Origin of the sequence: Streptomyces sp. NPDC058470, from assembly GCF_042721055.1 — a bacterium.
Classification (GTDB): Bacteria; Actinomycetota; Actinomycetes; order Streptomycetales; family Streptomycetaceae; genus Streptomyces.
In genome coordinates this window covers 1-47,377 of sequence record NZ_JBHXMF010000070.1, presented here as the reverse complement: position 1 = coordinate 47,377, position 47,377 = coordinate 1, and the positions used below count along the sequence as shown (strand labels likewise).

Below are 47,377 nucleotides of genomic sequence, written 5' to 3'. Positions count from 1 at the left end.
GGTGCGAACCGGGCGGGCCACCGCCGTTCCGCGTCGTACACCCCGTCGTACACCCCCACGAGCCGTCATCCGCAGATCGCATAGGTGAACGACGCGTGAATCAGTGATGCACGATCGGGCTAAGATAAGGAGCGAGATTGACATCAAAGTAAGAAAAAATGGGATTCTTTTCCCATGTGAACCATAGTCTCTAGGGGCAATACGTGAAGGCTCTCGTGCTCTCCGGGGGAGCGGGCACCCGCCTCCGCCCGATCACACACACCTCGGCCAAGCAGCTGGTGCCGGTCGCCAACAAGCCCGTGCTCTTCTACGGCCTTGAGGCGATCGCCGACGCCGGCGTCACCGAGGTCGGCATCGTCGTCGGGGACACCGCGGACGAGATCCGCGAGGCGGTCGGTGACGGTTCGCAGTTCGGGATCAAGGTCACCTACATCCCGCAGGACGCGCCGCTGGGCCTCGCCCACGCCGTGCTCATCGCCCAGGACTTCCTCGGTGACGACGACTTCGTCATGTACCTCGGCGACAACTTCATCGTCGGTGGCATCAGCGGCCTGGTGGAGGAGTTCAGGGCCGACCGGCCCGACGCGCAGATCCTGCTGACCAGGGTCCCCAACCCCACCTCCTTCGGTGTCGCCGAGCTCGACGGCAACGGCCTGGTGGTGGGCCTGGAGGAGAAGCCGAAGAAGCCCAAGAGTGATCTGGCGCTCGTCGGCGTGTACCTGTTCACCGCGGCCATACACGAGGCCGTCCGCTCCATCGAGCCCTCCTGGCGCGGCGAGCTGGAGATCACGCACGCCATCCAGTGGCTGATCGACGAGAAGCGTGACGTCCGCTCCACCACGATCTCCGGCTACTGGAAGGACACCGGCAACGTCACCGACATGCTGGAGGTCAACCGGTCGGTCCTGGAGACCGTGGAACCGCTGAACGCGGGCACGGTGGACGAGGACAGCGAGATCATCGGCCGGGTGCGCATCGAGGCGGGCGCTCGTGTCAGCGGCAGCCGGATCGTCGGACCCGTGATCATCGGAGCCGGCACGGTGGTGAGCGACGCGTACATCGGTCCTTTCACCTCCGTCTCCGAGGACTGCCGGATCGAGGACAGCGAGATCGAGTACTCCATCGTGCTGCGCGGCTCCTCCGTGACCGGCGTGCGCCGTGTCGAGGCCTCGCTGATCGGCCGCGATGTCGAGGTCACTCCCGCCCCCCGTAACCCCGCAGCCCACCGGCTCGTGCTCGGTGATCACAGCAAGGTGCAGATCTCTTCATGACGACCTCCTCTTCTCCCGCCCACCCGACTTCCTCTTCTCCCGCCCGCCCGACCCGGATTCTCGTGACCGGCGGCGCAGGTTTCATCGGCTCCCACTACGTCCGTACGCTGCTTGGCCCGCAGGGTCCCGGTGATGTCTCGATCACCGTCCTGGACAAGCTGACGTACGCGGGCAACCCGGCCAACCTCGACGAGGTGCGCGCGCACCCCGGATTCGCCTTCGTGCAGGGCGACATCTGCGACCCCGAGCTGGTCGGCAAGCTGATGGCCGAGCACGACGAGGTCGTGCACTTCGCCGCCGAGTCGCACGTCGACCGTTCCATCGACGGTGGCGCCGAGTTCGTCCGTACGAACGTGGTCGGTACCCACACGCTCATCGACGCGGCGCACCGGGCCGGCATCAAGACCTTCGTGCACATCTCCACCGACGAGGTCTACGGCTCGATCGACGAGGGCTCCTGGCCCGAGACGCATCCGCTGGAGCCCAACTCGCCCTACTCCTCGGCGAAGGCCTCCAGCGACCTGATCGCGCTGTCGTACCACCGCACCCACGGCCTGGACGTCCGCGTCACCCGTTGCTCGAACAACTACGGGCACCACCACTTCCCCGAGAAGGTCATCCCGCTCTTCGTCACCAACCTCCTCGACGGCAAGAAGGTCCCGCTGTACGGCGACGGCGGCAACGTCCGCGACTGGCTGCACATCGACGACCACGTCCAGGGCATCGACCTGGTCCGCACCAAGGGCCGCGCGGGCGAGGTCTACAACATCGGCGGCGGCACCGAGCTCTCGAACAAGGAGCTCACCGGGCTGCTGCTCGCCGCGTGCGGCGCCGACTGGGAGACCAGCGTCGAGTACGTCGAGGACCGCAAGGGCCACGACCGACGCTACTCGGTCGACTGCACGAAGATCCGCGAGGAGCTGGGCTACGTCCCGCGCAAGAGCTTCGAGCAGGGGCTGGCGGAGACGGTCCAGTGGTACCGCGAGAACCGCGCGTGGTGGGAGCCGCTGAAGGAGCGGGCGGCCCTGTGAGCGACACCCGAAGCTGGCTGGTGACCGGCGCGGGCGGGATGCTCGCACAGGATGTCCTGGCCCGGCTCGCGACCGCCGGCGTCCCGGCGGTCGCGGTCACCCGCACCGACCTGGACATCACCGACCCCGCCGCCGTACGGGCGGTCCTCGCGGAGCACCGCCCGGCCGTCGTGGTCAACTGCGCGGCCTGGACGGCTGTCGACGACGCGGAGACCCGCGAGGCCGACGCGCTGCGGATCAACGGCGACGGCGCGCGCCACCTCGCCGAGGCCTGCCGCGAGCAGGCCGCCGTACTCCTGCACGTCTCCACGGACTACGTCTTCCCCGGCGACGCCGAGAAGCCGTACGCCGAGGACGCCGCGACCGGCCCGCGCAGCGCGTACGGCCGTACCAAACTGGCCGGCGAGCAGGCGGTCCTCTCGACGCTTCCCGGCAACGGTTTCGTGGTCCGTACGGCCTGGTTGTACGGGGCGGGCGGCGGCAACTTCGTCCGCACGATGATCAAGCTGGAGGGCGTCAAGGACACCCTGGACGTCGTCGACGACCAGCGGGGCCAGCCGACCTGGACCGTCGACCTCGCCGACCGGCTGGTCCGCCTGGGCCGGGGCGCCCTCGCGGGCACCGCACCGGCGGGCGTCTACCACGGCACCAGCGGCGGCGAGACGACCTGGTTCGGCCTCACGCAGGAGATCTTCCGGCTTCTGGGCACCGACCCGGCGCGGGTCCGTCCGACGACCAGCGAGGCGTTCGTACGCCCTGCGCCGCGGCCCGCGTACAGCGTGCTGGGCCACGACCGGTGGGCGGCGGCGGGCATCGAGCCGGTCAGGGACTGGCGGGAAGCGCTGACGGAGGCGTTCCCGGCGCTGGTGGCGGCCGAGCGGAGCTGACCGGACGAACTGCGTGGCCGGGTCCTGCCTTGGGGCGGGACCCGGCCACTTTCCGTACAACCTAAGGCGCGGCTCGCTGGTCCGTGTCCCCATGAAGAGAAGGCAGATTGCAGGCGTCTTTCTGATTCTCCTGCTGTCCGCGTGCGGGACGGGCGGGACGGACGCGCCCGAGAAGACGGGCGGGAAGGACGCGGAGCAGGGACGGACGCACCGGGAGGCCGTGCGGTCGGACTTCGACGGGGACGGGTACGGGGATCTCGTGGTCGGCGACGGGTCGGGGACCGTCAACGGGATTGACTCCGCCGGATACGCGGTCGTTCTCCGCGGATCCTCGCAGGGCCCGGCCATCAAGGGGTCGCAGGTAGTCACTCAGGACGGGCTCGGGCTCGGCAAGGCAGGCGAGGGCGGTGGATTCGGATCCGACGGCAGGAGCGTGACCGCCGACCTCGATGGTGACGGGCGGGCCGACTTCGTCAGCCAGGCGGGCAACAACACGATCTTCGTCGTCTGGGGAAGCGCCGAGGGGCTTTCCGGAGCCGCCCGGCTCGCGGGTTCCGCACCTGTCGTCGGCGATTTCGACGGTGACGGGCAGGACGACCTCGTCATCACCGGGACCGAGGAGAACAGCGCACGAGTCCTCCTGGGGCCGTTCAGCCGCGCAGGCGCACCGCGCCGCACCGTCTCCCTCGACCTGACGCCGAGCGACCCGGAGAACCCCATCGCGAGGCCTTCCGCAGCCGGCGACGTGACGGGGGACGGCAAGGACGACCTCCTGGTCACCTGGTCCCACATCTACGCGGACGAGGCACCCGTCCCGCGCGCGACCCTCGTGTACCGCGGTGCCGCCGACGGGAAGCTGGTCAAGGGCCCGCGCCTGAAGGACGAGCACGGCAAGGACTTCTACGGCGAGACGCTCAGGACCGGGGACCTGAACAAGGACGGTTTCGCCGATGTCGTGGCAGGCCTCACCTGTGAGTCCATGGGCGAGCCCGTGCTCCCGGACGGTGGCAGTCGAGTGGCTGTCCTGTACGGGGGACCCTCCGGGCAGAGCGAGAAGCTGAAGCCTCTGCGGATCACCGAGAAGACAGCGGGCCTGCCCGTTCAAGGGCCCTTTTCCTCCTGCACATTCGGCTCCGGGGTGACGGTCGGTGACGTCCATGGCGACGGATACGCCGATGTGGCGTTCTCGGTCACGACGGGCCCAGGTGACGCCTCGGACCCGGACGACGTGGTCACCACCGTTGTTCTGCTGAGGGGGAGCGCTGACGGACTTACGGTCGAAAAGGCGCAGGCCATACCCGGTAGCCCCGGCGGGATGCTGGACACGAACGGCGACCGAGCGGCCGAACTCCTGGTGGTGGGCGGGACGGACTACGCGGTCGAGGACCCGCAGAAACCCGAGGTCCAGGTGTTGCGCGGCGGGCCGGGCGGGGTTGAGCTCGCCCCGATGCTCGTGGTCAAGGAGGCCGACCTCGACCTCGGGCCGGAGATAGAGAGCAAGAGGTGGAACACCTTCGGCGTCGTGTGACCCACGGGCCTTCCCGCCCGTGAGCGAGTAAATTTGTGATGAACTTCCAAGAAAGCTTACGCCCGAGCCATCAGATGAGTAACTTCGCCGGGAACAAGAACAACAGCCGGAATCCGTCGAAAGGCCGCTTCAGTGGACCGTCATGAACTCCTGCGTGGACTGCACCGTGTCTACCGTCCGCGAAACTACCTGGAGATCGGCGTCAACGACGGCCGCAGCCTGGCACTTTCGCGCGTCGCGTCGGTGGCGATCGACCCGGCCTTCAAGGTGGTGACGTCGATCAGCTGCGACGTCCACCTGGTCCAAGCCACCAGCGACGACTTCTTCGCCCGCAAGGACCCGCTGGTGCACCTGCGCCGCGGCCGCAACCCCTTCCGTGCCCTCGCCCGCAAGGACCCGCTGGGAGTGCTCGGCGGCGATCCCACGCTGGAGCTGGCCTTCATCGACGGCATGCACCTCTTCGAGTACGCGCTGCGCGACTTCATGAACGTGGAGCGCCACTCGCGCTGGTCGAGCGTGATCGTGCTCGACGACATGCTGCCGCGCGACGTCGACGAGGCGGCCCGCGACCGGCACACCAAGTTCTGGACGGGCGACGTCTACAAGCTGGTGACCGTCCTGCGGAAGTACCGCCCCGACCTGACGGTGCTGGAGGTCGACACCGCGCCGACCGGCGTCGCCGTGGTCTTCGGCGCCGACCCGCAGAACACCGTGCTCAAGGAGGCGTACGACGAGATCATCAAGGAGTACGTCACCCCTGACCCGCAGGCGGTCCCCGAAGAGGTGCTCGTGCGCAAGCACGCCGTGCAGCCCGAGGCGCTGCTGGGGGCCGACTTCTGGCCCGCCCTGACCCGGGCCCGCAACCTGCGCCGCTCGCGCTCGGGATTCGCTCCCCTGCGTGGAAAGATCGCGGCGCTCGGCGGCTGAGCGACCAGCAGAGAGGGGGCCCGCGGATCTGCTCCGCGGGCCCCCTCTGTCATTGCCTCAGGCGCGCAGCTGGGCCGCGTAGGCCTGGCAGTCCGCGTACGAAGGCAGCAGGCCCTGTGCCTCCGCCTCGGCCAGGGTCGGCGCCGCCGCGTCCTTCTCGGACAGGACGGGCGTCAGGCCCGAGGGCCACTCGATGCCCAGTTCGGGGTCGAGCGGGTGGATGCCGTGTTCGCGCTGTGGGGCGTATCCCTCGGAGCAGAGGTAGACCACGGTCGCGTCGTCGGTCAGCGCCATGAAGGCGTGCCCGAGGCCCTCGGAGAGGTACACGGAGTGGTGGTCCGCGTCGTCCAGTCGTACGGCTTCCCACTGCTTGTACGTGGGTGAGCCGGTGCGGATGTCGACGATGACGTCCAGCACCGCGCCGCGTACGCACTTCACGTACTTGGCCTGGCTCGGCGGGACGTCGGCGAAGTGGATGCCGCGCAGGGTGCCCCGGCTGGAGACCGAACAGTTGGCCTGGGCCAGGTTCAGACCGTGGCCGGTGGACTCCGTGAAGTCCGCCCCCTTGAACCACTCGTGGAAGCTCCCGCGGTCGTCTGGGAAGATCTTCGGTTCGTGCACCCAGGCGCCCGCGATGCTGAGCTCCCGCATGGTGATCACATCCTTTGTGTGGTGCGTGTACGTGGTGTGCGGCCGATCAGCCGACGAGCTTCGCCGCGAGGCTGCGGAGCTTCTTGCGGGCCGGGGCGGGAAGCCTGCGGACGACCGGACCGCCGACGGCGCGCAGACCGCGGCGTACGACCGTCCTGCGCTGCTTGCGCAGTTCCGCCGCCACGACCTCGGGAGCGACGACCGCGAGATCGGTGCCGAGCTGCAGCCGCCCGTTGCCCGCGACCGTCACCTGGCAGAGCGGAAGGGCCTCACTCTTGGCTCCGTCCAGCTTGACCGAGAGGTTCCAGAGGCCGGGCGTCACGTCTTTCGCACGCACCGGGAGGGGGAGGTGGGCGCGGCCGGCGACGTGCCGGGTCTGGGCGGACAGCGTGTGCGTGCGGCCGTCCTCGGAGCTCAGGACCAGCTCCGCCTTCTTCGGTCCGGCCGCGGCACGGGTGAAGATGTCGAGCCGGAGTTCCGGCTTGTTGCCGGGCATCCGCAGCACGGGGCGGCCTTCGAGATACGTCGCCATCTTCTTGGCGCGGCGCTCGACGTCGAAGGTGATATTGCCGTGCGGGTCGGTGAAGTACGGAATGACCGGGCGGGCGGGGGAGCCGAGCAGCGCGGGCAGGCAGTCGGCGTCGACGTGCGCCGCACGGTCGGCGCCGAGGCGGGCCTTGCGGACCACTCCGAGGCCGCGGACCGGCACCCAGATGTCCCAGAAGCCGCGGGAGACGGGGCCACGGCCCTTGCCGCCCTGGGGGTTGACCTTGCCGGTGCCGCGCAGGACGACCTCGCAGGCGCCGTCCTCCAGGTCCTCGACGGTGGCGCTGAACTCGGCGGGGCAGGTCCACTCGACGGCCGTCTCGCGGTTGCGCATGGACATCTCGGCCTTGAAGCCGTCCATCTCGTCCGTGACGTCGACCAGTTCGCCGTCCGCCAGCAGGTCCTCGGTGAACTCCGGGTGCAGGAAGAGGCGTCCGTCGCGGCGCAGCAGCTTGAGCGGCTCGCCGTTCTCGCCCTGCACCAGCCGCACGGTGGTGCTGACGGACATCTTGCCGTCGGGCTGCCAGGCGACGTTCTCCAGTCGGGCGGCGCCCTTGATGGAGGCGGCGAAGCGGGCGATTTTCAGCAGTCCCTGACGGTCGTCGCGGCGCAGCAGGGTGGACCGGACGCGGGTGAGCGCGCCGAGCCCGTCGTGCACGCCGTCGCCCATGAAGTCCTTGGCCAGCGGCTGGATGGCGTCGATCATCTCGTCGAGGTAATCCGGCTCGTACTTGAGTACGGAGGGCTCGCTGAGCCGGCCGAGCATTTCGACCCGGTAGAAGCGTCGGAGCAGCAGGTCCCGGAATTCTCCGGGCTCGGTGTTGGCGACGACGACGTCGAGGACCTCGCGGAGGTTTCCGTAATAGCCGGACGGGACGATCTTCGCGGATCCCGCGTTGTTCCCGTCGTCGCGCCTCGAGTAGTAGTAGCAGGTGTAACTGCCGAGAATGGACACGACTTTGGCGGGGAAATACGCCTCCATCATGTACAGCTGGTCCTCCAGGCGCCGCTTTCCCTCGGGATAGGCGATCTTGTTCTCGTGGAGGAACTGTGTGCGGAACATCTTGTGCGGCGTGAGGCTGTCGTACAGCGGTGCGTCCTGGAGGGTGCACTTCTCCCGGTCCAGGCGGAAGACGCCGTGCGGGACACCGCGGAAGTTGCTGGCCACCTTGCCGATGACGATGTCGGAGCCGTTGCGGTGCCCCATGTCGTACATCCGGCGCAGGGCGTCGGAGGCGAGGTAGTCGTCCTGGTCGAGGAACTGGACGTACTCTCCCGCGGCCTCGCTCACCCCGATGTTCCGGGGCTTCCCGGGCCAGCCGGAGTTCGGTATGTGGATGACCCGGAAATGCGGGTGCTCCTCGGCGAGGGCGTCCAGTTCGGCGGGAGTTTCGTCGGTCGAGCCGTCGTCAACGAAGAGAACCTCGAACTCGTCGGAAGACAGGGTCTGCCTCAACAGTGAGTCGATGCAGGGCTTGATGTACTTTCCGGGGTTGTAGACCGGGATGATGACGCTCACCTTGGTCGGCATGTACTTGTACCTGTCTCCTGTCGGACGCCCTGAGTAGGGTGGCCACCGTGTGTATGGCGGGTAGCCATCACGTGTATGGCTGGACTCACAGGGTATCCGCAGCTGTATTGGGTACAAGCGAGAGCTTTCCCGGGCCGCGGGTGCCGCCCCGCAGGGACGGGCGGGCCCGGTTTGACCGGGCCTGGAGTGCCCCGTAACCTTGACCCTCGGTGTTGTCTCCGTACACACCCATCCCTGAGCACCCCACCTCCTGCTCTTCGAGCAGGGGAGGCCGCTCGTCCGAATCCGGATCATCGGGCCCTCGGGTCCGTGTGAGCGGCTGGCGTCAGGGGTCCGGTTCCGAGTGAAAGAGAGATCCGCGTGTACGCCATCGTGCGCAGCGGTGGTCGCCAGCACAAGGTTGCTGTAGGCGACATCGTTGAGGTTGACAAGATTTCCACTGCCAAGGTTGGCGACACCGTAGAGCTCTCTACGCTGCTCGTTGTCGACGGCGAAGCCGTGACCAGCGACCCGTGGGTCCTCGCCGGGATCAAGGTCCAGGCCGAGATCGTGGACCACCACAAGGGCGTCAAGATCGACATCCTTCGGTACAAGAACAAGACCGGTTACCGCCGTCGTCAGGGCCACCGCCAGCAGTACACGGCGATCAAGGTCACTGAGATCCCCGCGGCTGCGAAGTAAGGGACTGAGGAGAGATGGCACACAAGAAGGGCGCATCGTCCACTCGGAACGGTCGCGACTCCAATGCTCAGCGGCTCGGCGTGAAGCGCTTCGGCGGTCAGGTCGTCAACGCCGGTGAGATCCTGGTCCGCCAGCGCGGCACCCACTTCCACCCGGGCAACGGCGTCGGCCGTGGCAAGGACGACACCCTGTTCGCCCTTGACGCCGGTGCGGTGGAGTTCGGTACCCACCGTGGCCGCAAGGTCGTGAACATCGTTCCGGTCGCCTGACCGGTACTTTTCGCGAGGCGGACCTCACTTCCCCTACGGGAAGCGGGTCCGCCTTTCGCGTGTTTTCAATGGATGTGGCCCCAACGAGGGGCGCGGCATCCGAAAGACTTTCCGTACGTAACTGGAGGCACATCCCATGACCACCTTCGTGGACCGCGTCGAGCTGCATGTCGCCGCGGGTAGCGGAGGTCACGGCTGTGCCTCCGTACACCGGGAGAAGTTCAAGCCGCTCGGTGGCCCGGACGGCGGCAACGGCGGCCACGGCGGTGACGTGATCCTCGTCGTCGACCAGGCCGTGACCACGCTGCTCGACTACCACCACTCCCCGCACCGCAAGGCGACCAGCGGCAAGCCCGGCGAGGGCGGCAACCGGTCAGGCAAGGACGGGCAGGACCTGGTCCTGCCGGTGCCGGACGGCACGGTGGTGCAGGACAAGGCGGGCAACGTGCTCGCCGACCTGGTCGGACAGGGCACGACGTACGTCGCCGCCGAGGGCGGCCGCGGTGGCCTCGGCAACGCGGCGCTGTCCTCGGCCCGCCGCAAGGCGCCCGGCTTCGCGCTGCTCGGTGTGCCGGGCGGCCTCCAGGACATCGTCCTGGAGCTGAAGACCGTCGCGGACGTGGCGCTCGTCGGCTACCCGAGCGCGGGCAAGTCCTCGCTGATCTCGGTGCTGAGCGCCGCCAAGCCGAAGATCGCGGACTACCCCTTCACCACCCTCGTGCCCAACCTCGGCGTGGTGACGGCCGGTTCGACGGTCTACACGATCGCCGACGTGCCCGGTCTCATCCCAGGCGCCAGCCAGGGCAAGGGTCTCGGCCTGGAGTTCCTGCGCCACGTCGAGCGGTGCAGCGTGCTGGTGCACGTCCTGGACACGGCGACCCTGGAGTCCGAGCGCGACCCCGTCTCCGACCTCGACATCATCGAGGAGGAGCTGAAGCAGTACGGCGGCCTCGGCGACCGGCCGCGCATGGTCGTCCTCAACAAGATCGACGTACCGGACGGCAAGGACCTCGCCGAGATGGTGCGGCCCGAGCTGGAAGCGCGCGGCTACCGCGTCTTCGAGGTGTCCGCGGTCGCCCACACGGGCCTCAAGGAGCTGTCCTTCGCGCTCGCCGACGTGGTCGCCAAGGGTCGCGCCGCCAAGCCGGCGGAGGAGGCGACCCGGGTCGTCATCCGCCCGAAGGCGGTCGACGACGCCGGCTTCACCGTCGCCCGCGAGGAGGACGGCCTCTACCGCGTCCGCGGCGAGAAGCCCGAGCGCTGGGTCCGCCAGACCGACTTCAGCAACGACGAGGCCGTCGGCTACCTCGCCGACCGCCTCAGCCGCCTCGGCGTCGAGACGGAGCTGATGAAGGCGGGCGCCCGCTCGGGCGACGGCGTCGCCATCGGCCCCGAGGAGAACGCGGTCGTCTTCGACTGGGAGCCCACGATGATGGCCGGCGCGGAGATGCTCGGCCGCCGTGGTGAGGACCACCGCCTGGAGGCACCGCGTCCCGCCACCCAGCGCCGCCGTGACAAGCAGGCGGAGCGGGACGAGACGGAGAAGGAGTACGACGACTTCGAGCCGTTCTAGTTCGGGTCGCACGCGTACGAACGCACGGATGCCCTGGGACTTACCTGAGTCCCAGGGCATTCTCAGCTCCTCCTCAGCATCTGCTCTTAACGTCCTCTTACCATGGAGATCGACTGTTCGACACCTGACATGACGGCCGCGCCGACGCCGCTTCCCGCGGGCACCCGGCTGCTGCACATAGGTCCCCACAAGACCGGGACCACCTCGATCCAGGGCGCGCTGTTCGCCGCGAAGGACGCGATGGCCGGCCACGGTGTCGACTTTCCGGCCCGCAGCAGACACCCCATGGAAGCCGCGCTCGCGGTCTGCGCCCGGCCCGCCATGATCGGCGACACCCGGCCCACCGAGCAGCACTGGCAGCGGCTCGTGGACCTGGTGCGGGCCACCGGGAAGCGCACCTCGGTGGTCAGCAGCGAGTTCTTCGCCGACGCCCCGGACGACGAGACCATCGCGCGGATCGTCGACGACCTGGGCCGGGACCGCGTACACGTCCTGATCACCGTGCGCCCGCTGACGAAGATCATGCCCTCGCAGTGGCAGCAGTACGTGCAGAACGGGTTGCGCATGGGCTACGAGGACTGGCTCACCCACATGCTGCGCAAGGCCCCGTACGAGAAGCCCAACCCGAGCTTCTGGCGGCGCCACCGCCATGACCGGCTCGTCGAGCGATGGGTACGGGTCGTCGGCGCCGAGAACCTCACCGTCGCCGTGGTCGACGACGGTGACCGGGGCGGCCTCATGCGTACCTTCGAATCCCTTCTCGGTCTGCCCGGCGATCTTCTGGTGCCGGAGCCGGACACCGTCAACCGCTCCCTTACGCTGGCCGAAACCGAAATGCTGCGGAAGCTCAACAGGGAATTCCGCGGAAATGGCCTGCCCGACGAGCTGTATTCCAAGCTGGTGCGCGGCGGTGCGGTCCTGCATATGAAGAACACCTGCCGCCCCACCCCGGGAGACGCGCGTATCTGCACGCCGGCGTGGGCGCTGGAGGCGGCCACGGGAATCGGCGCGGAAATGGCCGAGCGCATCGGGTCCATGGGCGTACGCGTCCTCGGCGATCCGGCGCTGCTGTCCGTCCTGCCCGCCGCGGAAAGCGCGGAGCCGGTACCCGTGCGGATCGACGCGGAGGTGGCGGCCCAGGCGCTGTACGGTGCGCTCGCCGCCGCGGCCACCGTACCCGCGCGCAGGACCCCGGCGCGTACGGTTCACCAGACGCCGTCCAGGGAACTCGTCCGGGTGCTGGGCCACCGGGTGCTCAGGCGGCTGAAGCGGACCTGAGCCGCAGTCTCCGAGTCCGACCTCGGCGTGGAGGACGTACGGAAATCGTGTGCAGTTACTCACAGCAAATCCGGGCAATCCGGTTCGGGTGCTGGGAAGGCGCCTGCATGCAAGGTGAATAACCGGTTGCGCGCACATATGCAGCAGGCGGCGCTCACCTTGCACGGCGGTAACCGAAAGTGGGACTATTCCAAGGTTCCCTGTTGCCCCAAGGTAGGTCGCCTGTGTCTGAGCACTTTGCCAAGCCCCGTACCACCGCAGTGATCCTTGCCGGTGGCACTGGTCAGCGCGTCGGTCTGTCGATTCCGAAGCAGCTGCTGAAGATCGCCGGCAAGGCGGTCATCGAGCACACGCTGACCACCTTCGAGAACGCCGACTCGATCGACGACATCATCGTGCTGATGGCCCCGGGCTATGTGCCGGACGTCGAGAAGATCGTCGCGAAGGCGGGTTTCGCCAAGGTGACGAGGATCATCGAGGGCGGCTCGACGCGGAACGAAACCACCGAGCGTGCCATCGCGGCCCTCGGCGAGGGCCTGCCCGAGGGCCAGGACGCGAACGTCCTCTTCCACGACGCCGTACGCCCGCTGCTGTCCGAGCGTGTCATCGACGACTGTGTCACCGCCCTGGAGCGCTACCAGGCCGTCGACGTCGCCATCCCGTCCGCGGACACGATCATCGTGACCCGCACCCACGGTGAGGACGGCGAGTTCATCACCGAGATCCCGGACCGCTCCCGGCTGCGCCGAGGCCAGACGCCCCAGGCGTTCAAGCTGTCCACCATCCGCCGGGCGTACGAGGTCGCCGCGAACGACCCCAACTTCCAGGCCACCGACGACTGCAGCGTCGTACTCAAGTACCTGCCGGACGTGCCGATCCACGTCGTGGCGGGCGACGAGTACAACATGAAGGTCACGCAGCCCGTCGACGTCTTCATCGCCGACAAGCTCTTCCAGCTCGCCTCCACCGCCGCGCCCCAGCAGGCCGACGAGGCCGCCTACCGTGAGCTGCTCACCGGTAAGACCGTCGTGGTCTTCGGCGGTTCGTACGGCATCGGCAAGGACATAGCCGAACTCGCCGAGGGTTACGGCGCCAAGGCATACGCGCTGGGCCGCTCGACCACCGGCACGCACGTCGAGAACCCGGAGGAGGTCGACGACGCGCTGTCCACGGCGTACGCGGAGACCGGGCGCATCGACTACGTCATCAACACCGCGGGCGTGCTGCGCATCGGCAAGCTCGCCGAGACGGACAACGCGACCATCGAGGAAGCGCTGAAGGTCAACTATCTGGCGCCGGTGCAGATCGCCCGCTCCTCGTACAAGTACCTGGCCGAGACCAAGGGGCAGCTGCTCCTCTACACGTCGAGCAGCTACACCCGCGGGCGTGCCGAGTACAGCCTCTACTCCTCGACCAAGGCCGCCATGGTCAACCTCACCCAGGCCCTGTCCGACGAGTGGGCCGGAGACGGTGTCCGCGTCAACTGCATCAACCCCGAGCGCACCGCGACCCCCATGCGGACCAAGGCGTTCGGCCAGGAGCCCACGGGCTCGCTGCTCTCCTCCGAGGCCGTCGCGCGGACCTCGCTCGACGTGCTGCTCTCCGAGCTCACCGGGCACGTCATCGACGTCCGTCAGCAGGACCCGACGGCCGAGGCCGGAAATGCCTCCGGTTTCGAGGCGGCACTGGCCGCCGTCCTGGACCGCCAGGACGGCGTGGCATAATCAATTAATCGATCTTCAGAATTCAGGCCTCTGTGGTTGCGTGTTTTCCTCGCATTCATGGAGGCCTGAATCCGTAAAGTTCAAACTCTCCTCTTTTGGCATTAAACCGGCACTCACCCCTCAAGAGCAGGTTTCTTCGTGATTTCCACCGCTATTCGCGTTGCCCGGGTGGGCAGTGCGGCCGAGCTGGCCGCGGCGGCCCTCATGATGCTGGGCTTCCCCTGCCTGATGCTCGCCGCGCTGCTGCCGAGCGTCCCCGCCTTCGCGGCCGCGGCCGCCGTGACGTATCTGGCGGACCACTATCTGCACCGGCGCGGCAGCTATCTGATCAACCGCCTCGGCAAGGTGCGGGCCGGTCTGTCCATCCGGTTCCTGATCCGGGAACTGCTCCTGGTGCTGCTCCTGGCGCGCCTGGACCTGGCCGACAGCATCGTCTTCTACGCGGCGATCGCGGGCTTCCTGACCTTCTTCGGCTTCCAGGCCCCGCACAGCGCGCTGGTCACGCTGATCCGATCGCGCCGCAGGATGCCGGTCGCCACCCGCAACGTCGACCTCGGCTCCCGTATCCGCATCCCGGACGCGCCCCCGAACGCCCTGCTCGACCGGTCCGCCGAGAAGATGCTCCACCTCGACCTGGCCGCGGTCGTCGGCGTGCTCGTCGCCGCGGCGAGCGACTCGACCGTGTACGGGCTCGTCGGCGTCGGCATCACGCTGGTGCTGGCCCTCTGCTACGTCGCCGTGCTCGTTCCGTACGTCCGTGGCAAGAGCACCCCGCCGAACGCGGACAAGGTCCTGGCTGCGGCCGACGCGTGGCTGCGCAACTACCGCCCGGAGACGGTGCTCTACTTCTCGGGCTCCAAGGAGTCGGCGTACCAGGTCAACATGTGGCTGGAGACGATGGAGCAGCTGGACACCCGGCCGCTGATCATCCTCCGCGAACGCGCCATCCTTGAGCTCATGGCGCCCACCACCGTGCCGGTCATCTGCGTGCCCGGAGGGGTGCACCTGATGAACATGGACCTGTCCACGGTGCGTGTCGCGCTGTACGCGGCGAACGTCGGCAAGAACATCCACCTGCTGCGCGTCCCGACCATGAAGCACGTCTTCATCGGCCACGGCGACAGCGACAAGCTCGCCAGCGTCAACCCGTTCAGCAAGGCGTACGACGAGGTGTGGACCGCCGGCCGCGCGGGCCGCGACCGCTATGCCATCGCCGATGTCGGCGTCCGTGACGAGGACATCGTCGAGGTCGGCCGCCCGCAGCTGGCGCCGATCCAGACCTGGCAGGGCGTGCCGGAGGGATCCGCCGACGGCGGCATGCCGACGGTCCTGTACGCGCCCACCTGGGAGGGCTGGGACGGCAACCCCGGCAACACCTCCCTCCTGCTCGCAGGCAAGAACATCGTGCGGAAACTGCTCGCCGCCGACCCGCCGGTCCGCGTCCTCTACAAGCCGCACCCCTTCACCGGCACCGTCAGCACGCAGGCGAAGACCGCACACGAGCGGATCGTCGCGCTGATCGTGAAGGCGGCCGCCGAGCGCGCCGCAGACCCGCGCTTCGCCGCCGACGGCGCCGACCGGAGCGCCGCCCGGGCCGAGCTGACCCGCATCGAGGCCCGCCTCGCCAAGCTGACCGGCGGCGACGAGGCGGGCGACGAGGCCGAGGCCACCCGCGACGGCATGGTCGACCTGGCCAAGCACGCCGAGGTTCTCCGGCTGCGCGCCGAATGGGACGACGCGTACTGGCGCTCGGCCGGAACCTGGGAGCACCGCGTCATCGCGGGCGCCGAGCCGCGCCTGTACGACTGCTTCAACGTCTCCGACGCGATGGTCTCCGACATCTCCAGCGTGGTCTCCGACTTCATCGCGAGCGGCAAGCCGTATGCCGTCACGGACTCCGCCGAGCTCGGCGTCGAGGAGTTCAAGCGGCAGAACACCGCGGTGCGTGCCGCCGTGATCCTGTCCAACTCGGCTGCCGAACTGCCCGAGTTGCTCGCCGCGGTGCGCGACCCGGCAGCTGACGCGCAGGCTGCCGAACGCCAGGAGCTGAAGCAGTATCTGCTCGGCCCGGACAAGCCGACCTCGATCGAACAGTTCAACTCCGCGGTGCGGCAGCTCGCGCAGAAGGCCGAGGCCCGCAACCTCGGCCAGGAGACCGGCACTTCGGCCACTTCGGCTGAGGATGTCCCGGCTCCGGGCGCCCCGGCGCCGGACGCTGCCTCCCCGGACGCCTCGGCCGCTTCGGCCGCGGCCGTGGACCTGGCGAGCGCGCTGCCCGGCCGGGGGACGACCGGCGAGACCGGCGGGGCGGCGGTCAAGGACTGACCTGCCGGATCAGCGTGCTTCAGGGTCCGGCTCCCGAGGATTTCCCTCGGGAGTCGGACCCATTGCGTCGAGGAAGCGCGCGTATGGGACGAATATGTACAAGACGCCTGTCCGGGAAGTGGACCGATGCGCGACGCCCGGTCCCCTTCGCGTAAATTGCCGGGCGGGCAGCCGGATCGAACGCGAGGGGATGCACGCAGGTGGCAGGGGCAAGGCAGGCCGTGGCGCAGGCTCACCGGATCGTCGTCAAGGTGGGGTCCTCGTCGCTGACCACCGCCGCCGGCGGCCTCGACGCCGACCGGGTCGATGCCCTCGTCGACGTGCTCGCCAAGGCGCGCAGCGGCGGTGAGCGGGAAGTCGTCCTCGTCTCCTCCGGCGCCATCGCCGCCGGGCTCGCCCCGCTCGGGCTGCGCCGCCGCCCCACGGACCTCGCCCGGCAGCAGGCCGCGGCCAGTGTCGGCCAGGGCCTCCTGATCGCCCGCTACACCGCCTCCTGCGCCCGGCACGGCATCCGCGTCGGACAGGTGCTCCTCACGTCCGACGACACCAGCCGCCGCGCCCACCACCGCAACGCCGCCCGCACCCTCGACAAGCTCCTCGCCATGGGCGCCCTGCCGATCGTCAACGAGAACGACACCGTCGCCACGGACGAGATCCGCTTCGGCGACAACGACCGTCTCGCCGCGCTCGTCGCCCATCTCGTACGCGCCGACCTGCTCGTCCTGCTCTCCGACGTGGACGGCGTGTACGACGGCGACCCCGGCAAACCCGGTACGTCGCGGATCGCCGAAGTACGCGGCGCGTCCGATCTCGACGGCATCGACATCGGCAGCGCGAAAAAGGCCGGCGTCGGCACCGGAGGCATGGTCACCAAGGTCGAGGCGGCCCGGATCGCGACCGGCGCGGGCATCCCCGTGGTGCTGACCAACGCCGTGCACGCCGCCGACGCCCTCGCGGGCCGGGACACCGGCACGTACTTCCACACCACCGGCCGCCGCTCCGCCGACCGGCTGCTCTGGCTCCAGCACGCCTCGACCCCGCAGGGCGCGCTCACCCTCGACGACGGAGCCGTGCGCGCGGTCGTCGAGCGGCGCACCTCGCTGCTGCCCGCGGGTATCGCGTCCGTCGAGGGCGAGTTCACCGCGGGTGACCCCGTCGAACTGCGCGACAGCACGGGGCGGGCGATCGCGCGGGGGATCGTGAACTTCGACGCCAAGGAGATCCCCCAGCTCATCGGACGCTCGACCAGGGAACTGGCGCGCGAGCTGGGACCCGCGTACGAACGCGAAGTCGTACACAGGGACGCCCTCGTCCTGCTCCACCAGTAGGTGTGGTGACGTTCCGCACGTGCGGAACGTCGTGCACCCGCACGTGCAGTTGTCGTGGAGTTGCCCCATAAACGTCCGAAAGCCCGTCCTCCGCCGGGGGACGTTCCGTAAAACCGCCACGCGACGGCGCCCCACCTGCTCAACTTTGTGGCAGGGAGACCCTGAGATTCATCACCACCATTGCGTAAAGGAGGCCGTCGTGAGACGAGTGCGCCCTGGGGCGGCGGCGTCCCGCGGTGGTGCCGCCTCCCGTGCGGTGGGTGAGGAACGGACGCTGACGAGTGTCGCGGCCGGAGACACGTACGGGAGCGAGAAGCCGGTGGACCAGCCCCGGCTGTGGCACGTCACGCTGAGCGTCTCGGGTGACGAGGCACCGCTGAAGGAGGTCAGGCGCGGCCTTGAGCAGCTCGCCCACGACCACCCCTTTCTGCTGACCAGCCGGTACGCCAACGACCACGCCGAGATCCGCTACTGGGAAGAGGCCCGCGACCTGCACGACGCGGCGGCCGTCGCGCTGCGCCTGTGGGGCGAGCACCGGCAGACCGCCAAGCTGCCGCCCTGGGAGATCGTCGGCCTGGAGGTCATCGACCGCGAGACCTACCACCAGCGGATCGCGGAGGGGTACGGACCACTGCCGGCCACACCTGTCGGTGTTCATCCCTTTTGAGTCATCTTCACCGTGTGTCTCGGGGTTTGGGACATGGGCTGAACAGACCCGTTCGGAGCATTACGCTGCCGACATGACCACGCTCTCGCCGTACGACTCGATGTCTCCGGTCACCCAGGCCGCCTACCGCGCGAAGTCCGCCGCCGCCGACCTCGCGCCCCTGCCGCGTGCCGAGAAGGACGACGCGCTGCTCGCGATCGCGGACGCGCTGGAGGTCCGCACGAGCGAGATCGTCGCCGCCAACGCCAAGGACATCGCGCGCGCCCGTGAGGCCGGCACCAGCGAGACCGTCATCGACCGGCTCACGCTGACGCCCGAGCGCGTGCGCGCGATCGCCTCGGACGTGCGCGACGTCGTGGCGCTGCCCGACCCGGTCGGCGAGGTCGTCCGCGGCTCGACCCTCCCGAACGGCATCGACCTGCGCCAGGTCCGCGTCCCGCTCGGCGTCGTCGGGATCATCTACGAAGCCCGCCCGAACGTGACCGTCGACGCGGCCGCACTCTGCCTGAAGTCCGGCAACGCCGTGCTGCTGCGCGGCTCCTCCTCGGCGTTCGAGTCGAACACCGCCCTGGTCCGCGTCCTGCGCGACGCCGTCGGCGGTGCCGGGCTGCCCGCCGACGCCATCCAGCTCGTCCCCGGCGAGGGCCGCGAGTCCGTACGCGAGCTGATGCGCGCCCGCGGCCTGGTCGACGTCCTCATCCCGCGCGGCGGCGCCTCGCTGATCCGCACGGTCGTCCAGGAATCGACCGTCCCGGTCATCGAGACCGGCACCGGCAACTGCCATGTGTACGTCGACGCGCACGCCGACCTCGACATGGCGATCGACATCCTGATCAACTCCAAGGCGCAGCGGCCCAGCGTGTGCAACTCCGCCGAGACCCTTCTGGTCCACCAGGACATCGCCCCCGAGTTCCTGCCGCGGGCCCTGGACGCCCTCGCGGACGCCGGGGTCACCGTGCACGCCGACGAGCGCGTCCTCGCCTACGCCAAGGGCTCCAGGGCCACCGTCGTGGAGGCCACGGCCGAGGACTGGGACACCGAGTACCTGTCGTACGACATCGCCGCGGCCGTCGTGGACTCGCTCGACCGGGCCGTGACGCACATCCGACTGTGGAGCTCCGGCCACACCGAGGCCATCGTCACCACCTCGCAGCAGGCGGCCCGCCGCTTCACCCAACTGGTCGACTCCACGACGGTCGCCGTCAACGCCTCGACCCGCTTCACCGACGGTGGCCAGTTCGGCTTCGGCGCCGAGATCGGCATCTCCACACAGAAGCTGCACGCGCGGGGGCCGATGGGGCTGCCGGAGCTGACGAGCACGAAGTACATCGTCACGGGGGACGGGCACGTTCGGCGGTGAGGCGACGGGGGCGGGGACGGGGACGGGAGAGGCGGGGTACGGGGACGGACGCATTCGGGCTGAGGCCACGGGGGACGGACACGTTCGGCGGTGAGGCGACCTACGGGTTCGGCGGGGGCGTCCACGGGTGTGTTCGTGGGTGCGGCCGGTGGCGCCTCCGGCGTGGAGGCGGGGCGCGCGGCGCGTGAGACGCGTCTCGCCAGGCGGATGAATTTCCATACCGTCTGCCCAAAATGACCCCCCAGGTCTACTCTGGATATGTGCCGGAGGACGTGGGGGGCTCGCCGTTTCCCGACGGCTGGGAGCCCGACGACGACCGCGACCGCGGGGGTGCGGACGAAGAGTTCGCCGCCGTGGTCTTCGACGAGGACTTCGTACGGGCAGCCGCGGTCCACGAACCGACCGCCGTGGAGCGGCTGCTGGCCGCCGCCCAGGCCCGCGCGGAGGCCTCCGAGGCCGAGGCGCGCAGGGCACGCACCCGGGGCGCACGCGGTGACGACGAGCGCTACGAGGACGGGTTCGGCCGCGGTGAATTCGGCCATGACCCGGATCTGGACGACCTGGACGACACCGAGGTCCTGGAGCGCCGCTACGGCGCGCCGGGCACGTACGGCAGGGCCTACGGCAAGCACACCCGCTGGCAGCGCCCCGTCGCCTGGATGCTCGCCCTGGTGATGGGCATCGGCATGGTCGCGCTGGCCTTCACGGCGGTCTACCGGGGAGCGTCCTCGAACCGCCAGGAGCAGGTACCGGCGCCCGCCTCGACCGGCCTCGAACAGGGCCTCGACAAGATCACCGGCAGTAGTCCTTCCGCTTCGGCCGACTATTCCCAGCCGGCGGTGTCGGCGGTCCCTCGTACACCGTGACGGCCCGGCATGGATCAACCGGATGAACCTGATGTGATCACCGGGGCGAACCCGGGGCGAACGCCGGGGCGACTCTGGTGAGAACCTGTCAGAACTTGTGGTGTAGCAGGGCGTTTACCTGAGCCCCCCGCGACCTACTCTGAAGGTATGGGCGGGCCTGGAGACCCACCTGAGGGGACACCCGAGGGTGCTCCCGCAGGTGGAGAGGACGAGTACCGATCCGTCGTCTTCGACGAGTCGTTCGTCCGTGCTGCCCGTCTCCAGGAGTTCTCCGCGCAGGAGCGCATTGCCGATCACGCCCCGGCCGTACGCCGCCGCCCGCCCCGCCGCCGCGGCCTCTCCAGGCAGGCGCTGATCCTCGTCCTGCTGATCGCCGTCGCCTTCGGTACCGCGATCTACATGGGCGTACGCCACCCGTACCAGACCCCTGTCGCCCAGCCTCCCGAGCCACTGCGGATGACGGTGATCCCGCTCGCGCCGCAGACCGCAGTACCGGGGGCCACCCGCCCCGAGGACCTGTACGCGAACAGCCCGGCCGCCCAGTTCCGCATCGGCGCCGAGGGCATCACGCTGCCCGCCTCGCGGCGCACCGCCCACTTCTCCGACAGTCAGGTCGTCACCGCCCTGACCACCGTCAAGGACTACCTCGTCGAGTCCTCCCTGGACCCGGAGGTACTCACGGGCGGCGCCACCCGGCCCGTACGGATCCTGCTCGACCCGCAGCAACTCGATCAGTTCGACCAGAGCTTCGACCGCCCGACCGCCGATGGTCGGCACGCCCCCACCGGCTGGCTGGTGCGCTTCGACCCGAGTGTCCAGCTCGCCGACTCCAAGATCCGGGTGCAGGGCTCTCTCCAGGCCGCGGAGTTCGACTCGAACACCCTTGAGGTCATCGCCGACCACACCTTCGTGTACGCGCTGAAGCCGGCCGGCTCGGACGAGCAGGCGGACGCCTCACTCTTCACCGTCCGGCGCGAGCTGCACTTCCGCTTCGACCGCGACGACCTGCGCATGCACCAGGCCGAACTGGTCGTCTCCTACGTCCAGGCCGGACCGCTCGCCTGCTCCGAGGACTCGGTCGACCAGCTGCGCCCGCTGCTCGCGGGGCAGACGGCGAAGGCGGGCGGCCCGGCCGGTACGGACCCGTACGCGACCGGCAGCGCCACGGCGCTGTGCGGATCGCTGGCGACGAGCGCACAGCCGAAGGTGTGAGCGCCCGGGGCTGACCCAGGGTCTGAGCCGGGTTTGAGCCGGTCTGAGACCTTGGGTGCCCTGTGGGGCTTTCGTCGCATCTCGTCGTATCTCGTTGGGCTGGTTGCTGGTTGCTGGTCTCCGGTGTCCGGTGTCCGGTCGATGGTCGCCGGTCAGCTGTTGCCGTCGGGGCGGTCGTCCTCGGGGTGGTCGCCGGTGGCCGACGGCGGTGCGTCCTGGTCCTTGGGGGCTTCGGGGGCTTCCGGGGCTTTGGGGTCCTTGGGCGAGTCGCCCGGGTCCTTCGGTGAACTGCTCGCGAAACCGCCGAAGCCTCGCCGCACCCGGCCTCCGAGGTCGCCCGCGCCGCCCGCGATGTCGCCGACCAGCTTCATCAGCGGGTCCTTGGAGTTCTTCACGTCGGAGGCGTAGCTCGCCGCCGACTGCCGGAACGAGTCCGCGACCGAGGTGTCCTTGTCCTCGCTGCGCCGCGGGTAGTGGCCGTCCATGATCCGTTGGTAGTCGCGGGACTCCGCCCACTTCTTCAGCTCGGCGGCGCGGATCGTGGTGAAGGGGTGGGTGCGCGGCAGCACGTTGAGAATCTTGAGCACGGAGTCGCGCAGGTCGCCGCCCGCTTCATACTCCTCGGCCTGTGCGAGGAACGCGTCCACGTTCATCTCGTGCAGGTGATTGCCGCCCGCGATCTTCATGAGGCCGCGCATCGAGGACCGCAGATCCTGGCCGACCAGGAGGCCGGCGCGGTCCGCCGACAGCTCGGACTTGCGGAACCACTCGCGCAGCGCGGTCACGATCGCCATGATCGCGAGGTTGCCCAGCGGAATCCACGCGACCCGGAGCGCCAGGTTGGTCAGGAACAGCAGGATCGTGCGGTAGACCGCGTGGCCGGACAGCGCGTGGCCTACTTCATGCCCGATGACGGCCCGCATCTCCTCCTCGTCCAGCAGCTCCACCAGGCCGGTCGTGACGACGATGATCGGCTCGTCCAGGCCGATGCACATCGCGTTCGGCTGCGGGTCCTGGTTGACGTACATCGGCGGGACCTTCTCCAGGTCCAGGATGTAACAGGCGTCCCGCAGCATGGCGTTGAGGTGCGCGAACTGGGCGTCCGAGACGCGTACCGAATCGGACAGGAACAGCAGCCTCAGACTGCGTTCCGGAAGGAGACCGCTGAGCGCCTTGAAGACCGTGTCGAAGCCGCTGAGCTTGCGCAGGGCCACCAAGGCCGAGCGGTCCGCCGGATGCTCGTACGCCCGCGAGGAGATCCCCTCGAAGCGCCTGCGCTGCCTGCTGGGCACGTTCTCGTGCCCGCTCTGCTCGTGGCTGTCATCGGACATATGTTCCCCCATGCTCTGAGTGCCGTGCCCCCGAAGCGGGCTCCAGCGTAGGCGGAGATACGGTGATGGGGCAGCACACCGTAAGGAGCTATCCCCATGGAGCACATTCCCGCGGCCCTCTGGCTGACCGAGGCGGCCGACGCCGCCGACCGACAGGGGGCGGGCGATCTGCTCCGTGTCGTGCTGATCGTGATGGTGCTGGGCTCCGTCCTGCTGGCGTGGTTCCTGCTGCGCGGCTACAAGCGGGACGACTAGACGACTGGAAGCCCCTGTCGACCGGCGTGAACTAGTTCTTGTCGACCTGCGTGTTTGCTGTGGTGCATCGGGCACGGTGTCTGGTGCCGGGCTTCTCCTTGACTGACGTCTTCCTCGCGGTCGACGTTGCTTGGGTGGGCATTGCTTGGGCCGAGGTCGCTTCGGGTGGCGGGTGGGGGTGAGGTGTGACGGGTGGGCGGTCCGTCGGCGGTCGGTGGTTGCTCGAGTGCCGGGTGCCTCACCAACGGCGGAGTCGGCGTGATCGTGGCCGAGGCCCACGCTTACGATGGGCCGACGTCTTTATCCCGCCCACACCGGATAGGTCTGCCGAGATGAGCTTCCACAGCACCGCCGCACAGTTGGTCACGCTCGCCGCCGAGGGCGAGGAGCACGGCGGCAACCACGAGAGCCTCAGCCCCTACCTCACCGGCGGCGGCGCCTTCTTCGTCCTCCTGCTGCTGCTGTGGATCACCACGCGCTTCAACCGGGACCGCTGACCCCAACGGGGCCTTCGAGGACCCCTGTCGATCAGGGCTCGTAGGTCGGGCCGGTAGGGTCTGCACGCATGGGAGAGCAGGACATGCCTACCGGTCCGGCGAGTGACACGGAGAGCGGCGCGGCCGACGGCAACGCGAACGGTGGGATCGCCGGCAGCGCGGTCGATGGTGGCGTGGTCGGTGGTGGCGCGGTGGGCCCGGGCGTGGTGAGTTCTGGCGTGGTGGGCCCGGGCGTGGTGAGTCCTGACGTGGTGAAGCGTCTGACGATCGGCCCCGGGAACGCCCCCTTGAATCCGGGCAAGCGCCGCCTCGGCGTCATGGGCGGAACGTTTGACCCGATCCACCACGGGCACCTCGTGGCGGCCAGCGAGGTCGCCGCACAGTTCCACCTCGACGAGGTGGTGTTCGTGCCGACCGGGCAGCCGTGGCAGAAGACCGACCGCAAGGTCACCCCGGCCGAGGACCGCTATCTGATGACGGTCATCGCGACCGCGGAGAACCCCACGTTCTCGGTGAGCCGCATCGACATCGACCGCGGCGGCCCGACGTACACCACGGACACCCTGCGCGACCTGCGCGCGCTCAACCCCGACACGGACCTCTTCTTCATCACCGGCGCCGACGCGCTCGGCCAGATCCTCACCTGGCGGTACGCGGAAGAGCTGTTCTCCCTCGCGCACTTCATCGGGGTCACCCGGCCCGGCCACACGTTGACCGATCCGGGACTTCCCGAGGGCGGTGTCTCGCTCGTCGAGGTCCCCGCACTCGCCATCTCGTCCACAGACTGCCGTGCCAGGGTCGCCAAGGGCGATCCCGTCTGGTATCTGGTGCCGGACGGTGTGGTGCGCTACATCGACAAGCGTGAGCTGTACCGCGGCTAGTGAGCCGAGAGGGGCACCGGTGAACGACCGATACGACGGGTACGCGGGCGGCGGCCAGTACGAGCTCGTCGGTTACGACGAGTTCGGGCAGCCTGTGTACCGGCAGGTGTCGCCCCAGCAGCCCCAGCAGCAGGGCTACGACACCTACGGACAGCAGCAGCCGCAGGCCGGCGCCGGCTACGGCTATGACCCGTACGCGACGGACCAGCAGCCGCCTGTGTCGCCCTATGACACCGGTCAGCAGCAACAGGTGTCGTCCCATGACACCGGCCAACAGCCGTCTGTCCCCCCCTACAACTCGCCCGACTCCTACGATCCGTACGGCGCCGGCGCACCCAGGGCCGGCGAGACGTCGACGGCGTACGACCCGTACGGGCAGGTCGGGGAAGCCGGTCAGACGGGTCAGATGGCTCAGACGGGTCAGGCCGGGCAGGTCGGGCAGGCTGGGCAAACTGGTCAGGCCGGGCGGACCTCAAGTACCGGCCAGCAGCCTCGGGTTGCCGAGCAGACCGCGTACATCCCGCAGCAGGCGGGTCCCGCGGAGCAGAGCGAACCCCGGGCCGACCGGGACTACCGCACCGAGCAGTTCGCCTTTGTCGAGGAGCAGGAAGCCGAGTCCGAAGACGTCATCGACTGGCTGAAGTTCACCGAGAACCGCACCGAACGCCGCGAGGAGGCCAAGCGTCGTACCCGCGGCCGGATCATCGGCCTGGTCGTGGCGCTCGCCCTGGTCGCCACCGGTGGCGTCGGCTACCTCTGGTACGCGGGCAAGCTCCCCGGGCTGTCGTCGACGAGCGAAAAAACCGGCACCGCCACGTCCGTGGCCGCCCAGAAGCGCGATGTGATCGTCGTCCACCTGCACAACACCAGTGGCAGCGGCACCTCCACCGTGCTGCTCGTCAACAACACCACCATCAAGCAGGGCACCTCCGTCCTACTGCCCAACTCCCTTGCCCTGACCAGCGACGACGGCAGCACGACCACGCTCGCCAAGTCCGTCGACGACGACGGTTCGGCCGGGACCCTGGACGCCATCGACACGGTGCTCGGCACCGACATCGAGGGCACCTGGCGCCTCGACACCCCGTACCTCAACAACCTCGTCGAGCTCGTCGGCAGCATCGAGGTCGACACCAACGCCGAGGTGCCGAACCCCGATTCGGAGAAGGCGGGCGAGGCGCCCCTCGTGAAGAAGGGTGCGGACCAGTCCCTCAGCGGCAAGATGGCCGTCGCCTACGCCACGTACCAGGCCTCCGGCGAGTCGCAGACAGCCCAGCTGGAGCGGTTCGGGCAGGTCATGCAGGGCGTGCTGCGCAAGCTGTCCTCCGACCCGGAGGCCGCCACGACCACCGTGCAGAGCCTGGCGCAGATCCTCGACCCGTCGCTGACCGACAAGGACCTGGGCGCCTTCCTCGCGAAGCTCGCCGACGACGCCAAGAGCGGCGACTACAAGACGGCGCTGCTGCCCGTGCAGCAGGACGGAACCCTGAGCGAGGAGGCCACCGACAGCGTCGTCAAGGACGTGCTCGGAGGCACCGTGAAGAGCCCCGAGGAGGGTGCCGCCGTCCGCGTCGGCATCAAGAACGCCACCGGCGACAAGGACACCACCGAGAAGGCCCGCGTCGTCCTGGTCAACGGCGGCTACACCTTCCTGGACTCCGGTACGGCGGCCGCCGCCCAGAGCGTGTCCCAGATCACGTACGCGGACGACGCCCAGAAGGACAACGCCGTCGAGGTCGCCAAGACCCTGGGCCTGCCCACCAGCTCGGTCAAGAAGGGCACGGTCACCTCCAACGCGGACGTGTCCGTGGTCCTTGGCCAGGATTACGAGCCCTCGTCGTCGTAGGCGGGTTGCGGGTTGTGGGTTGTGGGTTGTGGGTTGTGGGACGGAGTGCGGAGCGCCTGTGGAGCGCCCGCCCCGGGGACGGCCGACAAAGGTCCGCCCGGGGCGGGCGATGGCCCTCCCAGGGGTGCCCGGAGCCAGGTCGGAGCACGGTCGGAGAAACACGTGGGGTGTCGTCGGCTGTCCGTGAGACCCTTGACTCATTACTGACCGCCGACGGAAAGCCGCGTAGTGACCGCCACGGACCGCTCCATCGAGCTCATCAAGACCGCCGCACAGGCGGCCGCAGACAAGCTCGCGCACGACATCATCGCGTACGACGTCAGCGACGTACTCTCCATCACCGACGCCTTCCTGCTGGCGTCCGCGCCCAACGACCGCCAGGTCAAGTCGATCGTCGACGAGATCGAGGAGCGGCTGAACAAGGAGCTCGGCACCAAGCCGGTCCGCCGCGAGGGCGACCGCGAGGCCCGCTGGGTACTGCTCGACTACGTCGACATCGTGGTGCATGTGCAGCACAGCGAGGAGCGTGTCTTCTACGCTCTGGAGCGGCTGTGGAAGGACTGCCCGGAGGTCGACCTGCCTGCCGACGCCAAGGCGACCCGAGGCAAGGGCGCAGAGCACGCCAAGCTCCAGGATGCGGGGGACGTCGCCGAGCTCGGAGAGCTGCGGTGAACGCCGCGGGTGCCGAGGCCGGGAAGAAGCCCGGCCGGGGCCGCCGTGTCATCCTCTGGCGGCACGGCCAGACGTCCTGGAACGTGGAGCGGCGTTTCCAGGGCACCACGAACGTCGAGCTGACCGAGATCGGCGTCGGTCAGGCCCGCCGCGCCGCCCGGCTGCTCGCCTCGCTGAAGCCCGACGCGATCGTCGCCTCGGACCTCAAGCGCGCCGCCGACACGGCCGCCGAGCTCTCCGTGCTCACCGGCCTCGACGTCACCCACGACGAGGCCCTGCGCGAGACCTACGCGGGCGTCTGGCAGGGGCTGACGCACGACGAGATCATCGCCCGGCACGGCGAGGAGTACGACGCCTGGAAGCGCGGTGAGTCCGTGCGCCGCGGCGGAGGCGAACTGGAGAGCGAGGTCGCCGACCGCGCCGCCCCCGTGGTGCTGCGGCACGCCGAAAAACTCCCCGACGAAGGCACCCTCGTGGTCGTCAGCCACGGCGGCACGATCCGTACCACCATCGGTCGCCTTCTCGGTCTGGAGTCCCAGCACTGGGAGAGCCTCGGCGGCCTCTCCAACTGCTGCTGGTCCGTCCTTGGGGAGGGCGCCCGCGGCTGGCGCCTCCTGGAGCACAACGCCGGCACGCTGCCGGAACCGGTGCTCGGAGACGACGACTGAGCGGCCACGGCAGGCCGGTCTCCGGTCCCGCAGACCCGTCGGGACCGGATTTCACTTTCCGGCTGGTCGCAGGCTAAAGTTCTTCTTGTTCGCCCCGCCGGGCGGGAAGAACATACGGGGCTATAGCTCAGTTGGTAGAGCGCCTGCATGGCATGCAGGAGGTCAGGAGTTCAATTCTCCTTAGCTCCACAGATCAACTCTTTTGAGTTGTCAAAGATCAGTGGTGAAGGATCCCGTCCCCATCAGGGGGCGGGATTTTTCGTTGCCGTCATTTCTGGACAGCTGTCGGTGCCACCCGTAGGTCTCTGAGCCGAGCCGTCCGCAGGTGCGTCTCCTCGTCGTCCGGCTGGTAGACCACGATCCGGCACTCGGGCATGCCGTGGATCGACAGCGAGACGGATGTCATCCGCAGCTCACCGACCACCGTGTGCCGGAACGTCTTCACCCGCTGGCCCGGCCGCGCCACGTCGCCGTCACGCCACAGCTGGTCGAACAGCGGGCTGGCCTCCGACAGCCTGCGTATGAAGTCCTCCCACACGGGTTCGCCGGCATGGAGCCCGTACGGCGAACGCATGGTCGCCACCATCACCGGGAGCTCGCTCTCCCGGAACACCAGCGGGCAGTCCTCCTCGGGCACCGTGAACAGCGACCACAGGGCGTTGCGCGGCTGAGTCTCGGCGGTTCCCGGCATGAAGAACAGGTCGCGGTAGGCGGGGTTGGTGGCGAGGATGTCGAACCGTGAGTTGTAGACCACCGCCGGGTGCGGATCGAGGGCCTCGAGGATGGCCCGCACCTCCGGGCCCACCGCTTCCGCGGCGGTCTGCGGATCCGCCTCGTACGGCACCTCGGCCAGGTTGTACAGATGCTCGCGCTCCGGCTGGTCGAGGCGCAGCGTGCGCGCCACCGCGTCCAGGACCTGCGCGGACGCGTTGATCGGACGCCCCTGCTCCAGCCAGGTGTACCAGGTGACGCCCACGCCGGAGAGCTGCGCGACCTCTTCGCGGCGCAGTCCTGGTGTGCGGCGCCGGAAGCCCGGCGGCATCCCCACGTCGGCCGGTGTCACCCGGGCCCTCCTGCCGCGCAGGAAGGCGGCCAGCTCCTGCCTGCGGCGCTGTGTCGTGTTCATCGGCGTCACATCCCCCGTCGTCCATCGTCCGTGCTCGGCCCGTCCGCTGCCAGGTGCTGTCAGTACCAGCATCGGCGGGCTCTCGTTACCCGTACCCGGTTGTCGTCAGGCTCGGTGCCATGACGACGACAACCCCCTCGGGACCAGGTCCCACAGCAGGTCCAAGTCCTGCGACCAGTAAAGACCCTGGCACTGACAATCGCTCCGGACGGCTGCTCGCGGTCGTGCTCGCGGCCCAGTTCATGGCACTGCTCGACGTCTTCATCGTGAACGTCGCGGTGCCCACGATCGGTTCCGAACTCCACGCGTCCGGTGCCGCCCTGCAGTTGGTGGTCGCCGGATACACCATCGCGTACGCCGTGCTGCTGATCACCGGAGCGCGACTGGGCGACCGGCTGGGCCACCGCCGTGTCTATCTGGGCGGGCTCGCACTGTTCACAGCCGCCTCGCTGGCCTGCGGACTCGCTCAGGGCGCCGGTGAGTTGATCGCCTTCCGGCTGGTCCAGGGCGCCGGATCGGCCGCGATGATCCCGCAGGTACTCAGCCTGATCCAGCGCAACTTCACCGGAGAGGGGCGGACCCGGGCGCTCGGCGCGTACGCGGCGGTCCTCGCGACCGGCGCCGCCGCGGGACAGGTGCTGGGCGGCGTCCTGGTCAGCGCCGATCTGTTCGGCACCGGCTGGCGGCCGATATTCCTGGTCAACGTGCCCGTGGGCGTCGCACTCCTGGCCGCCGGCAGGCGCGTACTGCCGCGGGAGGACACTCGGGCTCTTGAGCGTTCACGCGGCCTCGACCTGCCGGGGCTCGTCCTCCTCGCCGCCGCCGTCTCGCTGTGCACTGTGCCGCTCGTGCTGGGGCAGGAGGAGGACTGGCCGCTGTGGTCATGGCTTTCGCTGGGCGCGGCCGCGGTGTGCTTCGCACTGTTCTGCCTGTACGAGTCCCGGCTCGCCCGGCGCGGCGGGGCACCGCTGATCGCGCCGAGGATGCTGCGCCATCCCGGCGTCGGCCTCGCGGTCTTCCGGCTGCTGGCCGTGATGGCGGTGAACGCGGGCTTCCTGTTCACGCTCACGCTGCACATCCAGGGCGGGCTCGGCTACAGCGCACTGCGCGCGGGACTCACCTTCGCGCCGACCGCGGTGGTCTTCGGCCTGGTCGGTCTGACCTGGCGCAACTGGCCCACGTCCTGGCAACGCGCCCTGATTCCGGCCGGGTTCGCGCTCGCCGCCGTCTCCGTGGTCGGCGTCGGACGTGTGCTGAAGGCCGGGGGCGACGGCGGCCTCTGGCTGTACATCGCGTTCGCGGGGTTGGGTGCGGGTCTCGCGCTCGCATTCAGTCCCACCCTCACCAAGGCCCTGGCCACCGTGCGGGCCGAGGACGCGGCGGACGCCAGCGGTCTGCTCGCGACGGTCACTCAGCTCGGTCAGCTGATCGGTGTCGCGGCGTTCGGCACACTCTTCCTGAACCGGCTTGAGTCACTTGGGGCCTCCGGGGCGTATACCTCTGCGGACGCGCTCCTCGTGTGCACGTATGCCCTGGCCGGGACGGCCACGCTGGGTGCTGTGTCCGGACTGGTACGCAGGCGTCGCTGACCGTATTGCTCCGGCCGTGGCAGAATCAAACGGCCGGAAGGGGGCGCGGCCCGACGGGAGGGAGTAGCGATGCCTGCGAGCATCCTCGAGGAGGTCGACGATCTTCTCGAAGCGGCACAGACGCGCAGAAAAGTCACTCTCCTTGACTGCCCTTCCTGCGGATCGCTCCATGTCGCCCAGGTTCTCGGTGACAACGGAGGGATCTCCTACGTGTGCACGGCCTGCGGCCACAGCTGGAGCTGATCGATGGGTGCGCACAGGCGAAAATGCGATTGGTGCGGCAGTGGTACGCCAATTGTCCGCGACATGGAACCGGTCAACCACGACTACCAATACTGGTGCGAGGAGTGCGCGCGGGCGCTGATCATAAAAGGCGACCCGATCGAGACGTACCGCGAACTGGAGGGCGAGCCGATCTACGGCCGGCTCCTCGACGAGCACTGCACCCTCAAACGGTTCTATTCGTTCGCCACAGCCTGAGCCCGATGAGGGCCAGGAAAGCTGAACCGGCGCCTACGTAGAGTGCCGACAGCGTCAACTCGATGCCGGTCTGATGAAGTTCGAGCCTGCCGGGGCCGTGCGGTACCCACCACAGTGCGTACGAGAAGAAGGCCGGCGCCGTGCAGATGGCGGCGGGTCGGCTGGTTGTCGCGAGGAGCAGGAGCATCGGTACGCACCACACCCAGTGGTGCGACCACGACACCGGGCTGATCAGCAGAGCCGTCACAGCGCACGCGACCACCGCCCAGGCCCGCTGCCCGCGCAGTTCGGCGGCCACGGCGAGGGTGAGGCCCGCTGCGCCCGCCACGGCCGCCGTGGCGGCCCACCAGGCGCCGGGCGCCGTGGTGTGCAGCAGCCGGGCCAGGACGCCGCGCAAGGACTGGTTCGCGGTGTCCTCGACGAGCCCCACGCGACCCGCCTCGAAGATCATGCGGGTCCAGAAGCGCCATGAGTCGTACGGCAGGACGGCCGCCGCCAGCAGCGTTGCCCCGGCGAACGTGGCGGCCGCCCCGCGCGCGTGTCGTAACCACGGTCCTCCGGAGCCTCGCCTCGCGTACTCCACAAGGCCGGTGGCCAGCAGGAACACCGCGAACAGCGCGGGTGTCAGTTTGACCGCCGCCGCGATTCCGATACCCACCCCGGCCCAGCGGTGCCCGGGTCGCCGGGACAGGTCCCACAGCACCAGCACGGCGAGCAGCAGATTGATCTGCCCGTATCGCAGTGTCGTCCACACCGGCTCGGACCACACGGCCGCCGCCGAGATCCACCAGACGCTCTCCACGCGTGCGTGCCCGGCGATTCGCAGTGAGAGGGCCACGAACACCACAAGAAGGGCCAGATTTCCGGCCGTTGCCAGGGTTCGCATGCTCGCCGTGTCCAGCAGCGTCAGCGGGGTGAACAGCAGTGCGGCGAACGGCGGGTAGGTGGTGGGCAGATGGGCCTCGGTCGTGCGCAGTGCGTAGAGGTCGCCGCCCGCGCGGACCGTCTCGCCCTCCGCCCGGTACACCATGAGGTCGATCATCGACACGTGCGCGGCCCGCTGCGCGCACCAGAAGGCCGCGAACGACAGCAGGCACGCACCCAGGGCAACGGGCACCCGGCGGAGACGGGGCACGGCGATCACGGTCACGAAGACCGACACTATCCCGCATATCCGTATTGTCCGTACGGCACGGAAACGATTTGGTGGAGCACCCGGAGGACCGTGTAATGTTGGCGTCGCCGCCAGGGAAACCGGGGCGACGCGGTCAATACGCGGCTTCGCCGCTTGACCGCGAGGGGCTATAGCTCAGTTGGTAGAGCGCCTGCATGGCATGCAGGAGGTCAGGAGTTCAATTCTCCTTAGCTCCACAGACGTTGAAAGCGGGCCACCCGATCAGGGTGACCCGCTTCTTCGTGTTCAGCGACCGCTGCCGAGCGCCCGGCGGCCGCGCCCCTGGGAGAGTACGGGCAGGTTGTTGCGCGCCGGAGCGGAGGACCGGGTGTCCTCCTCCAGGCGCAGCGCCAGCGCCGGGCAGCGTCGTACGGCACGCAGGGCCTTCGCCTCCGCGTACCGGGGCACCGATGCCTGCGCGACGGTGGGGAAGCCGTCGGCGCCCAGTTCGAAGACTTCCGGAAGGATGTCCGCGCACAGGCCGTGGCCGCGGCACAGCGTCCAGTCGACGTAGATCTTCTGGCGGGGGGGACCCGCCTCCAGCTGGTTCTGGCCGCCCGGGATGCCCTTCGGGGTCTGGCCGCCCTCGAAGAGCGGCAGAACGCCCTCCACGGGCCTTCCGCAGCCGTTGCCGAGGACATGCGCGGCCAGGTCGTCGGTGAAGGCTTTGAGCGTCGACTCGATGAACATCGCGGAGCCGTCCGGGTGCGAGCACGCGCCGCGCCGTTTCACGGCCTTGGCGACCTGCTTGACGGCCTCCAGGGCGGCCGGGCCGCCGCCGTTGAGGATGTCCTCGAGGCCGCGGGCCGCGGCGGGCAGACCGAGGTAGCAGGGACCGCACTGTCCCGCGCTCTCCTCGGCAAGCCACTGGGCCACTCGCAGCGACTCCCCGAGCGGGCAGGTCTGCTGGGTGATCGGGAGAATCGCGCCGGCGCCGAGCGCACCGCCCACGGCGTCCAGGGAGTTGCGCGAGACGATCGCCTCGTTGACGGTCGCCGCGTCCAGCCACTTGCCGTGGTATCCGCCGGTCAGCACGCCCTGTGGCATGGGCGGGGCGCCCGCGAGCTGGAGCACGTACCGCAGTGGGACGCCGGTCGGGACCTCGATCACCATGGGGCGGGCGACGGCGCCGGAGACGGTCAGCATGACGGTGCCGGGCTCGTCGTACAGGCCGGTGTTGCGGTAGCGGTCGGGGCCTATGCGGGCGGCGATGGCCAGTTGGGCGAACGTCTCGGCGTTGGACAGCAGCGTGGGCGCGCCGCCGACGCCGGTCTGCGACGCGCTGACCTTGCGGCCGGGCGGGATGGCCGGGCCACCGTCGATGGAGCGGATCAGTGAGGCGGCAGCTCCAGTGACCATGCGCACCGGATTGCGCTGCACGCGCGCGCGAAGGGGCGATCCGCGCCGGTTACTCAGGCCGCGCTCGGCCAGTGCGGCCTCCATGGACCGCTGGGTGGATTCACGGGTCACGCCGATCACGAGGGTTCGGGCGCCCATGGCCTCGGCGGCCAGCAGCGCGCCGTCCAGGATGAGGTGCGGGGCACGGTTGATGAGCACCGTGTCCTTGCGGCAGGCGGGTTCGTCCTCGCTTCCGTTGACGACGACAACGGGGCGGATGCCCTTCTTGATGGCCGATTCCGCGACGGAGCGCAGTTTTTTGGCGAAGGGGAAGCCCGCGCCGCCGCGGCCCTTCAGGGAGATCGCTTCGGCGAGGCCCGCGAGTTGCTCGCCGCCCATGGGTTCGAGCGGCCCGTGCACTTTGAGGTGCATCGGGAGGTCCAGTCGTTCAACCAGGTCGAAACCCGACGTGAGCTGCGGAAGTCCGACGACGCGGACTTCCGGGACGTCGGGCAGGGCCTCGTTCACTTAAAAGCCTCCGGAAGGGGCGTTCCATGATTCACCGGAGCCAGGAGCGTCGAAGGCACCCGGCAGTACTTCAGTCGTGGGACCGCTGTCGTACGTGTCGTTAGCGTTGTACGTGCCGTAGGCCTGGTTTGACTCACCGGTGTCGTACACATCACTTGTGCCGTACACGTTGGTGGCCGAATTGTCATAGACGGGGATGTTGTAGCCCGTGTCGTTGAGCGGGTCGTAGGCGGAGGGGGGCGCCGCACCGACGGGCGGCGGCGAGGGAATGGGCCAGCTGCCCGACATGCCTCCGTTGTCGGCGGGCTGGAACGTCTGCGTGGGCTGCATGTCCATGGGCGCCTGGAAGCGCTCGGTCGCGTCGGGGCCCGGGATGTTTGCGCCGGGGGTGCTGCCTCCGGAGACGGCACGGTAGGCGGCCGCGAAGCCGTTGCCTCCGGTGGCCGTGTTCGGGTCGTACGGGGCTTCGTACGACTGCGCGGGGGACGCCATGCGCTGTGGGGGCGCGTACGTGTCCTGCGGAGACTGTCGGGAGGCGAAGCCCGGCTGCGATTGGCCCGAGGCGGCGGCACGGGATGCCTCCAGATCCTCGCGGGCGAAGCGGGTCCCGGTGCGGTTGTTCTCGCCGAGGATCGCGAGGATCCGCTCGGCGATGGCGCGCTTGAAGGGGCCGGAGGACGAGCGCAACGCCAGGGCGACCGCCACGAAGATCAGGCAGAGGCTGTACATCACCGTGACGTAGGTCGCGGCGGGACGCCCCGCGTACAGGCCGTGCACCAGGGCCGAGCACCAGGCCGGGTACGCCAGCATGTGCACGGCTCGCCAGCGGGCCGCGACCGGCGCGGGGGACGCGAAGGCGCCGCGCAGGGCGCCGGTGACGGCTGTGAAGATCATGAGCAGGCCGGCCAGGGAGCCGAAGCCGATGAGTCCGTTGGTGCCCGTGATGCCGAGCCCGAAGGGGACCACCGCGGCGAACAGTGTGGTGTGGTCCAGCACCAGTTTGACCGAGACGTGCAACAGGAGGAAGGCGACCGAGGACACTGCGGTCGTCCTGTGCACGGCCTGCGCGATCAGCCGCTGGCGCGTGTTGAGGAACAGCCGGTCGGTCGCGACGATTCCCCACACCACGGAGCAGGTGAGGGCGACCAGCGACAGCACGCCGGCGCCGAAGTTGAGGAAGTCGCGCAGGCCGTCACCTCCGACCAGCACGACCATGGGTATGAGCAGCAGCGCGGCAGCCGTCAGCGCCCCGTAAGCCGATCGGCCCGGTTGAGGGAGCGAGCTGTTCTTGCGAAGAGGGGTCATGGGGGTTACTCCCAAACAGTTCGGGGAAGCGGTCCCGAAGCCGCACTCTAAGTCGAGCCATACCTACGAGTGCGACGTTTGAGTTATTGCGTTGTTATCTAAGGGTGCTGGGGCCCTTGTGTTGTCCCTTAGAGTCCGTTACGCGAAGTAACATTTGAACGCGGTTCAATTTATTGTGACGATTCTGTGCAGTGGCACGGCGTGTCGGCCGGTCCTCGGAAGCTCGTCGCGGCCCGCACGGGCGCTGCGGTACCCTGACGCCATGCGTGCCGTACGCCTTCTGCTTAGCGAGCCGCGCTGACCAGTCCCGGCCACTGACGAATCGTGGTCGGCATCGGCGCGGCGTCCCCTCCTGTGCGAGGGGTTTTTTCATTTCCTGAGCCGCTGGCAGAGACGATCGATGGAGCTTTGAGGATCATGAGCGAGACGAATACCGCTGCCGCCTCCGAGGTGGCCGCGCCGCACCGCTACACGGCCGCGCTGGCCGCTGAGATCGAGGCACGCTGGCAGGACTTCTGGGACGCCGAGGGGACGTACGAGGCGCCGAACCCGAGCGGTGACCTGGCGGGCGACCCCGGGTTGGTCGCCAAGCCCAAGAAGTTCATCATGGACATGTTCCCGTACCCCTCCGGTACGGGCCTGCACGTCGGCCACCCCCTGGGATACATCGCCACCGATGTATCCGCCCGGTACCAGCGCATGACGGGCCACAACGTCCTGCACACCCTGGGCTTCGACGCCTTCGGACTGCCCGCGGAGCAGCACGCCGTGTCGACGGGCGAGCACCCTCGGATCACCACCGAGGCGGCCATCAACAACATGAAGGCCCAGCTGCGTGCGCTGGGCCTGGGCCACGACAAGCGCCGGTCGTTCGCCACGATCGACCCGGACTACTACAAGTGGACCCAGTGGATCTTCCTGCAGATCTTCAACTCCTGGTACGACGACGAGGCGGACAAGGCCCGCCCGATCGCCGAGCTGGTCGCCCAGTTCGAGAGCGGCGAGCGTGCCGTACCGGCAACTGACGGCCACGCGCGCGCGTGGAACGAGCTGACCGCCACCGAGCGCGCCGACGTCCTGAGCGAGTACCGCCTGGCGTACGCCTCCGACGCGCCCGTCAACTGGTCGCCCGGCCTGGGCACCGTACTGGCCAACGAGGAAGTCACCGCCGACGGCCGTTCCGAGCGGGGCAACTTCCCCGTCTTCAAGGCCAAGCTGCGCCAGTGGAACATGCGCATCACCGCGTACGCCGACCGGCTGCTGGCCGACCTGGACGCACTGGACTGGCCCGAGGCCATCAAACTGCAGCAGCGCAACTGGATCGGCCGCTCCGAGGGCGCCCGCGTCCACTTCCCGATCGACGGCGAGCGCATCACCGTCTTCACCACGCGCCCGGACACCCTGTTCGGTGCGACCTACATGGTGCTGGCGCCCGAGCACCCGCTGGTCGAGAAGTTCACCCCGGACGCGTGGCCCCAGGGCACGCACGAGGCGTGGACCGGCGGTCACGCGAGCCCGGCCGAGGCCGTCGCCGCGTACCGCGCGCAGGCCGCCTCCAAGTCGGACGTCGAGCGACAGGCCGAGGCCAAGGACAAGACCGGCGTCTTCATCGGCGCGTACGCGACCAACCCGGTCAACGGCGAACAGGTCCCGGTCTTCATCGCCGACTATGTCCTGATGGGCTATGGCACCGGCGCGATCATGGCCGTGCCGGCCGGCGACCAGCGCGACTTCGAGTTCGCGCGCGCCTTCGAGCTGCCGATCCACTGTGTCGTCGAGCCGACCGACGGCCGTGGCACCGACACGACGTCTTGGGAGAACGCCTTCGGGTCGTACGACGCGAAAATCATCAACTCCACCAACGACGAAATCTCCCTGGACGGCCTGGGCGTCGTCGAGGCCAAGGCGCGCATCACCGAGTGGCTGGCGGACCGGGGCATCGGCGAGGGGACCGTCAACTTCCGGCTGCGTGACTGGCTGTTCAGCCGCCAGCGCTACTGGGGAGAGCCCTTCCCGATCGTCTACGACGAGGACGGCATCGCCCACCCGCTGCCCGAGTCGATGCTGCCGCTGGAGCTGCCCGAGGTCGACGACTACTCGCCGCGCACCTTCGACCCGTACGACGCGAACACGTCCCCGGAGACCCCGCTGTCCCGCAACCAGGACTGGGTCGACGTCACGCTGGACCTGGGCGACGGCCGTGGTCCGCAGCGCTACCGACGCGAGACCAACACCATGCCCAACTGGGCCGGTTCCTGCTGGTACGAGCTGCGCTACCTGGACCCGCACAACGACCAGAAGCTGGTCGACCCGGCTATCGAGCAGTACTGGATGGGCCCGCGCGAGGGACAGCCGACCGGCGGCGTCGACCTGTACGTCGGCGGCGCCGAACACGCCGTACTGCACCTGCTGTACGCGCGCTTCTGGTCGAAGGTGCTGTTCGACCTGGGCCACATCTCCTCGGCCGAACCGTTCCACAAGCTGTTCAACCAGGGCATGATCCAGGCTTACGTGTACCGCGACAGCCGGGGTATCGCCGTGCCCGCCGCCGAGGTGGAGGAGCGCGACGGCGCGTACTACTACCAGGGCGAAAAGGTCTCCCGACTGCTGGGCAAGATGGGCAAGTCCCTGAAGAACGCGGTCACTCCGGACGAGATCTGCGCCGAGTACGGGGCGGACACGCTGCGCCTGTACGAGATGGCGATGGGCCCCCTGGACGTGTCGCGGCCGTGGGACACGCGCGCGGTGGTGGGCCAGTACCGGCTGCTGCAGCGGCTGTGGCGCAACGTCGTGGACGAGGTCTCCGGCGAGGTCACGGTCGTTGACTCCGCGGCCGGCGAGGACACCCTGCGCGCTCTGCACAAGGCCATCGACGGCGTACGCCAGGACCTGGAGGGCATGCGCTTCAACACCGCCATCGCCAAGGTCACCGAGCTGAACAACCACCTGACCAAGGCGGGCGGCGCCGTGTCGCGCACGGTCGCCGAACCCCTGGTGCTGCTGATCGCACCGCTGGCCCCGCACATCGCCGAGGAACTGTGGCGCAAGCTGGGCCACTCCGACTCGGTCGTCCACCAGGACTTCCCCGTGGCCGACCCGGCGTATGTGGTGGACGAGGCCGTGACCTGCGTCGTCCAGATCAAGGGCAAGGTCAAGGCGCGCCTGGAGGTCTCCCCGTCGATCTCCGACGAGGAGCTGGAGAAGGTGGCACTGGCCGACGAGAAGGTCGTCGCCGCGCTGGGCGGTGCGGGGATCCGCAAGGTGATCGTGCGGGCGCCGAAGCTGGTGAACATCGTTCCGGCGTAGCCGGAAGGACGGCAGTCGCCTGCTTTCGAGCGCGGTTGTCGGGGTAGTCCCCTACGGGCAGGTTCGGGGTTCTTCTGGAACTCCGGGTCTGCCCGTAGCGTTTACCGTTGAAGAGTGCCGCGGCAGCTGCCGCGACCTGTCCGGAGGAGGAGTGTGGTGGAAGCCGTGATCGCAGTAATCACCCTGCTCTTCCTGCTGTTCGTGGGTTTGGGCGTGTATGCCACGGTGAAGGTGGTCGGTGCCGCCAAGCGAGGCGTGGACCGCACCATCGCGCAGGCCCGCCGCACCGTGGAGGACACCACTCTGCGCGCCAAGACACTCGCCCAGCCCGGCCCGCTCGGCGAGCTGGCCCAGCTCCGCCTGAAGCTGCGCGCCTCGATGCGGGCCACGCAGGACGCGCTGCACGCGGGCGTGACGGAGGACGAGTCCCTGAAGGAGTCCCTGGGCCTTTTCGGGCGACTAAGCGTGCACGGGCAAGAACTGGACGCGGACCTCAAGCGCCTGGAGACCGAGCCCGATCGGCGCACGCTCATCTCGTTGCTGCCCGGACTGCGCGAGCGCACCGAGCGCATCACACACTCGGCGGACTCGCTGCGCTGGGCCGCACGGGACCGGGCCCACCGGTTCGCGGACGACGACTTGGACTCGCTGAGCGCACAGATAGACGTCGAGGCCGGCGCCCTGCGGCACTGGACCACGGAGCCGGAGCCCGACGCTTCCTGGCCCGAAGCGCCGGCCCCGGACGCGGCCTCCTCCGATCGACAGACCTGGCCCGACAGCCCCGAAGCCCGTATGGCCGAGGAGCCCACACGTCCTGCGATCACCCCGCCCGGACAGCGGCCCGCCTACCCCTGGCAGAAGAAGCCCCGTCCCGAGAGCACGACTTGATCCGGCCGCACCAGCCGCAGGTGGGAGGGGCCGGGCTGCCGACCGCATGCCCCGGCAGGTAACCTCCAGCTCATGTCCCGCCATGTCGCGATCGTCACCGATTCAACGGCCTACCTGCCGCCGCGGACGATGGAGCGCCACGGCATCACAGCGGTGCCCCTGACCGTGGTCCTCGGCGACCGGGCCCTTGAAGAGGGCACCGAGATCTCGGCCCGCTCCCTTGCCCAGGCGCTGCAGAAGCGGCGCCCCGTCACCACGTCACGGCCCAGCCCCGAAGTCTTCGCCGCGACCTACCGCAAGGTCGCCGAGTCGGGCGCCACCGGCATCGTCTCCCTCCATCTGTCGTCCGAGTTCTCGGGTACCTACGACGCCGCGGTCCTCGCCGCGCGGGAGGCTCCGGTACCCGTGCGTGTGGTGGACACCGGGATGGTCGCGATGGCGCTCGGCTTCTGTGCGCTGGCCGCGGCGGAGTCCGCGGAGGCGGGGGGCACGATCGACGAGGCGGTCACGGCCGCGGAGAAACGAGCCGCCGGCACCTCCGCGTACTTCTACGTCGACACCCTCGACTATCTGCGCCGCGGCGGCCGGATCGGAGCCGCGCAGGCGCTGCTGGGCTCCGCGCTCGCGGTCAAGCCGCTGTTGCAGTTGGACGGCGGTCGTATCGAACTCCTGGAGAAGGTACGGACGGCGTCCAAGGCGATCGCCCGCCTGGAGGAGATCGTCGCCGACCGCGCGGGCAGCGCCCAGGTCGACATCGCCGTCCACCACCTCGCAGCACCCGACCGGGCCTCGGCTCTCGCAGACCGGCTGCGGGCGCGGGTGCCCGGTCTTGTGGACCTGCATGTCAGCGAGGTCGGCGCAGTGATCGGTGCACACACGGGGCCTGGGCTGCTGGGGGCGGTCGTCTCACCCCGGTGAGGCCAGAGTTGCGTGTGCGGTGTTCTGTGGCGGCTGTGGCTCCTGTGGGTGATGGAGTTATCCACAACTGAGCGGTAGTCCCCGGGAATTGAGCAAGATCATCGCGAAGTTGTCGAGGTGCTGGATTCTCGCCGCATGGCACTTCGATCACGTTCACACGCAGCCACTCCGACCAGCGGTCCGGGCCGCGGGCCCGTCTCCGACGGCCGCACCCGCCATCGCCGTCGCGATGACCGGCACCATCCCCGAAGCCGCGCCCGGCGCCGCGAGGCCTCGGCCGAGGCACTCCGCCTGCGCGCGGAGGCGCTCTTCGCCGAAAGGGCTGGAGAGCGGCAGGAGTTCGGGAACGGCAACGGGAGTGGGCCTCCGGGGGAGGGTGCGGGGGACTGGGATGTGGGGGATACCCCGAGGGGGAGAACTGCGGCGGGGATGGGCGTCGCTGATGTGTGGGGGGTTGAGGGGCGCGGCAGTGGGATTTTGGACAGGGGTGAGGGTGAAGATGAGGGTGAGTCCGGGGTGCGGGGGGTCGGGGGCGAGGGTGGCTTCCGGGGGCGCACGCCGGGTGACCATGGTGGTTTGCGGGGGAGCGGGGCGGAAGACCGTGAATCCCCCCGGGTGAGGTGGCCGGATGACCGTGACTCCTCTGCTGTGAGGTGGGCCGATGACCGTGATTCCTCTGCTGTGAGGTGGGCGGTTGACCGGGGTGCTTCAGGCGAGGGTGTGGCCGTTGACGCCGGTGTGCGTGGCGATGCTGCTTCCGGTGGGGTGGGGGAGGCGTGGCGGGATCGGGTCGGGCCCGCCGTTCGGGAGCGGATGCCGTTGTGGTTGCAGTCGCGATGCGGGCTTGAACGCAGAAGTGTGGTCGCCCTGAGCGTGCTGCTCGTCGTCGCTGCGGTCTTTGCCGTGCAGCACTTCTGGGTCGGCCAGCCTCAGTCGGTGCGGGCTCCTGAGGTGGTCCGGGCGGCGGCTCCGTTCGGCGAAGCGGCCGGACAGGCGAAGCAGCAGGAGTTGGCGCCGGATGCCGCGGCGGGGTCGCCCGGCCCGGTCGGTGCGGCCGGGACGGTGATCGTGGTGGATGTCAGCGGCAAGGTGCGCAGTCCCGGGCTCCAACGCCTGCGAGCCGGTTCTCGCGTGGAGGACGCGCTGCGAGCCGCGGGCGGAGTGCGTCCGGGCACGAATACCGAAGGACTCAACCGCGCCCGCCTTCTCGTGGACGGCGAACAGGTCGCGGTCGGTGTGCCTGCGCTCGTCGGAGGATCGGGAGCGGCCGGCAGCGCCGCATCCGTCGGCGGTGCCGCTCCCGCCGCTCCCGTCTCACTCACCGCGGCCACCGTGGAGCAGCTCGACGGCCTCCCGGGCGTGGGCCCCGTCCTGGCCCAGCACATCGTCGACTACCGCACCCAGAACGGAGGCTTCCGCTCGGTGGACGAGCTTCGTGAGGTCAATGGGATCGGCGACCGCCGGTTCGCCGATCTTCGGAATCTGGTGCGGCCGTGAGCGGGCGGAGGGTTGTGCGCTTCGCTGGTGCTGGTGCTGGTGCTGGTGCTGGTGCGGGGCCCGGGGGTGGTGCTGATGCCGGTGAGGCTGATGGCGGCGCCGTGAACCGGCGGGCTGTGCATGCTGCCTCGGGCCAGCGGCTGGGAGCCTCGAATCCCCGGGAGGAAGGGCCGACGGACTTACGGCTCGTGCCGCCCGCGTTGGCAGCCTGGGTTACGGCAGCGGTGACGCTTGGGGGACCGCCCGGGTGGGTCGCGGGCGTGGCGGTGGTCTGCCTGGTCGTGGGTGGGGCGTTGCTGATTGCGGGTCGAAGGGGGGCGCACCGCGACAGTGAGGAGGGGCGCGCGGGACGACGATTCGGCTTCGGAGAAGGGCAACACGGAGATCGGTTCCGGGAGGGGTTGGAGGGAAGCCGGTTCCGGGAGGGGGCGGAGGGAGGGCGGTTCCGAGATGGGCTGGAGGGGCGTCGATTCCGGGACGCGCCGGAGGTACGTCGGCTCGGTGAACGGCGAGAAGGGATCCCCTTCGCCGATGGGCGCCGGGGAGAGCGGACGCATAGGTGGCCCCGGGTGTCTGTTGCCGCAGTGCTGCTGTGTGTCGCCGCGGCCGCTGCTTCCGCCGGGTTGCACGGGGCGGATCTGCGGCGGGGGCCCGTTCCTGCCCTGGCACGGCAGTACGCGCAGGTGACCGTCGAGGTCGAGGTCACCTCCGATGCACGGCTCACCCGGCCACGGGTCAAGGGAGATCACGCGGCTCCGACGGCAGTGCTGCTCGATGCTGAGGTCCGGCGGCTGATGCGGGCGGACGGGACCGATGTGCTGATGCGTACACCGGTGCTGATGATCGTCGAAGCCGGCTCGGCAAGGGGCTCGCCTCCGCTGTCCGATGAGCGTTCGCCCTGGCTGTCGCTGCTGCCGTCCACGCGTTTGCGGGTTGCCGCGCGGCTCGCGCCCGCTCTGTCGGGTGGGGACGAGATCGCGGCGGTGTTGCGGGTGCGGGGGAGTGCGCCGCTGGAGGTGGTGGGGGAGCCATCCGGGCCACAGCAGTTCGCGGGCGGGCTGCGTGCGGGCTTGCGGCAGGCGACCGACGGATTGGACGCGGACGCGCGGGCGCTGCTTCCGGGGCTGGTCGTGGGGGACACGGCACGGGTCACACCGGAGTTGGACGAAGCGTTCAAGGCGACGGATCTCACGCATCTTCTCGCGGTCAGTGGCGGCAACTTCACGATCTTGCTCGCTCTTTTCATCGGACCACCCGGCCTCGCCCAGCGTGTCGAGCGGCGTGGGCTCGCACCGCGGCTCGGCGTACCGCTACGGGCCACCGCGCTGTTCGGCGGCGCGCTGACGATCGGCTTCGTGATCGTGTGCCGACCGGACCCGAGTGTGCTGCGGGCCGCGGCCTGCGGATCGATCGCGCTGCTCGCCATCGCCACCGGGCGCCGCAGATCGCTGATCCCCGCGCTGGCCACGGCCGTCCTGCTCCTGGTGCTGTACGACCCCTGGCTGTCCCGCAGTTACGGCTTTGTGCTCTCCGTCCTGGCGACCGGTGCGCTGCTCACCCTGGCGCCACGGTGGAGTGCCGCGCTTCAGAGGCGTCGGGTGCCGCCGCGCCTGGCCGAGGCGCTCGCCGCCGCCGGTGCCGCACAGGCCGTGTGCGCGCCCGTCGTCGCGGTCCTCTCGGCCAGGGTGAGTCTGGTGGCGGTGCCGTGCAATCTGCTCGCGGAGTTCGCGGTCGCGCCGGCCACCGTGCTGGGCTTCGCGACGATGGCGACAGCCTCGGTCGCACTGCCCGCCGCCAAGGCCCTGGCGTGGTGCGCGAGTTGGCCCGTTCAGTGGATCGCGGACATCGCTCGTACCGGGGCGGCGCTGCCCGGCGGGGGAGTGGACTGGCCGGGCAGTTGGACGGGGGCGCTGCTGCTCGCCCTTGCGGTTGTGGCCGTGGTATTTGTCGGCCGACGACTCCTGAGACATCCGTGGCTGACCGGTGTCTGCGGGGCGCTGCTCCTGTTGGCCGTGGTGCAGCCGCCGCCGCTCACCAGAGTGATCACGGGGTGGCCACCGCCCGGCTGGCGGATGGCGATGTGTGACGTGGGGCAGGGAGACGCGACGGTGCTCGCCGCGGGTGCCGGTACGGCTGTGGTGGTGGACGCCGGGCCCGACCCGATACTGGTGGACCGGTGTCTGGGCGCGCTCGGAGTCACCCGCATTCCGCTCGTCGTACTCACGCATTTTCATGCCGATCATGTGGCAGGGCTGGAAGGCGTGCTGCGCGGGCGTTCGGTGGGTGCGATCGAGACGACCGGTCTCGAAGAGCCGGCGGACCAGGCCGAGTTCGTGAGACGGGAGGCCGCGGCACGGCACATCCCGGTGACGCGGGCCGTGTCGGGGGAACGGCGCCGCACGGGCGGTCTCGACTGGCAGGTGCTGTGGCCGCCGCCGAGCTCGGCCCCCACTCCGGATGGCCCGAACGACGCCAGTGTCACCCTGCTCGTACGGTCGGCGGGACTGCGGATGCTGCTGCTCGGCGATCTCGAACCCCCGGCTCAGCAAACGTTGTTGAGATCGCCCGCGGCAGCTGAGCTGGGAGCCGTGGACGTGCTCAAGGTCGCCCATCATGGCTCGGCCTACCAGGACCCCGACCTGATACGCAGGGTGGCCCCGCGGCTCGCGCTCATCTCGTGCGGCGAGGACAACCCGTACGGGCATCCGGCGCCCAGCACCGTCGCGGCGCTGCGCGCCGGGGGTGCCGTGGTGCTGCGGACCGACGAGGACGGGGCGCTGGCGGTCGTAGGTGCGGGCGGCGGGCTGAGCGTGGCGAGACACTGAGCCCATGAATTCCGCACAGGCCGACGCCTACCTCCGCAGGATCGGGGCTCAGTACCCCGCGTGGCCCACCTCCGATGCTCTGCGTGAGCTTCACCGCCGCCATCTGGAGACGGTGCCGTTCGAGAACCTGTCGATTCACCTCGGCGAGGAGATCGTGCTGGAGGAGAAGAGGCTGCTGGACAAGTTGGTGGGCGCGAGAAGAGGTGGCTTCTGCTACGAACTGAACGGGGCGTTCGGGGCGTTGCTGGGAGCGCTGGGCTTCGATGTGACGCTGCTGGCGGGGCGGGTGTACGACGACGAGGGGCGGCTCGGGATTCCGTACGACCATCTCGCGCTGCGTGTGCGGACGGTGGACGGGGGCGACTGGCTGACCGACGTCGGGTTCGGGGCGCTCAGCCTCTATCCGCTGGCGTTCGGGGAGAGGGGGGAACAGGAGGAGCCCGGGGGCATGTTCCGGGTCGTCGAGGCGGGGCCGGACGCAGCGGGGGTGCGGGGCGCCGGAGGGTCGAGGGAAAGGGAGGATCTCGATGTCATCCGGAACGGCAAGGTGCAGTACCGCTTGGAGGTACGGCCGCGGGTGCTCAAGGACTTCGTGACGGGGGTCTGGTGGCACAGCACCTCGCCGACGTCGCATTTCGCGCGGTCGTTGGTCTGTTCGCGGGTCACCGGGGACGGCGGCAGGATCACGCTCAGCGGTCGGAGCTTCACGGTGACGGCGCCTGACGGGGCGAAGGAGGTGTCGGAACTGGCCACGGACGAGGAGGTGCTGGCGACCTATCGCGAGCAGTTCGGGATCGAGCTGGGGAAGGTGCCGGAGGTACGGAAGGTGGAGGAGGTGAGGGAGGCGAGAGAGGCGAGAGAGGCGGGCTGATCGCACCGGCGGCGCTGGGTGAGGAGACTGCCCAGGGCCGGGTCCCATAGGGGCACTCGTGGGTGGCGCCGGCGCAGGGGAGTGCGTGGGCCGGCAGCGTGCCGTGGACGCTTCGTCGGGGGAGCCGGCTGACCCCGGCGTAGATCGTGTCTGGCACCGGTTGTGTCTGGCACCGGGCGGGCCTGGCACCACCGGGTGGGCCTGGTGTCGGGTGGGCCTGGTGTCGGTCGAGGTCCGGGGTGTCGGAAAATGTCTGGGTGAGCGATGTGAGACATGTGCTGGTGCTGCCCGACCGTGACGCCGCCGAAGAGGCCGCGCAGGCACTGGGTGACAGGTTCGGGTTGGATGAGGAACCGCAGCTCTTGCGGGACGCGCTGGCCGGTGAGGACGACGCCGAGGACGCGCAGTGGCTGGTGGTGCTGCGGGACACCGAGGCGCGACTCGACCCGAAGGAACTGGACGAGTTCGTGGCGGAGTGGGACGGCTGGCGCGAGGAGCCGTAGCGCTCCGCGGGGGTGCCGGGTGCCGGGCACTCGCGCCGCGATGTCAGTGGCGCGTGGGATGCTTGTCGGGATGGCCAGGAAGACTGCTAATGACGACCCTCTCGCCCCCGTCACGCTTGCGGTGGGCCAGGAGGATCTCCTGCTCGACCGTGCCGTGCAGGAGGTGGTGGCCGCTGCCAGGGCCGCCGACGCCGACACGGACGTACGGGACCTCAGCCCGGACCAGTTGCAGCCGGGCACGCTTGCCGAGCTGACGAGTCCGTCGCTCTTCGCCGAGCGGAAGGTCGTGGTCGTACGCAATGCGCAGGATCTGTCGGCCGACACGGTCAAGGACGTGAAGGCGTATCTGGGGGCGCCCGCCGAGGAGATCACCCTGGTGCTGCTGCACGCGGGTGGGGCCAAGGGCAAGGGGCTGCTCGATGCCGCGCGCAAGGTGGGGGCGCGGGAGGTGGCGTGTCCCAAGATGACGAAGCCGGCGGATCGGCTGGCGTTCGTGCGGAGTGAGTTCCGGGCGGTGGGCAGGGCCGCCACGCCTGAGGCCTGTCAGGCGCTCGTGGACTCCATCGGGAGTGAGCTGCGGGAGCTGGCTTCCGCGGTGTCGCAGCTGACCGCGGATGTTGACGGGACGATCGACGAGGCCGTTGTCGGGAGGTACTACACGGGGCGGGCCGAGGCGTCGAGTTTCACCGTGGCCGATCGGGCCGTGGAGGGGCGGGCGGCGGAGGCGTTGGAGGCGTTGCGGTGGTCTCTGTCGACCGGGGTCGCGCCGGTGCTGATCACCAGCGCGTTGGCGCAGGGGGTGCGGGCGATCGGGAAGTTGTCGTCCGCGCGGGGCGGGCGGCCGGCCGACCTTGCCCGTGAGCTCGGTATGCCGCCGTGGAAGATCGACCGGGTTCGGCAGCAGATGCGGGGGTGGACTCCGGATGGGGTTTCTGACGCTCTGCGGGCGGTTGCCGAGGCTGACGCCGGGGTCAAGGGTGGTGGGGACGATCCTGAGTACGCCCTGGAGAAGGCTGTTGTGGTGATTGCTCGGGCTGCGCGGTCCCGGCGGGGGTAGGTGCCCGGCGTTGGTGTCGGCCTGGGAGTTTTTCGCCCCCTCCGCCCCTGCCCGTCCCTTGTTCCGGGGGGGGGGGGGGCGCCCCCCCCCCCCCCCCCCCCCCCGGGCCCGCACGCAAAAAACGCCCGGGGGGGGGTTGAGCGCCGCCCGGGTGGGGGGGGGGGCCA

The 47,377-nt window shown here is 69.5% G+C and carries 39 protein-coding genes and 2 tRNA genes; 34 read left to right on the top strand and 7 right to left on the bottom strand.

Features of this window, described 5'->3' with window-relative positions:
- Positions 1-203: 203 nt before the first annotated feature.
- From ACFWP7_RS36500 to ACFWP7_RS36480, 5 genes are all read left to right on the top strand, one after another.
- Positions 204-1,271: a glucose-1-phosphate thymidylyltransferase gene (locus ACFWP7_RS36500; protein ID WP_384390844.1), complete on the top strand. Its 1,068-nt coding sequence runs from the start codon at positions 204-206 to the stop codon at positions 1,269-1,271.
- A complete protein-coding gene (gene rfbB, locus ACFWP7_RS36495; RefSeq protein ID WP_384390841.1) occupies positions 1,268-2,302 on the top strand; it encodes a dTDP-glucose 4,6-dehydratase in 1,035 nt (344 codons plus the stop codon). Before ACFWP7_RS36500 ends, rfbB begins: the two co-directional genes overlap by 4 nt.
- Positions 2,299-3,189, top strand: a complete 891-nt coding sequence (gene rfbD, locus ACFWP7_RS36490; RefSeq protein WP_384390838.1) for a dTDP-4-dehydrorhamnose reductase — start codon at positions 2,299-2,301, stop codon at positions 3,187-3,189. The genes rfbB and rfbD overlap by 4 nt, the downstream gene beginning before the upstream one ends.
- Positions 3,190-3,280: 91 nt before the next feature.
- On the top strand, positions 3,281-4,717 hold the full coding sequence (locus tag ACFWP7_RS36485; protein ID WP_384390835.1) for an FG-GAP repeat domain-containing protein: 1,437 nt from the start codon (positions 3,281-3,283) through the stop codon (positions 4,715-4,717).
- 132 nt (positions 4,718-4,849) lie between these two features.
- A complete protein-coding gene (locus tag ACFWP7_RS36480; protein WP_384390833.1) occupies positions 4,850-5,644 on the top strand; it encodes a class I SAM-dependent methyltransferase in 795 nt (264 codons plus the stop codon).
- Positions 5,645-5,701: 57 nt separating this feature from the next.
- Here the strand turns inward: ACFWP7_RS36480 and rfbC are convergent, their stop codons facing one another.
- A complete protein-coding gene (rfbC, locus tag ACFWP7_RS36475; protein WP_384390830.1) occupies positions 5,702-6,295 on the bottom strand; it encodes a dTDP-4-dehydrorhamnose 3,5-epimerase in 594 nt (197 codons plus the stop codon).
- 46 nt (positions 6,296-6,341) lie between these two features.
- A complete protein-coding gene (locus ACFWP7_RS36470) occupies positions 6,342-8,372 on the bottom strand; it encodes a glycosyltransferase family 2 protein (RefSeq protein ID WP_384390827.1) in 2,031 nt (676 codons plus the stop codon).
- 360 nt (positions 8,373-8,732) lie between these two features.
- Here ACFWP7_RS36470 and rplU point away from each other — a divergent pair, with 360 nt between their 5' ends.
- The 11 genes from rplU (at position 8,733) to ACFWP7_RS36415 (ending at position 21,655) form a co-directional block, all read left to right on the top strand.
- Complete coding sequence (gene rplU, locus ACFWP7_RS36465; RefSeq protein WP_081221565.1) at positions 8,733-9,053, top strand: 50S ribosomal protein L21; 321 nt, start codon at positions 8,733-8,735, stop codon at positions 9,051-9,053.
- A 14-nt stretch (positions 9,054-9,067) separates the two neighbouring features.
- Positions 9,068-9,322, top strand: coding sequence for a 50S ribosomal protein L27 (rpmA, locus tag ACFWP7_RS36460; RefSeq protein WP_028802588.1), 255 nt, complete (start codon positions 9,068-9,070; stop codon positions 9,320-9,322).
- A gap of 136 nt (positions 9,323-9,458) precedes the next feature.
- Positions 9,459-10,895, top strand: coding sequence for a GTPase ObgE (gene obgE / locus ACFWP7_RS36455; protein ID WP_384390824.1), 1,437 nt, complete (start codon positions 9,459-9,461; stop codon positions 10,893-10,895).
- A 102-nt stretch (positions 10,896-10,997) separates the two neighbouring features.
- A complete protein-coding gene (locus ACFWP7_RS36450; protein WP_384390821.1) occupies positions 10,998-12,173 on the top strand; it encodes a hypothetical protein in 1,176 nt (391 codons plus the stop codon).
- A gap of 224 nt (positions 12,174-12,397) precedes the next feature.
- Complete coding sequence (locus ACFWP7_RS36445) at positions 12,398-13,897, top strand: D-ribitol-5-phosphate cytidylyltransferase (RefSeq protein ID WP_384390818.1); 1,500 nt, start codon at positions 12,398-12,400, stop codon at positions 13,895-13,897.
- A gap of 138 nt (positions 13,898-14,035) precedes the next feature.
- Complete coding sequence (locus ACFWP7_RS36440) at positions 14,036-16,222, top strand: hypothetical protein (protein WP_384390815.1); 2,187 nt, start codon at positions 14,036-14,038, stop codon at positions 16,220-16,222.
- A 200-nt stretch (positions 16,223-16,422) separates the two neighbouring features.
- Entirely contained in the window at positions 16,423-17,550 is a 1,128-nt protein-coding gene (gene proB / locus ACFWP7_RS36435; RefSeq protein ID WP_384390812.1) for a glutamate 5-kinase, read from the top strand.
- Positions 17,551-17,758: 208 nt separating this feature from the next.
- The gene (locus ACFWP7_RS36430; RefSeq protein ID WP_384390849.1) at positions 17,759-18,217 is read left to right on the top strand and encodes a hypothetical protein; all 459 of its coding nucleotides are present in this window, start codon (positions 17,759-17,761) and stop codon (positions 18,215-18,217) included.
- 73 nt (positions 18,218-18,290) lie between these two features.
- Complete coding sequence (locus ACFWP7_RS36425) at positions 18,291-19,577, top strand: glutamate-5-semialdehyde dehydrogenase (RefSeq protein ID WP_384390808.1); 1,287 nt, start codon at positions 18,291-18,293, stop codon at positions 19,575-19,577.
- 233 nt (positions 19,578-19,810) lie between these two features.
- A complete protein-coding gene (locus ACFWP7_RS36420; protein WP_384390805.1) occupies positions 19,811-20,443 on the top strand; it encodes a hypothetical protein in 633 nt (210 codons plus the stop codon).
- Positions 20,444-20,590: 147 nt separating this feature from the next.
- On the top strand, positions 20,591-21,655 hold the full coding sequence (locus ACFWP7_RS36415) for a hypothetical protein (RefSeq protein ID WP_384390802.1): 1,065 nt from the start codon (positions 20,591-20,593) through the stop codon (positions 21,653-21,655).
- Positions 21,656-21,807: 152 nt separating this feature from the next.
- Here ACFWP7_RS36415 and ACFWP7_RS36410 read toward each other — a convergent pair whose 3' ends face one another.
- Positions 21,808-22,986, bottom strand: a complete 1,179-nt coding sequence (locus tag ACFWP7_RS36410; protein WP_384390800.1) for a M48 family metallopeptidase — start codon at positions 22,984-22,986, stop codon at positions 21,808-21,810.
- 96 nt (positions 22,987-23,082) lie between these two features.
- On the opposite strand from ACFWP7_RS36410, the gene ACFWP7_RS36405 reads away from it, so the two are divergent.
- From ACFWP7_RS36405 to ACFWP7_RS36375, 7 genes are all read left to right on the top strand, one after another.
- Complete coding sequence (locus ACFWP7_RS36405; RefSeq protein ID WP_384390797.1) at positions 23,083-23,241, top strand: hypothetical protein; 159 nt, start codon at positions 23,083-23,085, stop codon at positions 23,239-23,241.
- Between the two features lie 332 nt (positions 23,242-23,573).
- Entirely contained in the window at positions 23,574-23,738 is a 165-nt protein-coding gene (locus ACFWP7_RS36400) for a hypothetical protein (protein ID WP_366825473.1), read from the top strand.
- Between the two features lie 317 nt (positions 23,739-24,055).
- Positions 24,056-24,619: a nicotinate-nucleotide adenylyltransferase gene (gene nadD, locus ACFWP7_RS36395; protein ID WP_384390847.1), complete on the top strand. Its 564-nt coding sequence runs from the start codon at positions 24,056-24,058 to the stop codon at positions 24,617-24,619.
- A gap of 19 nt (positions 24,620-24,638) precedes the next feature.
- Positions 24,639-26,465, top strand: a complete 1,827-nt coding sequence (locus ACFWP7_RS36390) for a LytR C-terminal domain-containing protein (RefSeq protein ID WP_384390794.1) — start codon at positions 24,639-24,641, stop codon at positions 26,463-26,465.
- 228 nt (positions 26,466-26,693) lie between these two features.
- Positions 26,694-27,137, top strand: a complete 444-nt coding sequence (rsfS, locus tag ACFWP7_RS36385) for a ribosome silencing factor (protein ID WP_384390791.1) — start codon at positions 26,694-26,696, stop codon at positions 27,135-27,137.
- Positions 27,134-27,805, top strand: coding sequence for a histidine phosphatase family protein (locus ACFWP7_RS36380; RefSeq protein WP_384390788.1), 672 nt, complete (start codon positions 27,134-27,136; stop codon positions 27,803-27,805). The genes rsfS and ACFWP7_RS36380 overlap by 4 nt, the downstream gene beginning before the upstream one ends.
- 116 nt (positions 27,806-27,921) lie before the next feature.
- Positions 27,922-27,994: transfer RNA gene (locus tag ACFWP7_RS36375), tRNA-Ala, on the top strand.
- A gap of 79 nt (positions 27,995-28,073) precedes the next feature.
- Here ACFWP7_RS36375 and ACFWP7_RS36370 read toward each other — a convergent pair.
- Positions 28,074-28,931, bottom strand: coding sequence for a helix-turn-helix transcriptional regulator (locus ACFWP7_RS36370; protein ID WP_384390785.1), 858 nt, complete (start codon positions 28,929-28,931; stop codon positions 28,074-28,076).
- A 224-nt stretch (positions 28,932-29,155) separates the two neighbouring features.
- On the opposite strand from ACFWP7_RS36370, the gene ACFWP7_RS36365 reads away from it, so the two are divergent.
- On the top strand, positions 29,156-30,520 hold the full coding sequence (locus ACFWP7_RS36365; protein WP_384390782.1) for an MFS transporter: 1,365 nt from the start codon (positions 29,156-29,158) through the stop codon (positions 30,518-30,520).
- A gap of 246 nt (positions 30,521-30,766) precedes the next feature.
- Positions 30,767-31,000 (top strand): hypothetical protein, encoded by a 234-nt coding sequence (locus ACFWP7_RS36360; protein ID WP_010986886.1) that lies wholly within the window; start codon positions 30,767-30,769, stop codon positions 30,998-31,000.
- Here the strand turns inward: ACFWP7_RS36360 and ACFWP7_RS36355 are convergent.
- Positions 30,969-32,150 carry a glycosyltransferase 87 family protein gene (locus tag ACFWP7_RS36355; RefSeq protein ID WP_384390779.1) on the bottom strand — a complete coding sequence of 394 codons (1,182 nt, stop codon included), beginning with the start codon at positions 32,148-32,150 and terminating at the stop codon, positions 30,969-30,971. The two genes, ACFWP7_RS36360 and ACFWP7_RS36355, sit on opposite strands and share 32 nt — an antisense overlap.
- A gap of 148 nt (positions 32,151-32,298) precedes the next feature.
- On the opposite strand from ACFWP7_RS36355, the gene ACFWP7_RS36350 reads away from it, so the two are divergent.
- Positions 32,299-32,371, top strand: a tRNA-Ala gene (locus tag ACFWP7_RS36350).
- A 49-nt stretch (positions 32,372-32,420) separates the two neighbouring features.
- Here the strand turns inward: ACFWP7_RS36350 and ACFWP7_RS36345 are convergent.
- Together ACFWP7_RS36345 and ACFWP7_RS36340 are read right to left on the bottom strand one after the other, a co-directional pair.
- A complete protein-coding gene (locus ACFWP7_RS36345) occupies positions 32,421-34,040 on the bottom strand; it encodes an NADH-ubiquinone oxidoreductase-F iron-sulfur binding region domain-containing protein (protein WP_384390777.1) in 1,620 nt (539 codons plus the stop codon).
- The gene (locus ACFWP7_RS36340) at positions 34,041-35,345 is read right to left on the bottom strand and encodes a cytochrome b/b6 domain-containing protein (RefSeq protein ID WP_384390774.1); all 1,305 of its coding nucleotides are present in this window, start codon (positions 35,343-35,345) and stop codon (positions 34,041-34,043) included.
- A gap of 417 nt (positions 35,346-35,762) precedes the next feature.
- Between ACFWP7_RS36340 and leuS the strand changes: the two genes are divergently transcribed.
- The 8 genes from leuS (at position 35,763) to holA (ending at position 47,210) form a co-directional block, all read left to right on the top strand.
- Entirely contained in the window at positions 35,763-38,651 is a 2,889-nt protein-coding gene (leuS, locus tag ACFWP7_RS36335; RefSeq protein ID WP_384390771.1) for a leucine--tRNA ligase, read from the top strand.
- A 156-nt stretch (positions 38,652-38,807) separates the two neighbouring features.
- Positions 38,808-39,539 carry a hypothetical protein gene (locus ACFWP7_RS36330; protein WP_384390768.1) on the top strand — a complete coding sequence of 244 codons (732 nt, stop codon included), beginning with the start codon at positions 38,808-38,810 and terminating at the stop codon, positions 39,537-39,539.
- Positions 39,540-39,611: 72 nt separating this feature from the next.
- Positions 39,612-40,457: a DegV family protein gene (locus ACFWP7_RS36325; protein ID WP_384390765.1), complete on the top strand. Its 846-nt coding sequence runs from the start codon at positions 39,612-39,614 to the stop codon at positions 40,455-40,457.
- 429 nt (positions 40,458-40,886) lie between these two features.
- The gene (locus tag ACFWP7_RS36320) at positions 40,887-41,954 is read left to right on the top strand and encodes a helix-hairpin-helix domain-containing protein (RefSeq protein WP_384390762.1); all 1,068 of its coding nucleotides are present in this window, start codon (positions 40,887-40,889) and stop codon (positions 41,952-41,954) included.
- Between the two features lie 116 nt (positions 41,955-42,070).
- Positions 42,071-44,779 (top strand): ComEC/Rec2 family competence protein, encoded by a 2,709-nt coding sequence (locus tag ACFWP7_RS36315; RefSeq protein WP_384390759.1) that lies wholly within the window; start codon positions 42,071-42,073, stop codon positions 44,777-44,779.
- 4 nt (positions 44,780-44,783) lie between these two features.
- A complete protein-coding gene (locus ACFWP7_RS36310; RefSeq protein ID WP_384390756.1) occupies positions 44,784-45,650 on the top strand; it encodes an arylamine N-acetyltransferase in 867 nt (288 codons plus the stop codon).
- 257 nt (positions 45,651-45,907) lie between these two features.
- Positions 45,908-46,153, top strand: a complete 246-nt coding sequence (locus ACFWP7_RS36305) for a hypothetical protein (RefSeq protein ID WP_384390753.1) — start codon at positions 45,908-45,910, stop codon at positions 46,151-46,153.
- Positions 46,154-46,223: 70 nt separating this feature from the next.
- Complete coding sequence (holA, locus tag ACFWP7_RS36300; protein WP_384390750.1) at positions 46,224-47,210, top strand: DNA polymerase III subunit delta; 987 nt, start codon at positions 46,224-46,226, stop codon at positions 47,208-47,210.
- Positions 47,211-47,377: the final 167 nt, after the last annotated feature.

Coding starts and splice junctions, on each gene's coding strand:
- rfbB (WP_384390841.1), top strand. CDS start 1,268: ATGACGACCTCCTCTTCTCCCGCCCACCCGACTTCCTCTTCTCCCGCC.
- nadD (WP_384390847.1), top strand. CDS start 24,056: ATGGGCGGAACGTTTGACCCGATCCACCACGGGCACCTCGTGGCGGCC.
- ACFWP7_RS36320 (WP_384390762.1), top strand. CDS start 40,887: ATGGGCGTCGCTGATGTGTGGGGGGTTGAGGGGCGCGGCAGTGGGATT.
- ACFWP7_RS36400 (WP_366825473.1), top strand. CDS start 23,574: ATGAGCTTCCACAGCACCGCCGCACAGTTGGTCACGCTCGCCGCCGAG.
- ACFWP7_RS36470 (WP_384390827.1), bottom strand. CDS start 8,372: ATGCCGACCAAGGTGAGCGTCATCATCCCGGTCTACAACCCCGGAAAG.
- holA (WP_384390750.1), top strand. CDS start 46,224: ATGGCCAGGAAGACTGCTAATGACGACCCTCTCGCCCCCGTCACGCTT.
- ACFWP7_RS36340 (WP_384390774.1), bottom strand. CDS start 35,345: ATGACCCCTCTTCGCAAGAACAGCTCGCTCCCTCAACCGGGCCGATCG.
- obgE (WP_384390824.1), top strand. CDS start 9,459: ATGACCACCTTCGTGGACCGCGTCGAGCTGCATGTCGCCGCGGGTAGC.
- ACFWP7_RS36310 (WP_384390756.1), top strand. CDS start 44,784: ATGAATTCCGCACAGGCCGACGCCTACCTCCGCAGGATCGGGGCTCAG.
- rfbC (WP_384390830.1), bottom strand. CDS start 6,295: ATGCGGGAGCTCAGCATCGCGGGCGCCTGGGTGCACGAACCGAAGATC.
- ACFWP7_RS36420 (WP_384390805.1), top strand. CDS start 19,811: ATGACCCCCCAGGTCTACTCTGGATATGTGCCGGAGGACGTGGGGGGC.
- ACFWP7_RS36425 (WP_384390808.1), top strand. CDS start 18,291: ATGACCACGCTCTCGCCGTACGACTCGATGTCTCCGGTCACCCAGGCC.
- ACFWP7_RS36325 (WP_384390765.1), top strand. CDS start 39,612: ATGTCCCGCCATGTCGCGATCGTCACCGATTCAACGGCCTACCTGCCG.
- ACFWP7_RS36360 (WP_010986886.1), top strand. CDS start 30,767: ATGGGTGCGCACAGGCGAAAATGCGATTGGTGCGGCAGTGGTACGCCA.
- ACFWP7_RS36410 (WP_384390800.1), bottom strand. CDS start 22,986: ATGTCCGATGACAGCCACGAGCAGAGCGGGCACGAGAACGTGCCCAGC.
- rpmA (WP_028802588.1), top strand. CDS start 9,068: ATGGCACACAAGAAGGGCGCATCGTCCACTCGGAACGGTCGCGACTCC.
- ACFWP7_RS36405 (WP_384390797.1), top strand. CDS start 23,083: ATGGAGCACATTCCCGCGGCCCTCTGGCTGACCGAGGCGGCCGACGCC.
- leuS (WP_384390771.1), top strand. CDS start 35,763: ATGAGCGAGACGAATACCGCTGCCGCCTCCGAGGTGGCCGCGCCGCAC.
- ACFWP7_RS36450 (WP_384390821.1), top strand. CDS start 10,998: ATGGAGATCGACTGTTCGACACCTGACATGACGGCCGCGCCGACGCCG.
- ACFWP7_RS36370 (WP_384390785.1), bottom strand. CDS start 28,931: ATGAACACGACACAGCGCCGCAGGCAGGAGCTGGCCGCCTTCCTGCGC.
- ACFWP7_RS36415 (WP_384390802.1), top strand. CDS start 20,591: ATGGGCGGGCCTGGAGACCCACCTGAGGGGACACCCGAGGGTGCTCCC.
- ACFWP7_RS36485 (WP_384390835.1), top strand. CDS start 3,281: ATGAAGAGAAGGCAGATTGCAGGCGTCTTTCTGATTCTCCTGCTGTCC.